This is a genomic window from Chryseobacterium sp. L12 (assembly GCF_056133985.1).
Window position 1 is genome coordinate 57,672 of record NZ_JBVYOF010000010.1, and the last position, 57,671, is coordinate 115,342.

The 57,671-nt window shown below is 35.5% G+C and carries 49 protein-coding genes, 8 tRNA genes, 1 other RNA gene and 1 pseudogene (1 of these 59 only partly in view); 19 read left to right on the forward strand and 40 right to left on the reverse strand.

Annotated features, from left to right (window positions below):
• Window positions 1-172: 172 nt before the first annotated feature.
• The 15 genes from AC0NBN_RS05820 to tuf form a co-directional block, all read right to left on the reverse strand.
• A complete protein-coding gene (locus tag AC0NBN_RS05820; protein ID WP_160813807.1) occupies window positions 173-706 on the reverse strand; it encodes a hypothetical protein in 534 nt (177 codons plus the stop codon).
• Window positions 707-733: 27 nt separating this feature from the next.
• Window positions 734-3,898, reverse strand: a complete 3,165-nt coding sequence (locus AC0NBN_RS05825) for a DUF6923 family protein (protein WP_160813806.1) — start codon at window positions 3,896-3,898, stop codon at window positions 734-736.
• A gap of 67 nt (window positions 3,899-3,965) precedes the next feature.
• Entirely contained in the window at window positions 3,966-4,550 is a 585-nt protein-coding gene (locus AC0NBN_RS05830; protein WP_160813805.1) for a hypothetical protein, read from the reverse strand.
• Between the two features lie 185 nt (window positions 4,551-4,735).
• Window positions 4,736-5,494 (reverse strand): hypothetical protein, encoded by a 759-nt coding sequence (locus AC0NBN_RS05835; RefSeq protein ID WP_160813804.1) that lies wholly within the window; start codon window positions 5,492-5,494, stop codon window positions 4,736-4,738.
• Between the two features lie 12 nt (window positions 5,495-5,506).
• Window positions 5,507-6,322, reverse strand: coding sequence for a hypothetical protein (locus tag AC0NBN_RS05840; RefSeq protein ID WP_160813803.1), 816 nt, complete (start codon window positions 6,320-6,322; stop codon window positions 5,507-5,509).
• A 4-nt stretch (window positions 6,323-6,326) separates the two neighbouring features.
• On the reverse strand, window positions 6,327-7,115 hold the full coding sequence (locus AC0NBN_RS05845) for a hypothetical protein (RefSeq protein WP_160813802.1): 789 nt from the start codon (window positions 7,113-7,115) through the stop codon (window positions 6,327-6,329).
• 84 nt (window positions 7,116-7,199) lie between these two features.
• Window positions 7,200-7,877 carry a hypothetical protein gene (locus tag AC0NBN_RS05850; RefSeq protein WP_160813801.1) on the reverse strand — a complete coding sequence of 226 codons (678 nt, stop codon included), beginning with the start codon at window positions 7,875-7,877 and terminating at the stop codon, window positions 7,200-7,202.
• 146 nt (window positions 7,878-8,023) lie between these two features.
• A complete protein-coding gene (gene rplL / locus AC0NBN_RS05855) occupies window positions 8,024-8,392 on the reverse strand; it encodes a 50S ribosomal protein L7/L12 (protein WP_143884219.1) in 369 nt (122 codons plus the stop codon).
• Window positions 8,393-8,438: 46 nt separating this feature from the next.
• Complete coding sequence (gene rplJ / locus AC0NBN_RS05860) at window positions 8,439-9,017, reverse strand: 50S ribosomal protein L10 (RefSeq protein ID WP_160813800.1); 579 nt, start codon at window positions 9,015-9,017, stop codon at window positions 8,439-8,441.
• 17 nt (window positions 9,018-9,034) lie between these two features.
• A complete protein-coding gene (gene rplA / locus AC0NBN_RS05865) occupies window positions 9,035-9,727 on the reverse strand; it encodes a 50S ribosomal protein L1 (protein ID WP_027380917.1) in 693 nt (230 codons plus the stop codon).
• Between the two features lie 11 nt (window positions 9,728-9,738).
• Entirely contained in the window at window positions 9,739-10,185 is a 447-nt protein-coding gene (gene rplK / locus AC0NBN_RS05870; RefSeq protein ID WP_072955489.1) for a 50S ribosomal protein L11, read from the reverse strand.
• 241 nt (window positions 10,186-10,426) lie between these two features.
• Complete coding sequence (gene nusG / locus AC0NBN_RS05875) at window positions 10,427-10,969, reverse strand: transcription termination/antitermination protein NusG (RefSeq protein WP_089745511.1); 543 nt, start codon at window positions 10,967-10,969, stop codon at window positions 10,427-10,429.
• Between the two features lie 18 nt (window positions 10,970-10,987).
• A complete protein-coding gene (secE, locus tag AC0NBN_RS05880; RefSeq protein WP_089745513.1) occupies window positions 10,988-11,194 on the reverse strand; it encodes a preprotein translocase subunit SecE in 207 nt (68 codons plus the stop codon).
• A gap of 12 nt (window positions 11,195-11,206) precedes the next feature.
• Window positions 11,207-11,277: transfer RNA gene (locus AC0NBN_RS05885), tRNA-Trp, on the reverse strand.
• A gap of 52 nt (window positions 11,278-11,329) precedes the next feature.
• Window positions 11,330-12,541 carry an elongation factor Tu gene (gene tuf / locus AC0NBN_RS05890; protein ID WP_089745515.1) on the reverse strand — a complete coding sequence of 404 codons (1,212 nt, stop codon included), beginning with the start codon at window positions 12,539-12,541 and terminating at the stop codon, window positions 11,330-11,332.
• Between the two features lie 246 nt (window positions 12,542-12,787).
• Here tuf and AC0NBN_RS05895 point away from each other — a divergent pair, with 246 nt between their 5' ends.
• On the forward strand, window positions 12,788-14,293 hold the full coding sequence (locus tag AC0NBN_RS05895) for a DUF4394 domain-containing protein (protein ID WP_160813799.1): 1,506 nt from the start codon (window positions 12,788-12,790) through the stop codon (window positions 14,291-14,293).
• Between the two features lie 133 nt (window positions 14,294-14,426).
• Here the strand turns inward: AC0NBN_RS05895 and AC0NBN_RS05900 are convergent, their stop codons facing one another.
• From AC0NBN_RS05900 to rpsU, 15 genes are all read right to left on the reverse strand, one after another.
• Window positions 14,427-17,525 (reverse strand): CusA/CzcA family heavy metal efflux RND transporter, encoded by a 3,099-nt coding sequence (locus AC0NBN_RS05900; protein WP_160813798.1) that lies wholly within the window; start codon window positions 17,523-17,525, stop codon window positions 14,427-14,429.
• 206 nt (window positions 17,526-17,731) lie between these two features.
• Window positions 17,732-18,814: an efflux RND transporter periplasmic adaptor subunit gene (locus tag AC0NBN_RS05905; protein WP_160813797.1), complete on the reverse strand. Its 1,083-nt coding sequence runs from the start codon at window positions 18,812-18,814 to the stop codon at window positions 17,732-17,734.
• Between the two features lie 88 nt (window positions 18,815-18,902).
• Entirely contained in the window at window positions 18,903-20,144 is a 1,242-nt protein-coding gene (locus AC0NBN_RS05910; protein WP_143884225.1) for a TolC family protein, read from the reverse strand.
• 125 nt (window positions 20,145-20,269) lie between these two features.
• Window positions 20,270-21,637, reverse strand: coding sequence for a sensor histidine kinase (locus AC0NBN_RS05915; RefSeq protein ID WP_143884226.1), 1,368 nt, complete (start codon window positions 21,635-21,637; stop codon window positions 20,270-20,272).
• Window positions 21,638-22,318, reverse strand: a complete 681-nt coding sequence (locus AC0NBN_RS05920; RefSeq protein ID WP_143884227.1) for a response regulator transcription factor — start codon at window positions 22,316-22,318, stop codon at window positions 21,638-21,640.
• A 448-nt stretch (window positions 22,319-22,766) separates the two neighbouring features.
• A tRNA-Thr gene (locus AC0NBN_RS05925) sits at window positions 22,767-22,838 on the reverse strand.
• A gap of 42 nt (window positions 22,839-22,880) precedes the next feature.
• Window positions 22,881-22,953: transfer RNA gene (locus tag AC0NBN_RS05930), tRNA-Gly, on the reverse strand.
• 86 nt (window positions 22,954-23,039) lie between these two features.
• Window positions 23,040-23,120 (reverse strand) — tRNA-Tyr (locus tag AC0NBN_RS05935).
• Window positions 23,121-23,140: 20 nt separating this feature from the next.
• Window positions 23,141-23,214: transfer RNA gene (locus AC0NBN_RS05940), tRNA-Thr, on the reverse strand.
• A gap of 90 nt (window positions 23,215-23,304) precedes the next feature.
• A tRNA-Gly gene (locus AC0NBN_RS05945) sits at window positions 23,305-23,377 on the reverse strand.
• A gap of 86 nt (window positions 23,378-23,463) precedes the next feature.
• Window positions 23,464-23,544: transfer RNA gene (locus tag AC0NBN_RS05950), tRNA-Tyr, on the reverse strand.
• 20 nt (window positions 23,545-23,564) lie between these two features.
• A tRNA-Thr gene (locus AC0NBN_RS05955) sits at window positions 23,565-23,638 on the reverse strand.
• A 104-nt stretch (window positions 23,639-23,742) separates the two neighbouring features.
• Window positions 23,743-24,036: an HPF/RaiA family ribosome-associated protein gene (locus AC0NBN_RS05960; RefSeq protein ID WP_143884244.1), complete on the reverse strand. Its 294-nt coding sequence runs from the start codon at window positions 24,034-24,036 to the stop codon at window positions 23,743-23,745.
• Window positions 24,033-24,920: a tyrosine-type recombinase/integrase gene (locus AC0NBN_RS05965; protein WP_160813796.1), complete on the reverse strand. Its 888-nt coding sequence runs from the start codon at window positions 24,918-24,920 to the stop codon at window positions 24,033-24,035. Before AC0NBN_RS05965 ends, AC0NBN_RS05960 begins: the two co-directional genes overlap by 4 nt.
• 79 nt (window positions 24,921-24,999) lie before the next feature.
• Window positions 25,000-25,197, reverse strand: a complete 198-nt coding sequence (rpsU, locus tag AC0NBN_RS05970) for a 30S ribosomal protein S21 (RefSeq protein WP_062697349.1) — start codon at window positions 25,195-25,197, stop codon at window positions 25,000-25,002.
• A gap of 134 nt (window positions 25,198-25,331) precedes the next feature.
• Here rpsU and ssrA point away from each other — a divergent pair.
• The 9 genes and pseudogenes from ssrA to AC0NBN_RS06015 all read left to right on the forward strand — a co-directional run bounded on the left by ssrA (window position 25,332) and on the right by AC0NBN_RS06015 (window position 35,787).
• Window positions 25,332-25,733: a transfer-messenger RNA gene (gene ssrA / locus AC0NBN_RS05975) on the forward strand.
• A gap of 78 nt (window positions 25,734-25,811) precedes the next feature.
• Window positions 25,812-26,195 (forward strand): hypothetical protein, encoded by a 384-nt coding sequence (locus AC0NBN_RS05980; protein ID WP_474467515.1) that lies wholly within the window; start codon window positions 25,812-25,814, stop codon window positions 26,193-26,195.
• A 418-nt stretch (window positions 26,196-26,613) separates the two neighbouring features.
• Window positions 26,614-31,041, forward strand: a pseudogene (locus AC0NBN_RS05985) (CusA/CzcA family heavy metal efflux RND transporter).
• Window positions 31,042-31,045: 4 nt separating this feature from the next.
• Complete coding sequence (locus AC0NBN_RS05990; protein ID WP_160813794.1) at window positions 31,046-32,185, forward strand: efflux RND transporter periplasmic adaptor subunit; 1,140 nt, start codon at window positions 31,046-31,048, stop codon at window positions 32,183-32,185.
• Window positions 32,186-32,378: 193 nt separating this feature from the next.
• The gene (locus AC0NBN_RS05995; protein WP_160813793.1) at window positions 32,379-32,765 is read left to right on the forward strand and encodes a hypothetical protein; all 387 of its coding nucleotides are present in this window, start codon (window positions 32,379-32,381) and stop codon (window positions 32,763-32,765) included.
• 76 nt (window positions 32,766-32,841) lie between these two features.
• On the forward strand, window positions 32,842-33,285 hold the full coding sequence (locus AC0NBN_RS06000) for a thioredoxin family protein (RefSeq protein ID WP_160813792.1): 444 nt from the start codon (window positions 32,842-32,844) through the stop codon (window positions 33,283-33,285).
• A gap of 9 nt (window positions 33,286-33,294) precedes the next feature.
• Complete coding sequence (locus tag AC0NBN_RS06005; RefSeq protein WP_160813791.1) at window positions 33,295-34,221, forward strand: FAD:protein FMN transferase; 927 nt, start codon at window positions 33,295-33,297, stop codon at window positions 34,219-34,221.
• Entirely contained in the window at window positions 34,218-34,574 is a 357-nt protein-coding gene (locus tag AC0NBN_RS06010) for a DUF4266 domain-containing protein (protein WP_474467521.1), read from the forward strand. Before AC0NBN_RS06005 ends, AC0NBN_RS06010 begins: the two co-directional genes overlap by 4 nt.
• Window positions 34,575-34,608: 34 nt before the next feature.
• Window positions 34,609-35,787 (forward strand): DUF3570 domain-containing protein, encoded by a 1,179-nt coding sequence (locus AC0NBN_RS06015; protein ID WP_160813790.1) that lies wholly within the window; start codon window positions 34,609-34,611, stop codon window positions 35,785-35,787.
• An 82-nt stretch (window positions 35,788-35,869) separates the two neighbouring features.
• Here AC0NBN_RS06015 and AC0NBN_RS06020 read toward each other — a convergent pair whose 3' ends face one another.
• On the reverse strand, window positions 35,870-36,406 hold the full coding sequence (locus AC0NBN_RS06020) for a hypothetical protein (RefSeq protein WP_160813789.1): 537 nt from the start codon (window positions 36,404-36,406) through the stop codon (window positions 35,870-35,872).
• A 284-nt stretch (window positions 36,407-36,690) separates the two neighbouring features.
• Here AC0NBN_RS06020 and AC0NBN_RS06025 point away from each other — a divergent pair, with 284 nt between their 5' ends.
• From AC0NBN_RS06025 to pyk, 5 genes are read left to right on the forward strand one after another with little or no spacing between them, the layout of a single operon-like run.
• Window positions 36,691-36,930 carry an acyl carrier protein gene (locus AC0NBN_RS06025; RefSeq protein WP_002976354.1) on the forward strand — a complete coding sequence of 80 codons (240 nt, stop codon included), beginning with the start codon at window positions 36,691-36,693 and terminating at the stop codon, window positions 36,928-36,930.
• Window positions 36,931-36,961: 31 nt separating this feature from the next.
• Complete coding sequence (gene fabF / locus AC0NBN_RS06030) at window positions 36,962-38,206, forward strand: beta-ketoacyl-ACP synthase II (protein WP_143884275.1); 1,245 nt, start codon at window positions 36,962-36,964, stop codon at window positions 38,204-38,206.
• Window positions 38,207-38,216: 10 nt separating this feature from the next.
• On the forward strand, window positions 38,217-38,981 hold the full coding sequence (gene rnc / locus AC0NBN_RS06035) for a ribonuclease III (RefSeq protein ID WP_160813788.1): 765 nt from the start codon (window positions 38,217-38,219) through the stop codon (window positions 38,979-38,981).
• A complete protein-coding gene (locus AC0NBN_RS06040; protein WP_160813787.1) occupies window positions 38,959-39,432 on the forward strand; it encodes an IPExxxVDY family protein in 474 nt (157 codons plus the stop codon). Before rnc ends, AC0NBN_RS06040 begins: the two co-directional genes overlap by 23 nt.
• On the forward strand, window positions 39,425-40,870 hold the full coding sequence (gene pyk / locus AC0NBN_RS06045) for a pyruvate kinase (protein ID WP_160813786.1): 1,446 nt from the start codon (window positions 39,425-39,427) through the stop codon (window positions 40,868-40,870). The genes AC0NBN_RS06040 and pyk overlap by 8 nt, the downstream gene beginning before the upstream one ends.
• A gap of 64 nt (window positions 40,871-40,934) precedes the next feature.
• Here pyk and AC0NBN_RS06050 read toward each other — a convergent pair whose 3' ends face one another.
• The 5 genes from AC0NBN_RS06050 to AC0NBN_RS06070 all read right to left on the reverse strand — a co-directional run bounded on the left by AC0NBN_RS06050 (window position 40,935) and on the right by AC0NBN_RS06070 (window position 49,687).
• Window positions 40,935-41,579 (reverse strand): porin family protein, encoded by a 645-nt coding sequence (locus AC0NBN_RS06050; protein ID WP_160813785.1) that lies wholly within the window; start codon window positions 41,577-41,579, stop codon window positions 40,935-40,937.
• 219 nt (window positions 41,580-41,798) lie between these two features.
• On the reverse strand, window positions 41,799-41,981 hold the full coding sequence (locus tag AC0NBN_RS06055) for a hypothetical protein (protein ID WP_474467531.1): 183 nt from the start codon (window positions 41,979-41,981) through the stop codon (window positions 41,799-41,801).
• A 208-nt stretch (window positions 41,982-42,189) separates the two neighbouring features.
• A complete protein-coding gene (locus AC0NBN_RS06060; protein ID WP_160813784.1) occupies window positions 42,190-42,714 on the reverse strand; it encodes a hypothetical protein in 525 nt (174 codons plus the stop codon).
• Window positions 42,708-49,229, reverse strand: coding sequence for a polymorphic toxin type 23 domain-containing protein (locus tag AC0NBN_RS06065; RefSeq protein WP_160813783.1), 6,522 nt, complete (start codon window positions 49,227-49,229; stop codon window positions 42,708-42,710). Before AC0NBN_RS06065 ends, AC0NBN_RS06060 begins: the two co-directional genes overlap by 7 nt.
• A gap of 20 nt (window positions 49,230-49,249) precedes the next feature.
• Window positions 49,250-49,687, reverse strand: a complete 438-nt coding sequence (locus AC0NBN_RS06070) for a hypothetical protein (RefSeq protein ID WP_160813782.1) — start codon at window positions 49,685-49,687, stop codon at window positions 49,250-49,252.
• A gap of 152 nt (window positions 49,688-49,839) precedes the next feature.
• On the opposite strand from AC0NBN_RS06070, the gene AC0NBN_RS06075 reads away from it, so the two are divergent.
• Entirely contained in the window at window positions 49,840-50,826 is a 987-nt protein-coding gene (locus AC0NBN_RS06075; protein ID WP_160813781.1) for a hypothetical protein, read from the forward strand.
• 107 nt (window positions 50,827-50,933) lie between these two features.
• On the opposite strand, the gene AC0NBN_RS06080 is transcribed toward AC0NBN_RS06075, so the two are convergent.
• The 4 genes from AC0NBN_RS06080 to AC0NBN_RS06095 form a co-directional block, all read right to left on the reverse strand.
• Window positions 50,934-52,226 carry an aldehyde dehydrogenase family protein gene (locus AC0NBN_RS06080; RefSeq protein WP_160813780.1) on the reverse strand — a complete coding sequence of 431 codons (1,293 nt, stop codon included), beginning with the start codon at window positions 52,224-52,226 and terminating at the stop codon, window positions 50,934-50,936.
• 162 nt (window positions 52,227-52,388) lie between these two features.
• On the reverse strand, window positions 52,389-53,309 hold the full coding sequence (gene hutG / locus AC0NBN_RS06085; protein ID WP_160813779.1) for a formimidoylglutamase: 921 nt from the start codon (window positions 53,307-53,309) through the stop codon (window positions 52,389-52,391).
• 30 nt (window positions 53,310-53,339) lie between these two features.
• Complete coding sequence (gene hutI, locus AC0NBN_RS06090) at window positions 53,340-54,566, reverse strand: imidazolonepropionase (RefSeq protein ID WP_160813778.1); 1,227 nt, start codon at window positions 54,564-54,566, stop codon at window positions 53,340-53,342.
• A gap of 106 nt (window positions 54,567-54,672) precedes the next feature.
• A complete protein-coding gene (locus AC0NBN_RS06095) occupies window positions 54,673-55,131 on the reverse strand; it encodes a DUF1569 domain-containing protein (RefSeq protein WP_143884282.1) in 459 nt (152 codons plus the stop codon).
• Window positions 55,132-55,425: 294 nt separating this feature from the next.
• Between AC0NBN_RS06095 and ruvB the strand changes: the two genes are divergently transcribed.
• The 3 genes in view from ruvB to coaE are tightly spaced (at most 43 nt apart) and all read left to right on the forward strand, a layout consistent with a single transcriptional unit that may run on beyond the window.
• Window positions 55,426-56,448, forward strand: coding sequence for a Holliday junction branch migration DNA helicase RuvB (ruvB, locus tag AC0NBN_RS06100; protein WP_143884283.1), 1,023 nt, complete (start codon window positions 55,426-55,428; stop codon window positions 56,446-56,448).
• Between the two features lie 43 nt (window positions 56,449-56,491).
• Complete coding sequence (locus AC0NBN_RS06105; protein WP_160813777.1) at window positions 56,492-57,358, forward strand: MBL fold metallo-hydrolase; 867 nt, start codon at window positions 56,492-56,494, stop codon at window positions 57,356-57,358.
• An 8-nt stretch (window positions 57,359-57,366) separates the two neighbouring features.
• Window positions 57,367-57,671, forward strand: the 5' portion of a protein-coding gene (coaE, locus tag AC0NBN_RS06110) for a dephospho-CoA kinase (RefSeq protein WP_160813776.1). Its footprint extends 334 nt past the window's final position; 305 of the gene's 639 nt are visible here — the first part of the coding sequence; it begins with the start codon at window positions 57,367-57,369; its stop codon lies off the right edge, out of view.

The window sequence follows — 57,671 nt, forward strand, 5'->3', positions numbered from 1 at the left end:
GTATAAAACACGAAAAGCCCTTTCAATTTACGAAAGAGTTGATTTTCAATATTTTATCGTATTATGTATAATTTAAGCGCCAAAAGAGACTGCAAATTTACATATTTTTTAGTTCTTAAACAAAAAAACCACCTCAAAATGAAGTGGTTAAAATTTACCTGCTAAATTTTATTTATGGTTTCCAGAAAGACCAGACCGTACCATTGAAAACAGCTAACTGTTTATTAAAAGTATCATACACTATCATTCCCGGAGCAGGATTGATAATATTAAGATGAGGACTCGCTACTTTCGGTAAAACCATCGCTTTATTCGTATCTTCCAAAACTAAAATTCCGGGAGTGGAAGTGAGTGTTCCTATCGCAGATTTAGCAAGAGTATTTTCTGTTGCTGAATTTTGTATAAGTACACCATCTACACTTGTTAATGGATCTACTGTAGTACCTTGTGTATTAATACTGAGATCCTTCCATGCAGCATTATATTTTACTTTCACTTTTTTATCAGTAAGATCATACACCATAGTCCCGTTTACTACACCCGTAACTGCTGCTGTAGAAGTAACCCAGGGTAAAACCATTCCACGGTTTCCTGTTTCAAAATCTAAAGATACCGATGGTGATGCAACACTTGCTTTTCCAATAGCTACCTGAGAAAAAACAGATACCGAAAACAAAGCAAACAATATTGTGATTATATTTTTCATTTTAAATTTCTTTTATTATTAATCTGTTTAATTAGTAGGACATGTCTGCGTATTGAAACAGGCCCAGCCTGCAGGAGTACCTGTGGTATTTACCTGTAAACAATCTAGTGTTGTATTGTAAACCATCATTCCTTCTACCAAATCAGCAGCAGGTATTGCTGCAATCTGAGCAGTTGTTAATCTGTTTAACACAAAACCTTTAGTTTTAGATTCTAAAGCAGTCCACGCTCCTTTTCTTACCATCGGCCAATTATTTCCAGACGCACTATTACCAGCTCTGTTTAGAGAAGTGATTCCGTGAGAAGTATCCAACACTGTTCCAGCGGTAACAGCCGGTCTGTAACAAACAGCCTGAGTATCTGTATCTGTAGCCGAGTTATTAGTTGTATTAGTTTCTGTAATATTTGAAGGCGGCGTAATAGTTACAGTATTTACGAGATTTCCGTTAAATGAAAAAGGTATACTCACTACTACGGTATAAGTAACAGTTCCACCAACAGGCAGGTTAACAACATCATTAATTGCGCCTGTTTGCGTTCCGGTAACTGAAGTAGTAGCTCCGCCTGCAACAACCGCCGTATAACTAACATTCGCCGACGGAATTCCTGAAGGCACAGGATCTGAAACGGTAGCACCCAAAACGCCAAACGGACCATTATTCCTCGCTACAATCGTATAAGTAGTGCTGGTTCCGGAAGAATAAGTGGTTACACCATTTGTTTTGGTCACCGCAAGATCAGAGCTGAAAGTAATTGGAGCTGTAACACAATGAGCACCATCATTGGCATTACTGCTCGGAGATCCAGAAATTAAAACTCTTTGTCCATTGGTGATATTAAACTGGTAAAAACCGCCTGCATTATCAGATCCATATAACTCACCTGTACTTGAGCCAAACATAGCTCCGAAAGATATCGCACCTGGCGCAGAACCTATTGGTGTTACAGCACCTGTTGTAGGATTAATAGAAACCAACTGCCCGTTAGTTGAATTTACAGTATATAATAATCCAGTTGTAACATTATAAGCCAAATCAGCAACATTAATACTTGCTGAAAGAGTGATCGTTGTTGCCGTCATAGTATTCAAATTGATACGGTAAATCTGATTATTATCTGAGTTTACTTTCACATAATAATTACCTAAATTATCAATCTCACCAGCATTGAAAGTTGCTACAGGCAGCCCTGTTACAGAACCTAAATTAATAGAAGTACCATCCGTATTAATTACAACAACATTATTTGAATTGAGAACCTGCATACCATATAAACGTCCATCTATCGGGTTCAGTCCTATAGCATTATAATTTACAGAAGCTGTTCCTATTGCTGGATAAGTAAAAGGATTTGTCGTTGTATTCACATTGTATAAAGTAGCCGTCTGAGAAAGGTACATTGCTGTAGTACAGCCAAAAGCATTAGCACACTGAACGTCTTGTATTACAGAATTCTGCGCAGTTCCAATCCCTTGTCCGACGTCGCTTCCTATATCAGCAGCACCTGATGTATTAACCAAGTTCGGAACACCATTGGCATTTATCCCACCATTAGCTGTTGTATTAATACTTCCGTTAGCGTTTATCTGTGACAATGTAACATTTTCATCACCTTCTACTGCATCAAAACAACCGTCTCCATCAGAATCAAGATCTAAATGATTTGGAATACCATCATTATCTGTATCACAGAGAGCAAGAGGTATAGAAATATTATCAAGACTCCAGTCATCCTGAGTGGCATTCATTCTGAATGCCAATGTTGCCGTAGCAGGTCCGGAATAAGGTATATTAATAGTAAAAGTTCGGGTTGTAAATCCTGTTTGTAAAGCTGTAGAAAATGGAGTAAAATCACTTACGGCTCCATTTGCCATGGTTATTGTTACATTATTGGTTCCCACAGTTCTTACCGTACTGTTATTCAAAGTGGCATAAACAACATTGTTAAGCAGAATATCAAGAGAAGCCGTACTCCCCGCTGCATTAGAACCATCCTGAGCTCCTACAGTAAGTGTTAAAGAGACCACCCCATTATAAGGCTTATCCAAATTTGATAATGATTGAGATAATGTTTGGTTTACAGCATTATCAGTAGTATTTTGAGCTGTTCCGCCTGCAGCCACCCAGCCGCCACTGTTTGTCCAACCATTTAAATTAGTAGTAAAAGTACCATTTGTTACCGTATTTGTTTCCGGGCATTCGACAGAGTCTAAAATACCGTCATTATCATCATCAAGATCTAGATCATTAGTTATTCCGTCACCATCAGTATCAGCTTTTACAATTACACTTATAAATGCATTAGAAGATGCACTTGGAGAACTTACACCATTCAGTGTATAATTATCTTGTATTGTATAAGGGATTGTAGCCATACCAACAAAACCAGCTACCGGAGTAAATGTTACTTGTCCGGTCGTCGTATTTACAGACCATGTTCCCTGAGTAGTAACAACCGAGGTCTGCCCACCAGTAAATCTTACAGTATTGGCAACAACACTTCCGTCGGGATCAGTATCATTAGTTGCCACATTTATCGTCACAGGTGTATTCTGAAGAGTAGTTGCATTATCATTTACAGCAATAGGTACAGCATTGATAGCATTTGCCGTAACCGAAACATTTATTGATTCAAAGCTGGATGTAGATGCATTAGAGCCAGGATAAAAGGTTAGAGTTCTTGTAGTTGCAGATGCTATAAAACGAAGTCTTCTTGTAACCCAAGTGTTTCTAGTTGCTACAGTTTGTGTAATATTTACTCTGGAGGCACCTTCTAATTGGTAAGCAAAGGCATCTATAAAAGTAGGACTATAAGCTGGTGCAGTTGCAGATAAAGTGTAGACCAAGACTTCATATTCTCTCCCAACTGTAAGACCAGACATTGTCACTCTTATTGCTTCCTCACCAGCAACAGTTCCTATATCTCTTAAAGTAATAAAGAAGTTATGATTGTTAGGAGGTACTGGTAAAGGGCTTGAGTTCCATGTAGCACCACCGCCTGTTGTTGTGTTAGTTGCAGCAGTAGTACGATTAGATACATCTGGTGTACCAGAAACTGTAGTCCAATTCGCATTGGGCGTACAGTTGGAACAAAGAGTTGTACCTTCTGAAGAGGCTATGGTTTGTGACAAAAGCCACGAGTTCATAAAAAACATTAAAACTAGTAATGTCCTATAAAAATATTTATTTTCCATATATGCTTAAAAGTATTAGAACACCTCATAAATATGAGGTATAAATTATAATATAAAAATTCTACATTCAAGCTAATACAGGTGGTGGTCTCACAGAAAAGACCTCTGAAAAACAACAATCTAATGATTTGTTATTGTAATAATGAAAATCTGTTTTGTGCAGAAAATCTAATGCTATTTTAATAACATAAAATTCTGCAGTACAGCTGATTTTCAGAAGATTATAAGAATAGGAAGTGGTTGCCGAATCTTTAAAGAGATGTGATAGAGAAAGATAATCTTGTGATGAAGGATATTCTTTTAGATTATGAAAATCAAAAGATCTCTTACGTCTTTCAAAATCATCAATTTTCTTTTTAACTTCCTGAAAAGCCAGCTTATCTTTTTTTTCTTTTGCCGCTTTTACATTTTTTTTAAGATCGTATTTCTCTTTTAAAGTATTTTTCTCTGAATTAAATACTATAAATTCTTTATTATTTAAACTATACTCTTTGTAAATATATTTTGAGTGAACTTTTTTGTTGAAATTCTCATCAGACGAATATATCTGCACATCACCGTGAAGTGTAATTTCCTGACTACTCCCAAAACCTTCCTGCGCATTTACAAACAGATTGAAATTGAGAAAAATAGCAAAAAGAATGAACTTCAATCCCGGAAAAGAAATTGTTAGATTTTTATATAAGTTAGTATTTAATAAATGTATTTTCAAAAAGACGTGGTATTTTGCAAAAATAGCAATTATTCTGACAAATAATATGAATTTCAAATTAATATTACAAAAAAAATTGCTTTCAACAATAGAAAGCAATTTATAATTATATTATTCTTAATATATCATTGAATCGGCTCCAATATTTTTAATGATGATGAAGTTCCTGCCATAGTGGTACTCAATACTGCCGTATTTTGTGACTGACCAATCGTTAAAGTACTGCCTATAGGAACATTTCTTTGGGCACATGCAAATTTATAACTGTGAGTCCCTACACTTAAATTGGGTATAGAAGCATTTAAAGTAAGTATTCGATACGAACCTGATGCGCCACTTACAATCCCGGTTCGTGTAAATTTCAGCTGATTATCAATATATATCCCGCAGCCAAACGATCCTGTTGCATCTGTACCGGTAACCTGCGCTACTGTCTGTACAAAAATATTAACAATATTGGACGCCTTAGTAATCTTGAAGCTAGGCTCACCTACTCCAGTAATTTCTAACCATCCTGTAGTAAGCGGCTGATTCTCATCATACGGTACTCCATTAACTCCTGTTCCTGCAAAAGAAACTCCTACAGTAGTTGATTTTAATGATGATCCAGTAAGGACGAATCCATCCAGATAACCATTGGGCAAGTCAAATTTTTTCCAAGTAGGATTAGCTGCTCCATTAGCAGAAATCAAATCCCCTACTGTCCCGGAGCTTCCAACAGCTGAGTTTGTACCTCCCAGGTTGATTTCATTATTTACATTCATCGTTCCGTTAACATCTAAAGTAGACCGTGGTACTGTTGTGCCGACTCCAACATTTCCGTTTTGTGCTAATAGAGCATTCAGATTCATTATCACGGATAAAAACAAAATATTTTTTTTCATTGTAACTACTTATTAAGGATTATACACAGGAACTGTATTGCCTGCATTTGGTTTTTCATACGTTTCTATGACTAAAGAAGATTTAGTCATAAAATCATTCAAATTATTGGCGATATGTTTTCCTATTCCCAATTGACCGGTAAAAGTATTGATATTAGCTCTCTTCTTACATGCAACTCTTGCAGTATGATTTCCTGTAGGCAAATCTTTCACTACAGCAATCAAATCATAAGTGTAAAAAGGGGTTACAGCAGCTCCTGGCTGATTAAGGGTGTACACACGAATTCCTTTAAGTAAATCATCTACAAAAATACCACACGAGAAATCTGCAGCTGTAAACTGATTTGCAGATTCTAGATGGGCAATCGTTTCAAATGTTAATATAGATATATTTTGTGTATTATCTATTTGAAAACTACGCTGAAGTTCTGTAATCTCAGTCCCGGCAAAACTTGCGAAAGTTTGATTCAAAGTATGTAATTGAAATCCTGAGCCAGCAGTATTAGCTGCGAAAATAATTCCGTTGCGTGTTTCACTAGCCTCATTATTAAAAATTGTATATAAAAAAGGATCAAAATCTGGTCTTCTTATAACTTTCCAAACAGGAGGGTTATTGGCTCCCTGAGAAACCAGAACCGAACCCACATCACCCAACAATCCGTTTACGCTGTCAGAACCGCCCAGATAAATTCTGTTTCTTATGCTTAAATTACCCTGCACATCTAATCTTGCTCTTGGTGTTTCGGTATTGATGCCTACTTGAGAAAAAGCAAGACCATTTATGAAAATCATTGCAAGAACAACTATATATTTATTAAAAATCATCATTTGTCTAATATATTATTTTAACCTGTTCACTGACATCAAACTTCAATATTGATCTCAGCATAAAATTATTTACTGTCTGTGTACCATCTGTAGTAGTTCTACCGATTGCAAAGTGATACCCAGTTGCACTTGAGGTAATTCTTCTGCAAGCCACTTTTACCGTGTGAGGTCCCGCTGAAAGATTGTTTACAGTATAGCTTAATGTAAAAATTGACTGATTTTTTGCCCCTTTGTTGTTTATCGCATTAATTTGGTCTGCTCTGATCGCTCTCAGCTGATCATCTATAAAGATTCCACAGGCAAAACGCACAAACGCACCTGTAGTTGTCCCTACATTAGACATCTCCAAACCTGTCTGAAATAAAAAATTAGTTCGGTTCAATGTATTTTTAATCGTGAAGCTTGAAGCTAAGTTTGGTATTGGGCTCCACACAGGATTAGAGGAAGTAATACTTTCTCCAAACGGACTGGTTGCTATACCGTCACCTGTACTTGTATTACCAAAGTTAATTCCGATTTCATCAGTAGTTGCATTAGATTCAGTAATTCTATATTCATCCTGTTCAAAAAAACCAAGTTTGGAAGTTTTCCATTCCGGAGTTACATTATCTCCTTGCGAAACTAGTATTTGATTATTTGTTCCCGGGTTACCGTTTGTCGTTTTTGTTCCCCCCACCCTAAGCTCATTTCTTAAGGTAATATCTCCATTCACATCAAGCGTAGACTGTGGCGCCGTAGTATTTATTCCTACTTGAGCAAATGAAATAACACCGGCAAACAATGCCGATATCATTATGCATTTAAATTCCATAATATTAAATTAATTGATAAATAAAAATTGAATTGGTTATTCAGTTTTTGTTGGTTTAAGATTGCTTTAGCAATCAAGCACTTGCATAGGTGGAGGTCTTACAGAATAAAATGTGGAATAATGATAAGTAGAATATACACTTTTATAAAGTGCGTATTTCTGACTGTAAACAAATTCTAAGCTTACGTTTATTTTCTCTGTGAACTTAAGAAAATATTTTAGAAAATTATATGTAGACGTTTCGTGTACAAACGAAGTATTAATACTTTTACCGGTGTTCAGATGCTCATCAGAAGGCACGTTATTAAACTTATAACTAATAACTTTCCTTTTTTTAAGATAAATTTTAGTTTTAGCTAAAAGCTTTTCTTCTGTTTTTGTTTCTGTCGCTATTACTTTTCTATGATCTTTATCTGAAATTTCTTTGTTAGATTGTTCGCCTTTAACAATTAGTCGGGTTTTATCAGCAGAAATTGTAAGACTGATTTCGGATTTATTTACCGTTATGGTTTTATCAGTAATCTGTTGAGTAAAATCAGGATCTCCCGAATATATAAAAGCTCCCTCTGATACATATATCTGACTTTGCTGAGGTTCATCAACATTTTGGGCTAATGCGTTGTTGAGGAAAGAAACAAACAACAATAAAAATAAAGACAAATATTTTACATTTTTGTCTTTACCATATTGATTTGACTTCTTGCCTAAAAAAGCTGCAGCGATGATATTGTATTTTTTTTGCAAAGATACAAAACAATATTTACAGTATTACAGCATAAACACTTTACAAAATTCATATTATCAATCATGATAATTTCATTTAATTCTACTGATAAAATAAAAAAAGCTGCTCCTATATGGAACAGCTTCAAATATTGTAAGAAAATGAATTACTTCAATTCTACTTCAGCACCAGCTTCTTCTAATTGCTTCTTAAGAGCTTCAGCTTCGTCTTTAGAGATACCAGTCTTGATTGGAGCAGGAGCACCATCTACGATATCTTTAGCTTCTTTAAGACCAGCACCAGTTAAATCTTTTACCAATTTAACGATCGCTAATTTAGAAGCACCTGCAGACTTAAGAATTACGTCGAATTCTGTTTTTTCTTCAGCAGCTTCACCTGCACCACCACCTGCAACAACTACTGCAGCAGCAGCTGGCTCAATTCCGTACTCATCCTTAAGGATAGCAGCTAATTCATTTACGTCTTTTACTGTTAAGTTTACTAGCGTTTCAGCTAAATTTTTTAAATCTGACATTGTTGTAATGTTTTTGTTGATTATTTATTTAATTTTTTGAGTGTAATTATTCAGCAGCTGGAGCTTCTCCTTCAGCAGCCGGAGTTTCAGTAGCAGGAGCCTCTTCTGCCGCAGGTGCAGCTTCTTCAGCTTTAGCTTCTACTGTCTCAGGTTTGTTTTGAAGAGCAGAAACAACTCTTTGGATTGGAGACTGAAGTAATCCGATGATTTCTCCGATCATTTCCTCTCTAGACTTGATGTTTGCCAACATCTCTAGGTTGTTGTCACCAACATAGAAGGTTTCCTGTACAAAAGCGGACTTCAATGCAGGCTTCTCTTCCTTTTTTCTAAAGTCTTTGATTAATTTTGCCGGAGCATTAGCTGTTTCAGCAATCATTAATGCAGAGTTACCTTTGAAAGTCTGGAACATTTCAGAATAATCAACTCCTTCAATCTGTTCCATTGCTTTTTGCAAAAGTGTATTTTTCACCACTTTTACTTTAATATTTTGCTTGAAAGCCTGTCTTCTGAAGTCAGAAGATTTAGCAGCGTTCAAACCATCTAGATCTGCTACATAAACTACTTTAGCATCCTGAAGCAAATCTTTGATCTCTTGTATTGCTACAACTTTTTGGTCTTTTGTCATTGTCTTAAGGATTATAATTAGTTAACAGATTTAGTATCAATTGCAATACCCGGACTCATAGTAGAAGAAAGGTAGATAGACTTCACATAAGTACCTTTAGCAGCAGTTGGCTTCATTTTGATCAAAGTAGAAATTAATTCCTGAGCATTCTCCTTGATTTTAGCAGCATCAAAAGACACTTTACCAATACCAGCGTGGATAATACCGTATTTATCTACTTTAAAGTCAATTTTACCCGCTTTTACTTCAGTTACTGCTTTACCAATTTCCATTGTTACAGTACCCGATTTTGGGTTAGGCATCAAACCTCTTGGTCCTAATACTCTACCCAATGGTCCTAATTTACCCATAACAGCCGGCATCGTAACAATAACGTCTACATCTGTCCAGCCATCTTTTATTTTTTGTAAATATTCGTCAAGACCTACATAGTCTGCACCAGCTTCTTTAGCCTCAGCTTCTTTATCCGGAGTTACTAAAGCCAATACTTTAACATCTTTACCAGTTCCGTGAGGAAGAGATACAACACCTCTTACCATTTGGTTTGCTTTTCTTGGATCTACACCCAATCTTACTGCGATATCAACAGAAGCATCAAACTTTGCAGTGTTCACCTCTTTTACAAGAGCAGAACCTTCTTCAAGGTTATAGATTCTTCCTTTTTCTACTTTGCTTAAAGCTTCCTTTTGCTTTTTAGTCAATTTTGCCATTTCTCTAAGTATTAAGCGTTAAAAGTTGGTTTAGTTCCTGTTACTCTTAATCCCATAGATCTAGCAGTACCTGCAACCATAGAAACTGCAGAATCCAAAGTAAAACAGTTAAGATCCGTCATCTTGTCCTCAGCGATCTTTTGAACCTGAGCCCAAGATACAGCACCTACTTTGTTTCTGTTTGGTTCTCCGGAACCACCTTTGATTTTAGCCGCATCCATCAACTGGATTGCTGCAGGAGGAGTTTTGATTACGAATTCAAAAGATTTGTCTTCATATACTGTAATTACTACAGGTAAAACTTGTCCTGGCTTATCTTGAGTTCTTCCGTTAAATTGCTTACAAAACTCCATGATGTTCACACCTGCAGAACCCAAAGCCGGACCTACTGGTGGAGAAGGGTTAGCAGCGCCACCTTTCACCTGAAGTTTTACCATTTTAAAGACTTTTTTAGCCATTTTTTATTTTTTAAATTTGAATAATTAATGAGTTTGGAAGCATTTATTATTCAGTAGGTTACCTACTCACATACAGCAATCCTACTTTCGGACTGCAAAATTATGAAAAATATTTTGAATAGCAAATACTTAATGAATTAAAATCAGGAAAATTAATAATTCAAACTGCTAAAAAAGATAAATTAAAAATAAAAGCCACTTATTTTACAATAAGTGGCTTTCAATATTCTATAAATATAATCTATACTTTCTCTACCTGCATATAGCTTAACTCCATTGGAGTTTTTCTTCCGAAGATTAGAACTGATACTTCAATTTTCTTTTTATCCTCAAGAATTTTTTCAACTGTTCCGTTGAAGCCATTGAAAGGTCCGTCGATTACTTTTACATTTTCACCAACAATAAAAGGAATTTCTGCATCAGTGGCAAATTCTGAAAGCTCATCCATTCTGCCAAGCATTCTGTTAACCTCTGATTTCCTCATAGGAACAGGATCTCCTCCCTTGGTAAGGCTCAAAAATGAAATAACTCCCGGAATATTTTTAATAACGTGAGGAATCTCACCCATTAAATCAGCCTCAATCATTAGATAACCAGGATAATATGGTCTTTCTTTAGGTACTTTTTTCCCATTTCTAAGCTGAATAACCTTTTCCATAGGAATCACTACCTGAGTAACATACTGCTCAAAACCCAAACGTTTGATTTCTGTCTCAATGTAGTTTTTCACTTTATTTTCCTGTCCGCTGATTGCTTTCAGCACATACCATTTCAATTCGCTCATTATGGAAAATATCTTTTATTAGTTGAAGCTGTTGATTAGTATTCCTATAATGTTGCTGATTGCTTTGGAAAACAATTCATCAACTCCAAAAGTAAAAAGCGATAAAATTACAGTCGCTACAGTTACTACAATGGTAGAAGACTGTAAATCTGCCCATTTTGGCCATTCTACTTTATGTCTGAATTCGTTATAAGAACCTTTTAAAAAATCGACAAATGAACTCATAATTTATATTTGCACGGGCACAAGGATTCGAACCCTGATCAACGGTGTTGGAGACCGGTATCCTACCATTGGACGATGCCCGTAGATTAAAAAGTTCCGTAAGCTTCCTTACGGAACTTTGTTATATTAAGATGATTAGTCTAAGATTTCAGTAACCTGACCAGAACCAACTGTTCTACCTCCTTCTCTGATCGCAAATCTAAGACCTACGTTAAGAGCGATTGGCTGTAACAATTCTACAGAGATTTCTAAGTTATCACCAGGCATTACCATTTCTACACCTTCTGGTAAGAAGATCTCACCTGTAACGTCAGTTGTTCTTACATAGAACTGAGGACGGTATTTGTTATGGAATGGAGTGTGACGTCCACCTTCTTCTTTAGAAAGGATATATACAGAAGCCTTGAATTTTTTGTGTGGCTTCACAGAATCTTTCTTAGCGATAACCATACCTCTCTTGATGTCAGTTTTTTCAATACCTCTCAACAATAGACCTACGTTATCACCAGCTTCACCTCTGTCTAGGATTTTTCTGAACATTTCAACCCCTGTAATTGTAGAAGTTAATTTTTCATCACCCATACCAACGATATCTACAGGATCACCTGTATTGATAATACCAGCTTCGATTCTACCAGTTGCTACAGTACCTCTACCTGTAATAGAGAATACGTCTTCAATTGGCATCAAGAATGGCTTATCAGTATCTCTTACCGGCTCTTCGATCCAAGTATCAACAGCATCCATTAAAGCTTCAACGCTCTTGAACCACTGATCTTCAGTGTTAACAGGGCTAGAAGTAGCAGCTGTAAGTGCACCTAATGCAGAACCTTGAATAACCGGAGAGTTATCACCGTCGAAATCATAAGTAGACAATAGGTCTCTCAATTCCATTTCAACTAGTTCTAATAATTCAGCATCGTCTACCATGTCAACTTTGTTCATGAAAACAACAATTCTAGGTACGTTTACCTGACGACAAAGCAAGATGTGCTCTCTAGTCTGAGGCATTGGTCCGTCAGTAGCAGCACACACAACGATTGCACCATCCATCTGAGCAGCACCAGTTACCATGTTCTTTACATAATCTGCGTGACCTGGGCAGTCAACGTGAGCATAGTGTCTTTTTTCAGTTTCGTACTCGATGTGAGCAGTATTAATAGTGATACCTCTTTCTTTTTCTTCAGGAGCAGAGTCAATAGCAGAGAAGTCTTTTTTCTCAGCAAGACCTTTGCTCGCTAGTACAGCAGAAATAGCTGCAGTAAGTGTAGTTTTACCATGGTCAACGTGACCAATAGTACCAATGTTCAAGTGTGGTTTGTTACGATTAAACGTTTCCTTTGCCATGATTTAAATTATTTATTTATTGTTTTATTCAAATTTTCGGTGTGCAAATATAATGAATTTTTATATACCAAAATCTTTTTATCAAAAAAAGTTTAAATATTCAAACCCAGTAAAGTCACAAACCTCATCATTCCGTAAACAGAAGTGCAAATTTAAACAAAAATTTGATAAAAAAAAATTGCATTTTGAAAATCCAAGTCAATTTTTCTTTCGTAAATGACCATACAACCTTAAAATTAAATTATTATGAGAAAACTTTTTTACTCTTCAATTGTGGCATTTGCCTTAGTCTCGGTAGTATCTTGTGATGATGACAACGGAATGACCGAAGAACCTATGATGAACGTGATGAAACCTGATGTAATGGTTTATGGATTGACCGGCAATAATCAGCTGGTTTCGTTCAATGCCAATAATTCTGCCGCTTTTACTTCTACAAAAACTATTTCGGGAATTCCGTCAGGAGAAAAATTATTAAGTATTGACTTCAGACCTGCTACCGGCGAGCTTTATGCGGTATCAGATGCCAGTAGGTTTTACATTATCAATACATCTACGGGTGCTTCAAGAGCTGTAAGCAATAACGCATTCAGCCCTATGATTTCGGGAGCTGTAGCTTCCATTGACTTTAATCCTACTGTTGACAGAATAAGACTGGTTACCAACACCGGGCAAAATCTCAGACTCAATCCCGAAACAGGTGCGGTAGCTGCAACAGATACAAGTATTGCCACATCTTCTTCCATAATGGGAGTTGCTTATACCAATAGTGTATCCGGAGCAGCTTCCACTATTCTTTATGATTTGGATGTAACTTCAGGAAAATTATTCAAACAAGATCCTCCTAACAATGGCGTCTTGGTAGAAGTAGGAAGTTTAGGCATCACTTTTACAGGACAGGCAGCCTTTGACATTAATCCAGATAATAAAATTGCATTAATGGCAGCCACAACCGGAACTCAGAATAATCTGTACACTTTGGATCTAAATAACGGAAAAGCAACCGCCATAGGATCACTTTCGGAGAAAATTATCGATCTGGCAATTCCGACGAACCCTGTCGCTTATGCCGTAGATAACTCCAACGCTCTTCAGATTTTTAACCCTAATAATCCACAGCCTGTATCTAAGGCAATAACAGGATTGCAGACCGGAGAAAATATTGTTGGTATTGATTTCAGACCTACCAACGGACAGCTGTATGCAATGGGAAGCACAAGCAGAATGTACACAATCAACCTGGGGACAGGGGCTGCAACGCAAGTGGGAGTACAATTTCCGACACTTTTATCGGGTACTCAGTTTGGTTTTGATTTTAATCCTACCGTTGACAGAATTAGAGTAGTAAGCAATACCGGACAAAATTTAAGACTCAATCCGAATGACGGAACTATTTCTGCGGTAGACGGAATGATTAATCCCGGAACTCCTTCTCTAGGAGCAGCGGCGTATACCAATAATTTTGCAGGAGCCACTTCTACCATGCTTTTTGTAATTGATACCAATACAGACAAAGTATATCTGCAGGATCCGCCAAATAACGGAACATTGGTAGAAAGAGGAGCCTTGGGAATCAATATTGACGGAGCTAACGGCTTTGACATCGGTAGTATGAGCCAGAAAGCATATTTGGTCGCTACTGTTGGAACTACCACAAATATTTATACTATTAACACAACCACAGGTGCAGCCACATCGCTGTCATCATATCCTAATGCTGTAAGAGGATTTGCAGTAGGATTAGGTTTTTAATTTCAGCAGACACAAATTTATCATAGCAGAGGCGCAGTTAGATTTCTACTGCGCCTCAATTGCTTTAAACATAATTACCTAGACTTTTTATCTTAAAAGAGTTTATAAATGCAATATACTATCATCGCAGATTCTATATTAACTCAGATCTTTTACTTCTGTTGAATATCCAAAAGATTATTGGAAAAATGAGTAGTGTGAGGACTGTAGCCGTAATTAATCCACCAATAATGACAATTGCCAAAGGTTTTTGAGATTCTGAGCCAATTCCTGTAGATAATGCAGCAGGCAGCAAACCGATAGAAGCCATCAAAGCAGTCATAATAACAGGTCTGGTTCGGGATTTTACTCCATTTAATATGGAATCATCCAATGAAAGACCTTTTTTGAAATTCTGGTGAAATTCCGTAATGAGAATAACACCGTTTTGGATACAGATTCCCAGTAAGGCGATCATTCCCACCCCTGCAGAAATTCCGAAATTCATATTGGTGACATGCAAAGCAATGATCCCGCCGATTAATGCAAAAGGTACATTTGCCAAAACTAAAAGAGAATCTTTCATATTTCCGAAAAGAATAAAAAGAAGAAAAAATATTCCCATAATACTGATCGGAACAACCTGCGTCAGTCTTTTCGTTGCTCTCTGCTGATTTTCAAACTGACCGGTCCATCCTATCTTATATCCTTCCGGCAAATTGATTTTTGAAACTTCTTTTTGTGCATCGGCAATCGTTCCGCCCAAATCACGATCACGGATAGAAAATTTCACCCCGATATAACGCTTGATATCATCACGATAAATGAATGCAGCGCCATTATTTTTCACAATACTTGCTACTTCTTTCAAAGGTATCATCGCGCCGTCTTGCGTAGGAATCATCAGCGAAGCAATATCATTTTCATCTTTCCGATATTCCTGAGAATAACGAAGCCGAATCGGGAATTTTCTTTCGCCATCATACATTTCAGAAGCTGTTTTCCCTCCAAAAGCCATTTCCAGAACAGTCTGCGCATCTTCTGGCATAACTCCGTAAGCTGCCATTTTGTTTCTGTCCCAAACCACGTTTACTTCCGGCTGCCCAATATTTTTGATAATTCCCGCATCACGTACTCCATCTACATCTTTTATTGATTTTAAAACTTTTTCGGCTAAATCATCTAAAGTCTGAAGATTATCACCATAAATTTTAATCCCATTTTCTGCTTTAAAACCTGCGACTGCTTCTGCTACGTTATCTGAAATCGGCTGTGAATAATTGAAAATTATTCCCTGATAATTTCTCAGTTTTTTATCTATTTCTTCAATCAGCTGATCGTAACTGATTTTACGTTTCCACTCATCTTTCGGCTTTAAATTTACTGCAAACTGCACAAATCCGAATCCGTTCGGATCAGTTCCGTCGTTACTTCGTCCGGTTTGCGCCAAAACATCGGTCACCTCAGGAACGTTCATAATATCTTTCTTCAGAATATCAGCTGTTTTCAGAGATTCTTTTAATGAAGAACTCATCGGCATTTCGGCTGTAATCCAAAGCGAACCTTCATTAAGCTGCGGTAAAAATTCTGTTCCTAAAAATTTTGCTGAAAAAAGACTTATTGCCATACAAGAAATAGCTACCAGCAAACTAATTTTTTTATTCCTGAAAGTAAACTTAAATCCATTCAGAACAATTCTGTCCCAGAAATTAACAAATGGATTGTTTTTTTCTCTTACATTTTTATTCAAAAGCAAATGAGTAAGAACAGGAACTAAAGTGAGCGTAAAAATAAGGGCTCCCATTAATGCAAAACCAAGTGTAAAAGCTAATGGAGAAAACATTTTTCCTTCTACTTTCTGAAAAGAGAAAATCGGGATCAGAGAGGTAATGATAATCAGCTTAGAAAAGAAAATTGCTTTTCCCAAGCCAGTTCCGGTCTGCTTGATCCAGCCTGCTTTGGCTAATTTATTGAATCGTTCGTGACCATATTTTTTGGCTTTATGATCCAGCATTACAAAAATACCTTCTACCATGACGACGGCTCCGTCTATGATAATCCCAAAATCTACTGCTCCAAGCGATAATAGATTGGCACTCATCCCTGCCATTTTCAGGCATAAAAACGCAAAAAGCAGAGACAGCGGAATGATGATGGAAACAATCAGTGTAGTACGCCAGTCTGCCATAAAAATCAAGACAATGACTGTTACAAGAATAATTCCTTCCAGAAGATTGTGCATTACGGTTTCTGTAGTAAAATCCATCAGATTGTCACGATCATAGAAAGTAACCATTTTGACATCTTTGGGAAAAATTTTTTCGTTGAGCTCCTGAATTTTAGCTTTTACACCCACCAAAACTTCACGCGGGTTTTCACCTTTTCTCATCACCACAATCCCTTCTACAGTATCATCATGTTTATTGAGACCTGCCTGTCCTACTCTTGGCAATGAACTTTCGTGGACTTCTGCCACATTTTTAACCAAAATAGGATTTCCGTTGTCATTATGAATAGTTATATTGGCAATATCATCAACAGACTGCACCAAACCAATACCTCTCACCACATAAGCCTGACCGTTTTTTTCAATAATATCTCCTCCTACATTCAGGTTGCTTTTGGTAACCGCTTCGTATACTTCAAGGGGTGTCAAACCATATTTATCCAACGCTCTCGGATCTGTACTCAATTCAAAAACTTTTTCCTGACCACCAAAAACATTGATATCGGCAACTCCCGGAACTCCACGAAGTGCTCTGTCTATCACCCAGTTTTGTAAGGTTAAAAGCTCACGGGAATCTTTAGTTTTGCTTTCTAAAGTATATCTGAAAATCTCACCGGTAGGTCCGTAAGGAGGCTGCACTTCAGGGTCAATTCCTTCGGGAAGACTCACATTTCTGAGTTGATTATTAACCATATTCCGGGCAAACATATCATCAACCCCATCATCAAAAAGTATTTTAACAATCGAAAGCCCAAACATCGTATTGCTTCTTACGCTTGTTTTTTTCTGAACCGGACTCATTGCAAGTTCTATAGGTGTTGTTACAAAACGTTCTACTTCTTCCGCACTTCTCCCCTCCCATTGTGTAATAATCACAATCTGCGTATTGGTAACATCAGGAAAAGCCTCAATCGGCATATTTTTGAAGCTTATAAATCCCGCAATCGCCAAAATCCCTACCCAAACGAAAGTAAAAGCTTTATTTTTGAGTGAGAACGCGATGATATTTTTGATAAATTTATTCATTTGAACAGATGTTTAGATATTAGGTTTAGCTTTATTTCTAATCCCTAATGTTTAATTGTATCTAAAGAATTTAAAAAGAATTTAAAAACCATTAAGAACAATGAAGTTTAAAACTGAATTAAGAAACATCGAATTGATGCTTGTGGTTTATAAAATAGGTTAATTCTCAATTGTTTACTGCTTTCTGTATCTTAATGGCTAAAGAATTAATTTTTTAATGAACGATAAATCAGCAACTGATTATTGGTAATTACGTTTTCACCTTCTTGAAGACCTTCAGAAATGTATGTGAAGTCTCCCTCTTGCTTCAGCACCTGAATCTCCTTGATCTTCACATCAGTTCTTGATTTGAAAACAACAACATAACTTCTGTCATCATCAAAAATGACTGCCTTTGAGGGAACAGAAAGAGCTGTTTTATTTTCAGACTTTAAAACTTTAATGGTTGCTTTGCTATCGGGAATCAACAATCCGTTGGCATTATCCAAAACCACTCTTGCCTGCATTGCGTTGGTTTCAGGATTAATGATTTTAAATATTTTGTCAATTTTACCGGTGAAAATTTTGTCAGGATAAGAAAGAGTGGAAACCTGAGCCAGCATTCCCAGACTTATTTTATCAATGTCAGATTCATTCACATTCATAATTGCCCAGACATTGGTGGTATTGGCTACGTCAAAAATATTTTCGCTGCGGTCACTTCTCAGCTGCATATCTTTATTAATATCTTTATGTACAATATAACCACTGATAGGCGACAAAACACTGTAAATGTTTCCATTTCTTACATTGTAAACCGTGCTTACAGCACTTGCTCGCTGTAATTGATCTTCTGCTTTCTGCAGCTGACTTCTAGCCTCAAGAACCTCCCTCTCTGTGGTGAGTTTTCCCTCATACATTTCTTTTGCGACTCTGAGATTGTTTTTAGCTACAATTAAATCAGTTTTAGCATCGCTTATCTCTTTCTGAATTTCAGCCAATTCTGTACTTCTTATCGTTGCGAGAACCTGCCCTTTTTTCACATAATCTCCAAGCTCAACATTCACGCTCATCACATTTCCGCCCACCAAAGGAAAAACATCAATATAAGAATTGGCATCTGCAGCAATTTTACCATAGAAGCTGTAATAATCTTCAATCACTCGGGTTTCTGCTTTTACAGTCGAAATAGATTCCAGCATGGTGTTGCTCAGTTCAAAACCTTTTGGTTCTGGAGTTTTTGCAATTTCTGGCTTAGAGCATGACCATAAAAGCAATGCTGAAAATATAGTTGTAATTATCTTTTTCATTATAGAATTTTTTAAACTAAAGAAGCGCAATGATTTTTAAATAACTTGTTTTAATATTGCAGATGTTTTTGTCCTGACTAAAATTATTTTAATAGAAGATTTTAGTCTGTACCAATTGTTTGAGTCTTTCAGCAGACCGGATCAGCTCATTCTTCATATCATAAATCTGAAGCGCAGTTTGTCGGTAACTTTCCATAAAATCTGTAAATTCAATCAGACTGATATTTCCATTTCTGAAATTTTTAAGCATTCCGTTATACACCAGATCAAGATTGTCTAGATCAGTTGATTTTATTTCAGCTAGCTGCTCATATTGGTTTTTCCACGCCAGAAATGCAGATTGCACCTTAGTTTCAAGATCCAGTTTCTGAAATTCTGCATTTTTCTGATTCTGTTTTATCGCAAAATTGGCTCTTTCAACATTTCCTCTGTTGCTTTTCCAAAGAGGTAAAGGAATTCCTACTTTCAGATTGATTTCATTATTAAAAGTTCCGGAAGCCTGATCGTATTCTGCTCCCACAGTGAGATCGGGAACATTCATTGATTTCTGCCACAAAGCATAAAGTTTGGCATTTTCAATAAGCTTCAGACCAAATAAATAGTCCGCATTATTTTCCAATGCCTTTCTTTTGAGCTCATCTTCGTCTCCGAATGGTTGCGAAGCAAGTATTTCTTTTACTTCATTATCTGAAATTTGCGGATCTATTCCTTCTGTAATTCCGGTAAGGACTTTTAGGTTCTGATCAAATTCAAGAATATTTTTATTGATTTCAACTTTATCATTATTAAGCTGAATCACAATACTCTGCAGACGAACCTCATCTTTCAGCGAAACATTTCCTTTTGCTGACTGGATTTTATAAGCTTTCAGAAGATCATTCATATAACCCAGCTGCTTATTGATGCTTTCAAGCTTAAGTTTTTCGTAATAAAGGTTATAATAATTGGTATGAAGCTGGGTTCTAAGCTCTATTAAAAGTTGTGCAAACTGAAGTTGCGCAAGTTCTTTGTTGGATTTTGCGAAAGCAACTTCATTTTTCTTTTTTCCACCCATATAAATCAGCTGGGTAACTTCTAAACCTTTAGCTCTTCCTGCATCCAGAAATCTTCGTCCTTCGGGATTGTAACCATTAATGTAGCCATTTACCTGAGGTAGTTCCCAGATTTTCGCCTGCAGAATATCTGCATCAGCCATATTGATGCTGTATTGCTCGGCAAGAAGCTGTAGATTGTTTTGCTGAAAAGCATTTTCGCAATCTAAAAGTGACATTTGCTGCTGCGCCGAAATAATTGAAGAAATTATCACAAACAGCCCTGCAATTTTGTTCATTCTCTCTATTTTGAAGCAAAAATGAGGCTGTCTGATTAAAACGAACTTAAAGGCTGCTTAAAAAAAAATTAAATTATATTATAAAGCACAGAATGATGAAAAATGGTATTTGATTATCTTAAAATCTATGTAGTAGTGAAAATTACTTTAAAAACATTAAGATCTTCTGAGTGGGCTGCGTAAACAATATCGGCACTATGATATTCCAGAACTCGTTTTACGATTCTGAGTCCCAATCCGGAACCTGCAATATTCTGAGAATTATTACCACGCATAAAAGCATCAAAAAGTTTTGGCTGCTCTTCTTCTGATATTGTTTTCCCATGAGAACTTACCTGTACGATAAGCTGGTTATCTGTTTCGGTAATCAGTATTTTTGCTTCTGCATCATCAGAATAGACTGCGGCATTCTTAAGTAAATTAATAAATACAATCATAAGCAGCGAGGCTACTCCTTTAATGGTTAAAAAAGCATTTTCCTGCGTGTCTTCAGAAATAAGGAAATCCATTCTGAGATTTGGGTAATTTTTTTTTACAGTATCAAAAGACTCAAAAATAATTTCATCAATTCTTACTTCTTCATAAATGCTCTGAATATTTTCTTTATCAAATTTTGTAAGCAGCATCAGGGAATTGGTAAGATCAGAAAGCTGGTAAACGTCTTTCAGCATTTGTTGTAATGAAGAAACGGTTTCGGGCGAATGGCTGCCAAACTTAATAAGATTTTCTAGCTGAAAAGCCATTCTTGTAATTGGAGTACGTATCTCATGCGAAGCACTTGCGGTAAAGTCTTTTTGCGATTGAAATACATCATTCAACCGTGCAATCATGGTATTGAATGATCTTGCCAGAATACTGACTTCATCATTGGACTCCTCTGCCGAAATCTGTGTGGTAAGTTTATGTGCGGTGACTTCAGAAATTTCCTTATTCAGATCTTCCAGCGGTTTGAGAAATTTGCCCATGAAATAATAGCTGAAAAAACCTATTAAAAGTGTGCAGGTAATAAATGCTGTTATAAGCAGATATTCAAGATAAGCAAGTTTAGATTTCCCGTTGGTATCATAAGCATAAGTAAGAATGTAATAATTTTCTCCATTGATATTTTTCAAAGCGGCATAAATCTCAGGAGATGTATTTTCCTGGTAAATATCAGTTTTGCTGTCGAGTTTTGTCAGCAACTTATGATCCCAGGTTACTTTTTCATCTTTTATCGTACTGTAGATGAGTTCCTTTTTCGCGTTAAATATTAAAATCGTTTCATTAAGAAGGAAATTATCCGAGTTTTCATTAAAAAATATAGGCGCTTCTTCTTCAAAATTTTTAGATTTTGAAATGAAGTTGGTAGTAAAACCCAGTCTTCTGATAAATCTCTCTTTAAATTCTTCTCTTCTAAAATCGTTGAATGATATATATATGATAATTAAAACCACCCCGAAAAGCAGCGAAAAAGAAATACTTAAAGTAAGCGCAATCTTCCTTTTTAATGACATCTACAAAGGATTTAGATAATACCCGAATCCGGATCTTGTGTGAATGAGCTTTACTTTATATTCTTTATCAATTTTTTTTCGTAAAAAGTTGATATACACTTCTACTGTATTGGTATTGGTATTAAAATTATGTTCCCAGACATTCTCTGTGATCTGCTGCTTAGATACTGTTCTACCCTGAGCTTCTGCAAGATAAACCAAAAGCTGGAATTCTTTCAGTGTTAATGCAATCTCATTTCCGGCTCGAAACACTTTCTGTTCTGTTTTATTGATAATTAAATCATCTACTCTGATAATATCCAGATCTATATTTTCGGAAGGAACTTTTCTACGCAATAAAGAATTGATTCTAAGGAGTAATTCCTCAAACTGGAAAGGTTTTACCAAATAATCATCTGCCAATCTGGTGAAGGCATCTTTTTTATCTGAGATGTCGCCATAAGCTGAAATGATAATTATAGGTGTGTTTTTATCAAACGATCGAATGGTCTGACAGACATCCAGCCCATTTATTTTTGGAACATTAATATCCAAAAGAAATAAATCGTAAATGTTGTTTTTAATCTGACGAAGAAAAGTATCGCCGTCATAAATACGGTCGCAATTAAAATTATTAGACTCCAGAAATTTTCCAAGTTCAGCAGAAAGAATCAAGTCGTCTTCCAGTAAAAGAATATTCATCAGGGAATTATTTATTACGAATTTAATGAAATTTTCAAAATTCTCTATCGGAATTATTTTAAGGAAACTTTTACGTTTAATCCTCAAAATTTCTAAAGACTTATTACTAAAGTCTTTTAATGCTGATATTATGATTCATTAAAATAAAATTAAACTTTGAAAGGCTGAGGTTTAGAGTAATATTTAACCTAATAATTAGAATAATATTTTTGAACAATCTTAGCAAATACATGATATTCTATAATTTGAACATATTTACATGGTTTTTTAAGGAATTACCTATCTAAGAATGTAACACTTCAGATGAAAATATCAGAACTTTGTCAGAACAAATATATGATTTTATGGCAATTTTGTGCGATTTTAAACAAAATTTCGGCTCATTTAAGTGATGAGGATTGTGATTAAAAATAAAAAAAACACGCTGAAAATCAACGTGTTAATTACGAGCCAACTACGGGACTTGAACCCGTGACCTCTTCCTTACCAAGGAAGCACTCTACCGCTGAGCTAAGTCGGCGTTAAACAAAAAATCACACCATAAAGAGCGTGATTTCTGTTGAGCGGAAGACGGGGGTCGAACCCGCGACATTCAGCTTGGAAGGCTGACGCTCTACCAACTGAGCTACTTCCGCAATTTTGTTTCCAAAATTATTGGTAAACGCTGTGCAAACTTAGGAAATTTCCTGTATTTATGCAACTTTTATTATAATATAAAATGTGGGGAGAGCAGGATTCGAACCTACGAAGCCGAAGCAACTGAGTTACAGTCAGTCCCATTTAGCCACTCTGGAATCTCCCCAGATATTTTATATTAAATTGAGCTTCCAGAGGGATTCGAACCCACGACCCCGAGATTACAAATCACGTGCTCTGGCCAACTGAGCTATGGAAGCAATTTAACTGTTGAACTGAGGCTGTAAGAGAACTCTACTCTACGCTACATCAGTAGTTAAAAATAATACTTTTAAAAAAGCATTTATTTGAGCGGAAGACGGGGGTCGAACCCGCGACATTCAGCTTGGAAGGCTGACGCTCTACCAACTGAGCTACTTCCGCAATTTTGTTTCCAAAATCATTGGTAAACGCTGTGCAAACTTAGGAAATTTCCTGTATTTATGCAACTTTTATTATAATATAAAATGTGGGGAGAGCAGGATTCGAACCTACGAAGCCGAAGCAACTGAGTTACAGTCAGTCCCATTTAGCCACTCTGGAATCTCCCCAGATATTTTATATTAAATTGAGCTTCCAGAGGGATTCGAACCCACGACCCCGAGATTACAAATCACGTGCTCTGGCCAACTGAGCTATGGAAGCAAATAAAAAAAGAATTCAAAAGATCGCTGTTCCTTTTTTGCGTGTGCAAATATAGAACGGATTTTTTGAATTCTCAAACTTTTTATGAAGTTTTTTCACATTTTTTATGAGGCTAATTCTTTTTTCTTGATTAACAGTTTCTTAGCAGTATCTACACATAAATCCAAGCTTTCTTCAAAACTTGCACTTGTCTTTTTAACAACAATATCATCTCCCGGAACCGCCAAAATAAGCTCAGTCGTCTTATTTGATTTATCTGAATTATTTTCCACTTTTAAAAAAACCTTGCATTCTATAATTTTATCATAAAATGTGTCGAGCTTACTTACTTTTTTATTAACGTGCGCTTCGAGCGGTTCGTGTGGAGTTAAGCCGATTGCTTGTACTGAAATCTTCATAATTCTTCTTTTTTAATTGCTCTTGGATGAGCCTGATTAAACACTTTTTTCAACTGTTCAATATTGGCATTGGTGTACACCTGTGTGCTTGCAAGACTTGAATGACCCAATATTTCTTTTACTTTCGATATCTCTGCCCCATTGTCTAAAACATGCGTCGCGAAGCTGTGTCTTAAAATATGAGGACTTCTTTTCTGTTTAGAAGTAACAATACTAAGGTACTTATTAACTACTATATAAACAAATTTTTCGGTGAGTTTTTTTCCCAATCTGTTTACAAAAAATAAATTTTCAAATTCTTTTTTAGGCTTTCTCGTTTCCAGATAAGACTTTAACAGACTTCCTAATTTTTCGGAAATAGGAACATATCTCTCTTTATTTCCTTTTCCTAAAATTTTCAATTCATTTTTATACAAATCTACATCCTCAAATTTCAAGCCACAAAGCTCAGCTTTTCTCATTCCGGTCTGGTATAACGTTTCAACAATGCATTCGTCAAGCAGATTTTCAATTTCCGGGAAGACTTTACTATTTAAAATCCCCATTTCTTCCTGTGACACCGGAATTTGTTTTTTAGCATAAAACTTTAGAGAATTGATTGTTTCCAAAGGAGAAACATCAATTTCACCCAGCCTTAAAAGAAATAGATAAAAACTACGCAAAGTAGACAGTTTGCGGTTAACTGTTCTTTTAGAAACTCCTTTTTCATTAAGATCAACTATAAAATTCCTGATAATTTTCTTATCCGCCTGAATAATATTGTCCGAAGCCTCTGTTTTGAGATGAAACAAGATAAAATCATCAAGATCCCGCCCATAACTTATGATAGTATGAGGGGAATATCTTTTTTCATATTGTAAGTAATCTAAGAATTTATCCCGCATAATGTAAATATAAAAACAAAAAATCACTTACTAAATAAAATTATTTAATAAGTGATTATTGTATGTATTAAGAAAAATCTTAAGCCTGTTCCTCTTTGCTAAGATTTCTTTGCTTATGAGCAGCTTTCAATCTAGCTTGTCTTAAAGTTACAGAAGGCTTGATAAACTGTTGTCTAGCTCTTAGCTGACGAACTGTACCAGTTTTGTCAAATTTTCTTTTATATTTTTTTAATGCTCTGTCGATAGACTCTCCGTCTTTTACTGGAATTATTAACATATATTACATCTCATTTTGGATTGCAAAAGTATGTATTTTTAATTAAACGACAAAATTATCGGTTATTATTTTTTCATCTTCAAACAAAATCTTACTTTTTAAACAAAAAACCTTATCTTTGCAGAACAATTCATGGGGTTGACTGGTTTCGACAGCAAGACCAATGGATAAGTAAGCATGCAGAGAACCGCAGCGCAATCTCTTAAATCTTTTGCTGCAAAATTTTAACTGGCAACGAAGAGTTCGCTCTTGCAGCTTAATATCGAAGTATAGTAGATCAAGCGTTTTCCCGAAGATGTTAGTAGGGAAGCAAGATATTCCACAAATGCTCTATTCTGCGGCGTTTGATTCTGGGATATAGGAATGCGGAAATAAGGCTTTAGATGCTTCGGCTAAAGCTCGAAAACCTCAGAAGATAAGCTGGAAGTTGGGCGTCTGCTCTCTGCTTCCCGTCGAAAACCAATAGCAGAATAAGCATGTAGAAAGCTTATGTATTGCTTGTTTGGACGAGGGTTCGAATCCCTCCAACTCCACAATGTACAAACCATCCAATCAGGATGGTTTTTTGTTTATTTAAAACCATTCTTAACGAAACATTTTATAATTTTGCAGAAGTGAAAAAACTGATATCAATACTATTGCTTAGTTTATACTTGGTTTCTACAACCGAGCTGTATCAGTTTTTGAAAGTTCCGGTGCTTATTGAGCATTATCTTGAACATAAAGAGCAGAATCCTAAACTTACAATCGGTTCATTTTTCAAAATCCATTATGATAATCCTGTAAAAGATTCAGATTATACCAAAGACCAGCAACTTCCTTTTGTTTCGTACGAGGCACATCTTGTAGTTGTTTTTACTCCCATAACTCCGCTTACACTCTTTTTTTCTGAAAAAGAAAATACCCAGATTATTAAATCTAATCCAACTTTTTATAAAAGCATCTTTTACAATAAAGATATTCTCAATTCCATCTGGCAGCCGCCGAAATCTTGTTGATTTTTTTCTGAATTCCTCTCAAATATCACTTTGGGAGATTTCTGATACTTATTGGTGAATTTTATACAGGTTTTTATTTGGGCAGCTAATCCGCCCGAAGTTTATCCTGAGCTTGTCGAAGGATTCCCGCTTTTTGTAATTTTGCCAAAGCTTTTCCAACCGAAAATTACAAAAGAGCTCCACTCAAATCGAGGAACGAGATTCGCCGATTCAAAAATTGAAGGTAAAAGAATGAGGCACTTCGGGCTGCAAGCCAGTATAAATTCCAGCGATTAAAATAGGCATTAATTGGTATCAGACCATTATTATTTATTCATAAGCATTTGCTAGAATCGTAATTCAAATAGAGATACTTATCTGTAAACTAGTTATCTATCATCTATTATCTATCATCTGCTAATAAGCTCAACAAAACATTATGCTTACAAAAATCATTGAGTTTTCTGTAAAGAACAAACTCATCATTGCGCTGTTGATTTTGGGATTGATAGGCGTGGGTTCCTATCAGGTTACCAAACTTCCGATAGATGCAGTTCCCGACATTACCAACAATCAGGTCCAGGTCATTACCATTGCCCCTTCATTTGGAGCAACAGACATCGAAAGATTGGTGACATTTCCTATAGAACAGGCGAACAATAATATTTCAGGATTAAAGGAAATCCGCAGTTTTTCCCGTTTCGGGTTATCACTCGTTACCATTGTTTTCGAGGATGATGTCGATATTTACTGGGCAAGACAACAGGTGGCAGAAAGGCTGCAGCAGGTTCAGACCCAGATTCCGCAGGGAATCGGAACCCCGGAATTAGGTCCTATTTCCACAGGGTTAGGCGAAATTTTCCAGTATGTAATCCGTCCCGAAAAAGGCTACGAGAAAAAATACGACATTACAGAACTCCGCACCATTCAGGACTGGATCGTGAGAAGGCAGCTTCTCGGTGTAAAAGGCGTTGCCGAAGTCAGCAGTTTCGGAGGAAAACTAAAACAGTACGAAATTGCCGTAAATCCCGACAGATTAAACGCTTACAGAATCACCATCAACGACGTTTTCAATGCATTAAACACCAATAACCAAAATACAGGAGGAGCTTATATCGAAAAAGGACCGACCGTTTTATACATCCGGAGCGAAGGTTTGATTGGCAATATCGAAGACATTAAAAATATTGCAATTGCTTCCAAAACCAATGAAATTCCGTTGTTCATTAGAGATGTTGCAGAAGTGAAAACCAGCTTTGCCACAAGATACGGTGCAATGACATTCAACGATCAGGGAGAAGTTTCTGGAGCAGTGGTGATGATGCTGAAAGGCGAAAACAGCAATCAGGTCATTAAAAACGTAAAAGAAAAAATCGCACAGATTCAGAAAACCCTTCCGAAAGGAGTCGTAATAGAACCGTTCCTGGATCGTACCAAAATGGTAAACAACGCTATCGGAACCGTTGAGAAAAACCTTACAGAAGGTGCATTAATTGTTGTATTTGTACTGGTTCTGTTCCTTGGAAATGTACGCGCAGGATTGCTCGTTGCTTCGGTAATTCCTCTCGCAATGCTTTTTGCCATCTGTATGATGAATCTTTTTGGAGTCAGCGGAAACCTGATGAGTTTAGGTGCATTAGATTTTGGTCTGATAATCGACGGTGCGGTCATTATTGTAGAATCCGTCCTGCATCAGTTCAGCCATAATTCAAAATTCAAAAAAATATTCTCCGTTGGAAAAGAAGAAATGGATACCATTGTTACCGATTCGGCCGGAAAAATGATGAACAGTGCCGTTTTTGGACAGATTATCATTCTCATTGTCTATCTTCCGATTCTTACCTTACAGGGAATTGAAGGGAAAATGTTCAAACCAATGGCTCAGACTGTGGCTTTCGCTTTATTAGGTGCATTTTTATTGTCGTTGACGTACATTCCGATGATGAGTTCTTTGCTCTTAAGAAAAAGAAGCTCAAAGCCGAGTTTATCTGACCGGATGATGAAAAAAGTAGAGAAAATCTATCTGAAAACACTGCTTAAAATCTTAAGAGTTCCGAAAATGGTATTCTCCATCGTGGCTGTACTTTTTGTCTTGGCAATTTTCATTCTCAGCAGAATGGGAGGAGAATTTATTCCTTCCCTTGAAGAAGGAGATTTTGCCGTGGAAACCAGAGTTTTGCCGGGAAGCAATCTTACTACAACCATTGAAAGTACACAGAAGGCAGCTCATATCCTGAAATCAAGATTTCCCGAAGTACAAAAAGTCGTGACAAAAATCGGAAGCGGGGAAGTTCCTACAGACCCGATGCCGATGGATGCCGCCGATTTGATGGTGATCCTGAAAGACAAAAAAGAATGGACTTCTGCCTCCACATTCCCTGAACTGGCTGATAAAATGACCAAAGAACTGCAGGATGTTCCCGGTGTAACGGTAAGTTTCCAGTTTCCGGTGCAGATGCGTTTCAATGAATTGATGACAGGAGCAAGACAGGATGTAGTGGTGAAAATTTTTGGAGATGATCTGGACGTTCTTTCCCAAAATGCCCAGAAACTCGGTAAAATTATTGAAACTGTAGACGGAGTGCAAAATCTTTACATTGAGCCGATTGCAGGAATGCCGCAGGTAACCATAGAATATAACCGTCTTGTTATTGCACAATATCATTTATCGATTTCCGACATCAACCGGATTGTGAATGCTGCATTCGCAGGGCAGAGTACAGGTCTCGTTTTTGAAGGCGAAAAACGTTTCGATATGGTCGTTCGTCTCGATTCCAAAGTTCGTAAGAATGTGGATGATATTAAAAATCTGCTGGTTCCGACTCCGTTTGGTAACCAGATTCCGCTTTCCCAGCTCGCGAAAGTTGAGGTGAAAAACGGTCCCAATCAGATTCAGAGAGAAAATGCACAACGCAGAATTGTCGTTGGATTCAACATCAAAGGAAGAGACGTTCAGAGCATTGTGGAAGAACTTCAGGGCAAAGTCAACAAAGAGATAAAACTTCCGACAGGTTATTATATGACTTACGGAGGTTCTTTTGAAAACCTGAACAATGCAAAACAACGTCTGATGATTGCCGTTCCGGTTGCTTTGGCGCTCATTTTTGTGATGTTGTTTTTAGCATTCGGTTCGGTGAAAGAAAGTCTGCTAATTTACACCGCGATTCCACTTTCAATTATTGGCGGGGTATTTCTTCTGGCTTTGAGAGGAATGCCTTTCAGCATCAGTGCAGGAGTAGGGTTCATCGCCCTTTTCGGAGTGGCAGTTCTCAACGGAATCGTTCTCATCTCAGAATTCAACAGATTATACAAAAGCGGAATCCGGAATATCGTAAGAATTGTAATTGATGGCGGAGAATCCAGACTTCGTCCGGTTTTGATGACGGCTTTCGTGGCATCTTTAGGATTTATTCCGATGGCGCTCAGCAACGGAGCAGGAGCGGAAGTTCAGCGTCCGTTGGCAACCGTGGTGATCGGAGGTCTGCTCGTGGCAACCTTCCTTACTCTTTTTGTACTGCCGCTTCTTTATGTAACCATTGAAAAAGGATTTAAAATGAAATCGCCATCATTTGGAAAACGCAAACGCCTATGAAGAAAACGCAATTACATATGACCTTTAAAAAACAATAAATATCTACATATGAAAAATAATCACAAAAATATAACGGCTGTATTCATATTGCTATTCAACTTTGCAGGATTTGGATTGAAGGCACAAACGCCGATCAATCTTCAGACTGCGATCAATACCGCACTGGAAAACAACAGAAATCTTAAAAACGAAAAATTGAAATCTGAATATTCCAAAGCTTTGATAAAATCGGCAAATGATATTCCGCAGACTGGTGTAACGTTCGACTACGGACAGATCAACAGTGCGTACAACGATACGAAATTTGGCGTTTCGCAGAACATTGCTTTTCCGACAGTGTATAAAAAACAGAAAAATGTATACACCGAGGAATGGAAAAAATCTCTGCTGAATGTTTCCCTGAAAGAATATGAACTTAAAAAGGCAGTCAGTCTTACCTTTTACAACATTCTGTACTGGAAAGAAAAAGAAAAACTGCTGAATGAAATCCTGAAACTGTACACCGACTTTTCAGACAAAGCGAACCTTAGACTGAAAGCAGGCGAGAGCAATATTCTGGAAAAAACAACCGCTTCAAGCCAGAAATCGGCGATAGAAATTCAGTTAAAACAATTGCAGCAGGAATTAGCCGTTTTAAAGATCCAGTTTCAATGGCTTCTGAATACGGAAACATATTTCATTCCCGAAGATTCAAAATCGTTTGCCAATTCTTTAAACGAAAAACTGATGGATCATCCATTACTGAAAATCTGGGAACAGCAGAAAAATATTTCCACAGAACAGATCGCGCTGGAAAAAGCAAAAATGCTTCCCGGATTACAATTCGCATATAATCTGAACAGTTTTAAAGGATTGGGTCCGGATGATAAATTGTATAATGCAACACCTCAGTTCCATTCCGTTCAGGTGGGTGTTTCGCTTCCGATATTTTCAGGTGGTCAGAAAGCGAGAATTGAAGCTGCAAAAGTAGCACAGTCTGTTGCTGAAAGTGAGCTGAAAAACGCGGAATTCAACCTTCAGAATCAGCTTAAAAAAGCCAGAGAAATCTATCAGTCCAATCTGGAAATTGTTTCAAAATATGAAAGCTCCGACCTGAAAAATGCAGACGTCATTACCGAAACGGCGAAAAGACAGTTTATCGGCGGTGAAATCAATTACCTCGAATTTGTGATCCTCGTAAATCAGGCGGTACAGCTTAAAAACAATTACTCCGATGCAGTCTGGAAACTTAACCAAAGTGCCATTGAACTGGAATACCTTACTTTAAATCCGTAAAAAAATGAAATCAATTTCAATATATACCTTATTAATCAGCTTTTTTGTATTCATTCAGTGTAAAAAAGAAGAAGCTCCGAAGCTGGAAAAAAGCCTCCCGAAAGACGAAAATGTAGTGACTTTAACCGATGCTCAGTTAAGAAATGCACCAATAGAAACAACCACGCTTTCGTTACAGAATATTGCCTCCACCCTGAAATTAAACGGAATGATCGATGTTCCGCCTCAAAATCTTGTTTCTGTAAGCATTCCGCTTGGCGGCTATCTGAAATCCAGCAATCTGCTTCCGGGAATGCCGGTTTCCAGAGGTCAGGTGATTGCCGTGATCGAAAATCCGCAGTTCATTCAGCTTCAGCAGGATTATTTAATGGCAAGATCCAAAGCACATTTTGCAGAACTGGATTACAACCGTCAGAAAACTCTGAACCAAAGTCAGGCAAGCAGCGACAAAGCGATGCAGCTCGCCCAGTCTGAAATGAACAGCCAGAGAATTCTGATGAATTCACTGGCGCAGCAGCTCAGACTCATCAATATCAATCCGGAATCTTTAAAATCGGGAAGCATTACGAAAAGCGTTCCTGTGTACAGTTCAATCAATGGTTTTGTAAGTAAAGTGAATGTGAACATCGGGAAATATGTAAATCCTTCGGATGTACTTTTTGAACTCATCAATCCCGACGATATTCATCTGAATCTTAAAGTGTATGAAAAAGACCTGGAAAACCTGAAAAAAGGGCAGCGTTTCGCAGCATATACCAATGCAGATCCGAGCAAAAAATATTATGGAGAAATCCTTCTCATCAGCAAAGATATAAGTCAGGGTGGTTTGGCGGAAGTTCACTGCCATTTCGATCATTACGATCACAGTCTTGTTCCGGGAATGTATATGAATGCCGAAATTGAAACCAGCACCTCCTTTTCCAATGCAGTTCCGGAAGAAAGCATCGTGAATTTTGAAGGCAAAGACTTTGTGTTTGTTGAGGTTAAAAAGCAGACGTACCGATTGACTCCGGTTACTTTGGGGGAAACGGAAAACGGATTTATCCAGATCCTCAATTTTGATGATTTTAAGAATAAAAAGATCGTGACCAAAAATGCTTATACGCTTTTGATGAAGCTTAAAAATACGGAGGAAGAAGAATAAATATTAAGTTTAAAGTAATTTGATATCATTATTCGTCAGTTAAAAATGTAAAGTCTGTCTGAACTATTTCAGAATTAATTCAGCTTTAGTTTAAACAATAAACTAAAGCTGAACAATTTATTGAATATTTTAGCGTTATAATCCGGATTAATTTAAAATCATTCTTAACGGGAAATTTAATAAATTTGATTGTGTGAAAAAGTTGGTTTCCATATTGTTACTATCCTTATTCTTGGTTTCTACAACCGAGCTGTATCAGCTTTTGAAGATTCCGGCTTTGGTGGAACATTATTGGGAACATAAACATCTTAATCCGGAAATGCCGCTGATTGCTTTTTTCAAAGCACATTACGATCATCCTGCAAAAGACGGAGATTACGGTAAAGACAGAAAACTGCCTTTTATTATCCACGCAAAACCATTAAACCTTGTTTTTACACTTCAGCAAGGTTTTCGGTTGGAACTTCAGAATAACTCTTTCAAAATTTCTGTGTCTCACAAAATCCCTTCAAAAGACGAAGATTTCTGCTACAAAGGATTTACCGGGTCTGTCTGGGAAACGCCGAAATCCATTACTTAAAACCATTTGAAATTTTGATTTTACTTTAATCAAAACACATCATTTATTTTTCAAAATCATTATAAAATTTAAAATAATGAAAACATTATTATCAGCCATTCTTATGGTTGTATTATCCGTTGGTTTCCACGCACAAAGCAGAGTGGAAAACGCAAAAAAAATCGCAGCAGAAAACAAAGAACTCATTCTGCTTAATTTTTCTGGTTCAGACTGGTGTATTCCGTGTATCAAGCTTCATAAAAATATCATCGAAACAGAAGATTTCAAAAAACTGGAATCTGATAAAGTAATTGTGTACATCAACGCAGATTTCCCGAGAAATAAGAAAAATCAGCTATCTGCCGATCTGAAAAAAGAAAATGCCTCTCTTGCCGATGCATATAATAAAAAAGGCTTGTTTCCGTATACACTTCTACTAAATTCAGAAGGAAAAATTCTGAAAAGCTGGGAAGGACTGCCTTCAGAAAATGCACTGGCTTTCAGTAAGGAAATCAGGGAAATCAGGGAAAATCAAAAATAAATAATAGAGATGCTTAGAGAATTCAAAAGACCTCAGAAACTGATGGGGAACGCTTTTGAAATTACCGTTGTAAGCGATAATGAAAAACTTGCTTATGATCATATTAATGCAGCCATTACCGAGATCCGGAGAATCGAAAAACTGTTGACTACTTTCAGCGATGACAGTCAGACTAATCTCATTAATCAAAATGCGGGATTAAAACCCGTGAAAGTAGATTGGGAGATTTTTGACCTTATTGAAAGAAGCTTACGGATCAGCAGAATTACAGACGGTTACTTCGATATTTCTTACGGCGGAATCGATAAAAGTTTCTGGAATTTCGACCGTAAAATGAAAGAGCTTCCTAATCCTGAAAAAATAAAAGATCATCTGAAACTGGTTAATTATCAGAATATTATTCTTGATCGCGACAATCAGACCGTTTTCCTTAAAGAAAAAGGAATGCGCGTCGGTTTTGGAGGAATCGGGAAAGGATATGCCGCAGAAAGGGCAAAAAGAATTCTTCAGGATAGAAATGTGAATGCCGGAATTGTAAATGCTTCCGGCGATTTGACAACTTGGGGAAATCAGGCGGACGGAAAACCCTGGACTGTAGGAATTGCCGATCCCGACAATGCAAAACAGCCTTTTTCTTATATGAATATTACGGATATGGCGGTTGCAACGTCTGGAAATTACGAGAAATTCGTGGTCATCAATGGTAAAAAATATTCTCATACCATCAATCCCAAAACAGGAATGCCTGTTTCGGGCGTAAAAAGTGTTACAGTATTTTGTCCCAACGCAGAAATTGCCGATGCAATGGCGACTCCCGTCAGTATTATGGGAATCGATGCCGCACTCGGTATGATCAACCAGATCAATCATCTGGAGTGTATCATTATCGATGATCAGGACAGAATTTATTCATCTCAAAACATTAACTTAAAATGAAAAATATAAATAAAAATACCAGAAATATTGTTCAAAATTTATTTGGGCAGCTTAATCCGTCTTCCACTCCCGCTTTTTTGCTCGTTCCTCACAAAAAGAGCTCCGTTCAAGCCGGGCTGCGAAGATTCAACGTTTTAAATTACAAAGCCATTGCAGTTCTTTCGATAATAACAATTCCTTTGCTGAATTCCTGTACCACCGTAAAAGAATACGAAAAAAATAAGCTCAACGATGCCGAAATGGTTCTCGGAAACAGAACCATTGAGAAGACCGAACTGAGCTTTCAGTCTTACAGAGAAGGTTCTTCAGGAGCCAATGCCGGAAAAGTGGGCGGCGGTTGCGGATGCAATTAAGAAAAGAGAATGGTAAAATTTAATGTGATCTACAATGAAAAAAATAATCATAAGTGTTGTTGCTCTTTTCGGAATATTTAATGCAAAAGCACAGGAAAACACAAATAACGAACAGCCCAAAAAGCTGACTTTTGAAGAAGCTAATTTAGTTTCTAGTTACTACAAACAGGACGGACACAATTCTGCCGTTACGGGAGGAATCGGCTCAGAAAAACTGACCGATGTTTCCAACACGATCGATGTAACGATGGTGAAATACGATAAAAAAGACCGTAAAAATAAATTCAATGTAAGTGTCGGGATCGATCATTATACTTCCGCCTCTTCAGATATGATTGACCTGAAAGCGAATTCATCGGCTTCCCACGCAGACAACAGAATTTATCCTGCATTAAGCTGGAGCCGCGAGAACGAAGAAAAAGGAAATACCCTGTTTGCTGGAATTTCTTCTTCCAGCGAATATGATTATCAATCATACAGTGCCAATATTGGTTTTGCAAAAAAAACACCTAACAGGATGGGCGAATTTACCGCTAAATTTCAGGCTTTTCTGGATCAGGTAAAAATGATCGTCCCAATTGAACTCCGAAATGATCCTTCGGTGCAAAGTTCGGGAACACAGGGAAGAAATACTTTTGCCTTGTCTCTGGCGTACTCACAGATCATTAATCAAAATTTCCAAATTGAAATTTTGGGGGATGCTGTTCAGCAGACAGGATATTTAGGTCTGCCATTCCATAGGGTATATTTTAATGACAATTCTGTTCATCAGGAAGCTTTGCCGGATAAAAGATTTAAAATACCTTTGGGAGTAAGAGCTAATTATTTCTTAGGTGACAAAGTCATTCTGAGAGCATATTACCGTTATTATAACGACGATTGGGGCTTGAAATCCAATACTTTCAGCTTAGAGACACCGGTGAAAGTTTCACCTTTTGTTTCGGTGAGTCCTTTCTATCGTTATTATTCTCAGACTGCGGCTAAATATTTTGCACCTTATCAGCAGCATACGGCATTTGACGATTTTTACACCAGCAATTATGATTTGTCAAAATTCAACAGCCATTTTTATGGAGCAGGAATCAGAATCAGTCCGAAGAACGGATTATTTGGCGTAGAACGACTGAATATGCTGGAAATACGGTACGGACATTACACGAAATCCATCGGGATGAAATCTGATATTATTTCGTTAAATTTAAGATTTAAGTAAAAATCAACATGACCTGCTAATAATTTCGCGGGTCATGTACTTTAATTAATGCTGGTTTTACAAATTCCTGAATTTCATATAATTAAAGAGTGGCTTTTAATCCAATTAAATTTAAAGCAGGCTTGCTGAGATAAATTTCTCCAAGTGAAACAAGTGATTCAACATCTGCAAAACCCTGAAAAATTTGTTCGTTTTTATTAAAAGACAATTCTATTGAAGAATTATAAGAGGCCGTTAATCTTGCGACAGAAAACCCGTTATAGGCAAACTCAAAACCCTCAAACAATATCTTTGCTTCAGCTCTTTGAAAAAACCTTTTCTCATCTGAAATTTTATTTCCTGAATTTTCATCAGTACTTATCTCCTGATTGTGTGGTAAAGATTTCCAAATTTGATAATTTTTAGGTTCTTTAAGAACATTTCCTTTCTCGTCTACAGGAACAAACATATCCAGACGAAGAGGCATTCTGAGAAATTTCGCATAATTATTCATCAGATTGAGTGTATGAAGATCTGCATATCCTTCATTAGAATAATATTCAATCACAAAATCCGTCATTGGAATTAATCTCTGATCAAAAACCGGCATATCTAATTCTCTTATGAAATCAGTTAGCAAATATATAGTTTTAAAAGCCTGCCGGAAACCATATAATCTAGTTTAAAATAAATCAAAATAAGTACGAGTTACTTCATTTAAAATAACTCACGGGTAAAAAAATTATTTTTATTTAAAAAAATAAGATTCAAAACCACATCAGTCATAAATAATTGATAACTAAAAGACTACCTTTATTCAGATTAAATAATGCGTGTTCTTTCTACAAAAAAGAGGAAAAAAATGTTTTATCGTAAAGAATTTTATATATTTGCACCATCTAACAATTAAAAAAATAATTTACTATGTCAGACATTGCATCAAGAGTAAAAGCTATCATCGCTGATAAGCTTGACGTTGAAGAAACAGAAGTAACTCCTGAGGCTAGCTTCACTAATGATTTGGGAGCAGACTCACTAGATACAGTTGAATTAATCATGGAATTCGAAAAAGAATTTAACATTCAGATTCCTGATGATCAAGCTGAAAAAATTACTACTGTAGGGCACGCTATCGCGTATATAGAGGAAGTAGTAAATAAATAATATCTTCAACAAAGGAAAATTTTAAAAGTTTATGGAATTAAAAAGAGTAGTTGTAACTGGTTTTGGCGCAATAACACCAATAGGTAATAATGCGAGTGAATACTGGGAAAGTCTTGTAAAAGGCAAGAGCGGAGCCGCTCCTATTACTCTTTTTGATGCCAAAAACTTCAAGACTAAGTTCGCATGTGAGGTTAAAAATTTCAATCCATTGGATCATTTCGACAAGAAAGAAGCTAAAAAGATGGACAGGAATACTCAACTAGGACTTGTCGCTGCAAGAGAAGCAGTAAGTCATTCTAAAATTATTGAAGACAATGTTGATAAAAACAGAGTCGGCGTAATTTGGGGATCAGGAATAGGAGGTCTTGAAACTTTTGAAACAGAAGTTTTGGGTTGGGCAAATACGGAAATTCCGAGATTTAATCCTTTCTTTATTCCTAAGATGATTGCGGACATTACACCGGGGCATATTTCTATTGAATATGGCTTCCATGGTCCCAATTACACTACAGTTTCGGCTTGTGCCTCGTCAGCAAATGCATTAATTGATTCTAAGATGCTTATCCAGCTCGGTAAAGCAGATGTTATCGTCTGCGGAGGATCTGAAGCTGCTGTTACAGCAAGCGGAGTCGGAGGTTTTAATGCAATGATGGCACTTTCTACAAGAAATGACGACCCTACAACAGCATCACGCCCATTTGATAAAGACAGAGACGGTTTTGTATTAGGTGAAGGCGCTGGCTGCATCATTCTTGAGGAGTACGAACACGCTGTGAAGCGTGGAGCAACAATTTATGCAGAATTATTAGGCGGCGGTATGAGTGCTGATGCACATCACATGACCGCACCCCATCCTGAAGGTTTAGGAGCTTATCTGGTAATGAAAAATTGCCTGGAAGACGCAGGACTAACTGCTGATGAAGTAGATCATATCAATATGCATGGTACATCTACTCCATTAGGAGACATTGCGGAGTCTAACGCAATTTCAAGATTATTGGGTGAGCACGCTTATGACATTCAGATCAATTCTACAAAATCAATGACAGGTCACTTATTGGGTGCTGCCGGCGTTATTGAGGCAATTGCTGCTTTGGGAACAATTATTCATGGTATCGTTCCTCCCACAATCAACCATTTTACTGATGATGAGAACATCGACAGCAGACTGAATTTCACATTCAACGAAGCTGCAAAAAAAGATGTAAAAGTTGCCATGAGTAACACATTTGGATTTGGTGGACACAATGCCTGTGTTCTGTTTAAAAAAATCTAATTATTACTGAATGGAGTTACAGAAATATTTTTCTAAATTCCTCCTCAAACAAAGAAAAAGAAAACTTACTGAAAGAGATTACTTTCTGAGTACAGAGCTAAGCAAAATCTTAGGCATTCAAATTCAGAATATCAGCTTTTACAGAGAAGCTTTTTCAGCTAAAAACTCTTCTAAAAATCAGGAAAGCAATTACGAAAGACTGGAGTTTTTAGGAGATTCTGTTTTGGGTACAATTATTTCCTGCCACTTGTTTCATATTTATCCTAAAGCTAATGAAGGGTATATGACTCAGATGAAATCTAAAATTGTAAACAGAAAAAATCTCAATAAGCTAGGGGAAGATTTAAAGCTTACCGATCTTTTACAGAAAAACAACAATGCTGTTGCTTTAGGCGAAAACATTTCAGGGAATCTCTTTGAAGCGTTAATTGGTGCAGTTTATCTGGATTTCCAATACGAAATCTGCAAAAAAATCGTTTTAGAAAAACTGCTCACCCCAACGGAAATCAATAAACTTGAGAATAAAATTGTAAGCTACAAAGGTCTTTTGCTTGAATGGAGCCAGAAGAAGAAAATTAATATAAAATATGAAACCTGCGAAGAAATTCAGGTAAACAAATCTGTTGTTTTCCGCTGCCATGTGTGGCTTGGTGAAGAAAAGATTGCAAATGCCACAGAAACTTCAAAGAAAAAAGCTGAAGAAAAAGCAGCACAAAGAGCATTTTATATTTTAAATAAAAAAGAAAATATACTTGGAAGTCCAAAAACTTTATGATTTTGATGAAACTGAATTTGAAGATATTACCATAGGCTTGGTAAGATTAGCTAAACATATTCCCGATCATGAGTTTTTTTTCAGGATTAATCATATCAATGATTTAACATTTTCAAGAATAAACGATCTTGTTTATAATGGTTTGTACTACGATTTTTCGTTTCCTCGATACGAAGCATATCATAAATACACCAAAACATACTTCACATTTATCTCCAACAAATCTTCGGAAAGCAAACAAAAAAAGCTACAGACCGAACTCTTCTCAGAAGAAGATAACATTAAATTTTTATTAAATGATCACCCAGAAGTAGAATATATTCTGCATAGTTCGGAACAATTTCCTGATTTTTCCGTAATTTTGCTGGCTGAAAATCTTGTATTTCCAATTCAAGATTATAAATTGAGTTCGGAAGAAGAACTCTATCAAATAATACAATATTATGAATAAGTATTTAAAGAAGACAAAAATTATTGCAACACTTGGTCCTGCTTCGTCATCGAAGGAGGTTATGCTAGGACTTATGAGAGCTGGTGTTGATATTTTCAGAATAAATTTTTCACACGCAGATTACGACCTAGTTAGTTCAAATATTCAAATTATCAGAGAACTCAACAAAGAGTATGGCTATTCGGTAGGTATCTTAGGAGATTTACAGGGTCCGAAATTACGAGTAGGCGTTGTAAAAGAAGGATCTTATCTTAATCCCGGAGATATTCTTACTTTTACCAACGAAAAGATAGAAGGTGATTCTACCAAAGTTTACATGACCTATCAACAGTTTCCGCAAGATGTAAATGTTGGCGAAAGAATATTAATTGACGACGGAAAACTTGTACTTGAAGTTCTGGAAACTAACAAGATAGATACCGTAAAAGCAAAAACAATTCAGGGTGGACCATTGAGTTCAAAAAAAGGAGTAAATCTTCCTAACACCAACGTTTCTCTTCCCGCTCTTACTGAAAAAGATATTCAGGATGCCAATTATATGCTTGATCAGGAAGTTGACTGGATTGCGCTTTCTTTCGTACGTCACGCACAGGATATTATTGACCTTAAAGAATTAATTTCTAAACATCCAAAAGGTCATTTTAAAACTCCTATTATTGCTAAAATAGAAAAGCCGGAAGGTGTAAAAAATATTGAAGAAATTTTGCTTGAATGTGATGGATTAATGGTTGCACGTGGTGATCTGGGTGTTGAAGTTCCAATGGAAGAAGTTCCTGCTATTCAGAAAAACCTTGTAGAAAGAGCGAGATTTTATTCTAAGCCTGTCATCATTGCCACTCAGATGATGGAAACAATGATCAATAGCTTAACTCCAACAAGAGCAGAAGTGAATGACGTTGCCAATTCTGTATTAGACGGAGCAGATGCAGTGATGCTTTCCGGGGAAACTTCTGTTGGAAGATATCCGGTTCAGGTGGTTGAAAACATGGCAAAAATTGTAAAAAATATTGAGACGACACATTTTTATCAGCATAAAAATGAGCCTATCGAAAAGGATTTTAACTGTATTGACGACAGATTTATCACCAATAGAGTCTGTCTTGCTGCGGTAAGAATTGCTAAAAGCACCAATGTTACTGCGATTGTTACCCTTACAAGTTCAGGATATACCGCTTTCCAGCTTTCTGCACACCGTCCGAATTCCCATATTATTGTTTACAGCGGAAACAAAAGAGTAATTACGATGCTGAATTTACTTTGGGGAGTTCGAGCATATTATTATGATATGAACAAGCCAACTGATGAAACCATCATCCAGGTAAATATGCTGACACATAATTACGGATACATTGAAAGCGGAGATTTTGTCATCAATATCAATGCTACTCCATCTTATGAAGGTGGTAAAACAAATACATTGAGATTAACAACGATTTGATCTTCAGAATATAAAAAGAAAAAAAGGCTGTCCAAAAAGTTTGGAACAGCCTTTTTTTTGAAAATTAAAAAATATAACCGACAGAAACTCCAAAATTAGAATTATAAACCTTAGGAGCTTCTTGTATTAGAATTGAATTTTGTTGATATACTACTGTATTTTTATATACTTTTGTCATTCCAAAATAATAGCCAACGGAAGCAAGATAATGTTTTGCAAAGACATATTGAATTTTTGCTTTTAAACCCGCATCAAATTGCTGTATATTTTTAGGATTATTTGTTGTGGATCCGTTAATTACTCTATCATATTCTACTCTATTTTTTAATAAAACTCCAATTTCAGGACCCAATGCAATAGAAAAATCTTCTGTAGGGTGATAATCAAAAAGGATAGGAAGCCGAATGTAATCATTCTTTACTTTTCCAGTAAGAGTAAAGGTCGTATTATCTATAGTTGGAACAGAAGTTTCAAACTTAGCCCCCATCTGAGAATAAAACAGTTCTGCATCTATAGAGATTTTCTCGGACAGATAGTTCCATAAAAAACCTCCGACATGAAGTCCTGATTTAGATGAAAATCCATCTGGTTTATCTGAACCAGAAAAGCTACTGATGTTCAGCCCGGCAGAAAGTCCATATTTGGGCTTGATTTGAGCAGATATTGAGGCTGCTAATGCTAAAAAGCTTATTAAAATTGTTTTTTTCATAAGATTTATTTTTAAGTTATTCGTTTACATAGTGCTACATTACCAATCTGCTTTATATTGCTTCCAATTCTCAGGTATTTTTTCTGATTTTTGGTATACATAACATGAATACTCAGAAGGAGGAATGAGTGAAAAGTTATTCTCAAGAAGATATAATTTATCCCCTTAAATTTTCACCTTAAGAGTTATTCTAAAAATATCTCCATCCTGGGAAGCTCCTTAAGAGTCAATTTTTAAGTCCCCATTTTTAAGATAAATAATTCCCCTTCTTCCTGCATTTTCTGGATTGGGGTCTTCTTCGCCTAAACTAAAAAATGTAACTCTCCCATTTTCATAAAATTGAATTTTCCTATCAACGTCACTACCTATGTCCCTTACTTTATTAAAGTTTTTATCCGCCATGTAATAGTCAATTTTTTTATAAAAATGATTAGTGTCTATCTCTTTTAATATTGATTTGTTAAACTTATCAATATTTTAAATTGCTTAGTGAGTACTTTTGTTCCATTTTCTAATCTTCTTGTTTGCGCACATGAATGAATAAAAAGAATACTACCTAATAATATTAAAATATTTCTTACCATGATGTAAATGGGTTGATTGTTTGATATTACCAATCTGGTTTGTATGCTAACCAATCTTTGGGTATTTTTTGTTTAATATAAATTTTATAGTACCTTCTTTCCTTTAATTTTCTATCTACAATATAAATTGTATCATTTTTAAATTTTGTATCGTATGTATATAATTCATTCCCATTTACTTTAAAAACAACAAATTGTTTTATCACTAATCTGTTTTTTTTATCAAGTCCATAATAAGCATTTTGCGCTTTACACGGATCTAGGTCACTCTTTTCTATATCATTTTGAAAACTAAAGAAACCAACTTTTCCATTATCATAAAATTTAATAAATCTTTTGTAATTACTTTTCTTATAATATAAGTGGTCTTGTTCATCCCTTGAGAACTCTCCGTCATATTTATAGATTATTGTAGTATCAATAGTATTATCAATTTTTAAATTAAATTTTAATAGTTTTCTTGTCATTCCGCATTTATTCTGAGGATAAATACAGTAGTTTGAAGTCGCTAAAATCATTATGAAGCTGAGAATGCTTATTATTCTTACCATGATGTAAAAGGATTTATGGTTTGATACTGAAAATAAGGTTTTATTCCTGGCGATAATACTTCAAAGCCCGGTTGAGCCGAAATCCAATCATGGGCCATAATATTTTGGATAGGATGCCTTACATATCTGTCAGAATCTATACCTACTCTGTAATTCCCCCAACCAATATAGGCAGCTCCCATTCTATATCTTGGACCTTTCTCTTCCACATAACTATTAGGCAAACATGCCCCATTACTATAACAAGGTCCTTCTTTCATTCGAAGATCATCCCATCTTGGATTATTAGGATCCTTACTTTCATAGCTGTCAGATGTTCTTTCACCAGTAAATAAATTGAATCCAGCATGGAAATCTCCAACATTAATAGTCATAGCTGCCGTTCTCCATCTATCATGATTATCTCCTAAATGAGTACCCTTTGGTCCTTTTGCAAAAGGACTTCCATCATTTTCATAAGTTAAAGAAAAATCCCCACTGCCTAATCTTATTATCCCAGTTTGTTGTGCATGAACACCTCTCCAAACATTTGTCCCTAACATAATTCCAAGATTTCCTTCTGTTCCTAAGGTGCCTGCCATTGCAGAGTATCTAAACCCCCAGCCTGACACACCACTACCTGAATGCTTAGTATAATAGGTACTTGTAATACTTGCAGATACTACAAAATCCCCTTTTCTGTAACTCACGCTAAGGCTAGCTCCAACACTAAAGCTGTTTCCAAAAGCAATGGCTGGTGAAATTCCTATACTAAATCCTTTACCTAAATCAATATTAAAACTCATAAAAGAACCCACAAATCCTGTGGCTGCATATCCTGCAATGGCTCCCCATGATAATGCGGCTGCGGCACCTCCGGTTGCTGCGGTTATTGTTCCCATAATGGCTCCGGAAACGGCACCTCCTAAAACAGACATTCCAAATTTTCCCCAGCTCCAGTCTCCTGTTTGTATTGCCTGACCTATGTAACTTGTACCTCCCATAATGGCACCTACTATAGCTGCTACATATACCACAGCCAAAACAAATGCCTCACCACTAGGATCTGTATACATTAAAGGATTATTTAATACATATCCAAACCTATTATAGCTTTGAGTATTAAAAGGATCTTGAATATAATTATCAACCGATAAGAAAGTATGAAGTTTAGGATCGTACATTCTTCCATTCATATGAATTAATCCTAACTGAAAAAAATGCTCATGCCCTGTGTAGCCTCTTTCAATCAATAAATCAGGTTTTTCCTTTTTAAGATCAACCTTTATTCCGTATTTTTCTAAATATACCAAATTACCCCATGCATCAAACTGCCTTCTTTCCTCCACATTTCCAGCATGATCAGAAATTGCATAAATACTACCTTGGTAATCTCTATGAAGATAATGCATTCCTTCACTTATCACTGCTCCAGAAGCATTAAAATCTTTAATATATACTGCCGGAGCCGAATAAGGATTACCTGCTACATAGGTAACAATTCTCGTTCTTAGAGCAGTTCCGCTTACTCTTCCAGCATAGTTATGTCTTATTATTTCAATTGTATTGTCATCGGAATAAATTTTATTTTTTGCATAGAATAAAAGATTTGTACTATAATCATACTGTGAAGACGATCTTGTCTGGTGGATATTATAATTGAACTTTGCCATTTCATATCCATCCTGCATAATGCTAACAGGGTTCTTATACGCATTGTATGAAATTTGCTGCAATTGGTTAACACTATAATAAGCATTTCCTGCAACATTTAGATTTATCCCTTTCTTTCTATACCTGCTGCTATTTATATATTTATAATCACCTACATCGCTGTTATTATCAATTCTTCCATAATTATCATAAGTTTGAGATTGTGTATTGACAGGATCTGCCCATGATATTAATCTTTGTAAATTATCGTACTGAAAATTTTCACTCCATCCTCCCTGAATAACCGTATTACTCCTGCTTATAAGAAGCCCGGTAATTCCCTCAAAATTATAAGTATTATTTAAAATATTGCCACTAAGGCTATTGTTATGCTTTGCAAGTTTTAAAAGATAATTTGCATCATATTCATTATTAATATCTGTTCCATTACCGAAATAAGCTGATAACACTTGTCCCTTTTCATTAATAGTGTTCAGTTTCCAAATCAATTTACCGCTACTGTCATTGATACTTTCCAGCATTCCGCAGGAAGCATAATTATTTTCAGCTTCAACAATACTGGAAGCAGAACCATAAACGGTTTCTTTAATTTCTTTCTTTACCCTTCCAAAACTATCATATGAATATCGTTTTTTGAAAATTGCAATGCCATTGTTTTCTTCTCGTTCTGATAGGCGGTAGAAATTGTCGTATTTATAAGTATAAGAGTTGTTGATTCCATTAGATGTTCCTGTTTCTGAATCTATTAATCCTTGAGCATTATAACTGTAACTAATTTTTATATCTGTATTATCACCTATAACACTTCTCTTGCTCACTCTTCCATGCTGATCATACGTATATTCTGTTTTGCCTTTCGGATTTTCTTCTTTTAGGATCTGTCCTAAATTGTCATACACATAAGTATAATCTCCTCCTACAGATGGATCTGATAGTTTTATTTTTCTACCCCATCCATCCTGCTCAATACTTACAATATGCCCTGCATAATTTGAAGATTTCATCGCTCCATTGGCAAAATATGTATAGTGAATATCACCTCCATTATCAGACATCTTAATCTTATTCCCCCAAGCGTCTTTTGTAATAGTCTGTGTTTTTTGCCCGTCAATAACAGTAGCAGATAAACCATTATATGAGGTAGTAATTATTTTTCCTGATGGATAAATGGTTTTTATAATTCTTCCATAATCATCGTATTCTGTAAGGATCCATCTATGTGGAGAAGAAGTAGAAAAATATGGCTCACTGACTTTAAATGGTTTGTCCAGAATATTATAATCTGTTCTTTTTTCTATCCATTTATTATTAATTGATAATCCTCTTTCTATACGTATTCTGCCCCAATTATCTGATATTGTCTCTTTACTAGCTCCTGTTGCTTCAGTAACTTTTAATTTTATTCCATTAGTAAAATCTCCAGAAGTGATCCATTCATAAGAATATTGTGTAATATTATTATAAATATCTTTATCCTGCACTTTTCTCTGCCAATTATCATAAATATATGATAATGTTTGATTTAAATGATTGGTTGTTGAAATTAGTAGACCAAAAGCGCTATCATAATTATATAAAGTAGAAATTCCCTGAATATTAGTTGTTTTGATAGCAAATCTGCCCGATGAATCATATTGATTCTTCTCGGTTCTTGGGAAAGCACCATTTGCTGATAATGTTTTTTCTATGTTATTACCAAAAGAATCATATACAAAATCTTCAGTTATATAATCTGTATTATTTCCTTTTTTCTTGCGTTGTATTAATAATCCATTATTATAAGAAAGAAGCTCTTCTGTAGAAAAAGTATCGTTGCCTAAAATTTGAGTTTCTGTTTTCTTGACAGGCCTTCCAATATAATATTGATTACTAATTCCCGAAGGATTATCTTCATAATCAATTAATGTTGTTTTCTCACCTCCGCTAGCGACAAGTCTTGTTTTCTTAGGATTATTATAAATATCGTAAATATCATAATACTGATTAGTTGTAACACCAGATAAATTGTCTATCTGCTGTATCTGTATTGGTAGATTAGTAAAAACTTTATTTGGTGATAAGGAAGTAGTATAACTATTAATTGTCTTTGATACAAATGAAGTTGGTGAATTAAAATCAATAATAGATTTTAATACATAGCTTTCAGAGACTGCTCCTCTTTTTTGAGGATCTTGTAAAGATATTGTCCAAAATGGCTGAACGTTTCCTCCATATACAGATGATCTGGCAAGTCCCTTGAAGCCTATAAATCCTAAGCCCTCCATATTGACTACAGCGCCCTTGTATCTGTATTCCTGGATTTTTGTTTCCCCGTTAAAGCTTTTTTCTATCTTCTTTACGAGCTTTATGGATGGGGCTAGATTAAGGCTCACATTTGGATACTGTTCGGAATTATCTGAAGTATAAGCTCCGGAGGAAACTCCATTATCCATAACAGTATCATATGTAATATTTGTCACAAGATCATTTTCTTTTATTCTTTTTAAAGAAGTATCTATTCTATTGTCTTTCTTGAAGGATATGTATTTTATTTTATCCCCTCCAAAAAAAGCATAATCTAAGTTTTGGTTTACAATATTTTGGTTGGATAAAAACATAGGAGTACCATTAGCTGTACAGCCATTGTAAGTGTACATATTATTCCACATCATATTTTCTCCTGAAAAATTAGCTGTACCATCCAGATTATTGCTCATATTGTATTTTACACTTCCAAATTCCTTAATGGCATAATTAGCACCATAAGTATTGTAAGGATAATTCCACTGAGAACCTGGAACATCATAAGGTGCGAAAATAGAATGATAGAATAAATCTGCTTTTCCATCTCCATTAACATCAGCAAAATTGTAATAGATTATCTGTTGGACATATCCACAATCTAAATTTCCATTAGCGGCAGTATAACAGGTGTTTTTAACTTCAGATTTTCTAAAAATCATGGAAATATCTTTAGTTACCTGAGTAAAAGATTGCCCGTTGGATATTAAATGAAACCAATTACTGCTACCTTCAGCAGTAGGAATAACAATGTCTGTTTTACCATCTCCATTCAAATCTGTTAAATAAAATGGATAATCAAAGTTGATAGCTGAATTATTGATTATTGTTTTTTGAACCAAAGTATTATTTTCCAGACCATACACAGTAATCTGACCTCCGTTCAAAACAAACAAATCAGCTTTCCCATCACCTTCAAGATCAGCCACATAAATTCTGGAAGAAGATTTCACCACGTGATTTCCTCCAATATCTACAGGAATTTGAGAAGAATTAGGATTTAAGTCTAATAAATAAGCTTGCGAATAATCAATTGTTGAAGTTTGGGTACAGCAATTTGGTGAAGGACGCGCTTCTTGATCAGGTGACAGATTCGCTTTTCCATTATTGTTACAGGTATAAGTAGAAGTCTGGCTGTAGGGCATAGTAAGCGCTATAATATCTGACAAACCATCCCCATTGAAATCCCCTGTAAAGAATTTCTTTGGAATTTTTTGATACCTCGTATCATTTCCTCCTATAATTACACAACTTTGATTTTGAGCAACAGGAAAAGAATAAGTTTTAGTATAGATTAAATCTAAAGAACTATAACTCAAATTGGAAACATAATTATTAACTTTTATGATTTCCTGATCACTAACAAGACTTCCTGTTCCAATTGTAGTAACAGCATCAAGATTGTTAAATTTATTAGTGGTTAACAGTAGTTTTGTTGAAAATATATCAGAAAACTTTTCTATATTGATCAGGTTTCCTGCAACATTAGAATTAGTCGTTAATAATTGACTTGAGTTAAAGCGATACAGCTTATCTTTTGAATTAGGATAGGTAAAAAAATCTATAGAGGCATCATTATCAAAGTATCCCGCAAGATATTTCCAGCTATTTGAGTCATATGCAGGTGACACATTACTGATACTAGCATTTGGATTATTAATGATTCCATTATCAGTAGTATCGTATTCAAAAATTATAGGTTTTATAGATTCACCATCCCCATTAAATTCTTGTACTTGAGTAAGTCTTTCGTATCCTAAAGAAGTTGTATCATATGTAAGCTGATATTTTCTGTAAAGTTGATTATTTCCTAAAACTTCAATTCTATCAAGTACTTTAGTTATAGCATAAATAGTATTTCCATAAACATACATTTGCTCATTTCTTGTTCTGTTTTTATAGACAAGATTAATGATATTCACAGGATTATAGGAACCTACAGACGGGTTTCCCCCATATTTTACGGAAGACAGATATATATTTTCATTGTCTTTAAAGTATGAAAACTCTATTCTGTTATACTTTACGTCATCAATATGGGTAACTTTCCACTCGAGCTGGCTTTGGGAATTAGAAGTGTTACCATAAATAGCTGTATTACCATTAGGATAATACACCATAAAGTAAGAGGGACCATAATTTGCGCCATAAGGAGAAACTCCATAAGAAATTACTTTTATATTAGAATAATTTTCTGTCTGATATATAGCTCCGTCTCCTCCATATGTTCCAGACTTCAATATTAATCTCTGACCATCTAATGCAAACCTGTCTTTATCATTATAATTAACAGCATCAATTATATCATCATGAAATTTTGTAGCCGGAATTCTTGTAATAGAAGATGCACCTGAAATATTCCAACCCCAACCTGCAATTCCGTTTTTACTTTGACTGGAATAGTTTAAAGAAATATTAGGTACAGCATTTTTTACACTTGGAAGGTTAGCAATAGGGATAGTATAATTGGCTCCTCCTGTAGAAGATACAGAAAAATCACCTGTTGTCTGACCCACAGCTTGTGCATCCACTAGCTTCATTAAAAAGAAAAGAGCTAATAAAAAAGATATTTTTATTTTCATTATTATATAGAATTTGTGTTTTATTGTTTTAAAACTTTATAAGTTAATTTTTCCCCTGTATTCAAATGGAAAATAATTACATACATACCTATGGGTTGATCAGATAAATCTAATATGATCTTATTTTTTCGTTTATCAAAAGGAATTTGTCTGTACTGAGTAAAATTATAGGCTACATATTCAACTTTCTGAATCATATCTCCCAGCTCAGGAGAACATACAAGATTAACCTTGTCGTTTGTAGGATTAGGATAGATTTTAACCTCAATACCCTGTGGGAACTCCGGTTCACTTAGCAAGTCTGTTTTATTTATAGTTTTACTTTGGGCAGAGCAGGTACTACAGTACTGCCTTATGATCTGATTGCCTCCATTTTCATAATCAAATATGAGAGTTTGTGATTTCAATTCTCCTATAGATAGGAATAAGATGAAAGTACAATATATTGTTTTTTCCATAAATATTGATTTACAAGTACAAAAATCTTAAAAATAAACAGCATACAAAAGGATAATGCATCTTAGCAATTTCATTAAACAGACAAATTGTCTAAAAAATAATATATCATTTCATTTTTATAGATATATTTGCTATTAACACGCAATTGACTATGAAGAATTATCAAAAAAGTCTTTTTGACTTACTATTAAAAAAATCTGGAGGAAAAAAAGGTTTGGTTGACATTATGATTGATAAGTTGGCATTATCAAATGATACTGCTTATAGAAGAATCAGTGGGAAAAATCATATTACATTCAACGAAGGAGTTACTCTGACTTCGCATTTTGGTATTCCCTTAGATAGAATCCATGATTCCAATGTCAATAATGTTGTGCTTAACAAGATTCACGATATCTATAATATAGATGATCTTGAAAAATATTTTGAATCATCCATTGAGAATCTTCAAACAGTGAAAACTATTCCTGATGTTGAATTTATCTATGCTGCAAAAGATATTCCCCTTTTTTATTTCATGAAATTTGATAATTTACAGAAATTTAAAATTTACACCTGGCTTAAATTGATGGATTCTGATTTTTTTTCAAACAGAGTGAGTTTTGAAGAATTTAAAGTTCCTGAAGAGATTAAACAAAAAGGACTTCTACTCTCTCAGGTATATCATGATGTAAGCTCTACAGAAATATGGGGCAATGTTACTATTTATGCTATGCTTGAACAGCTTATCTATTTTCATCAGCTGGAAATGATTAGCACAGATAGTGTCTTAATAATTTGTGACGAAGTAATAAAAGTTCTAAAACAGATAGAATATGAAGCCATACATGAGAAAAAAAACGGCAAAAATGTTTATTTCAAATTTTACCAAAATGATTTATTGATTATGAATAATACTGTTTTCATAAAGTTTTTGGATCAGAAAATGCTTTTTTTACCTTATAATATTTTAAGCTATTATTATACATCGGATGAGAGGGTCTGTAATAATTACGAAAAAAGTCTCGAATTAATTCTTAAAAATTCTGAGCTACTTTCTGCAAATAATAAAGCTAGACATTTATTCTTCAATAAAATGTATAAAAAAGTAGATGATTTAAAAAAAATGATAAAATTGCAAAATTACAATTCAAAATAGCAGTAAAAACTTCACATCTAAGTAATTTTTAATTGAATTTTGAAAAAATTATACTCATTATTGTATATGTTTAGCAATCATACGATTTCATATTTAAAAAAGAATAATCACACTCCTAAAATAGTTTTTGCAGTGACAAACTCTTTCAAAGCCAATAAAGAAAGCTCTGTTCCATAGCCGGAAGATTTTGTGCCTCCAAAAGGAAAACGAGGATCAGAACTCGTCATCCTGTTGATATTTACCGTTCCCGATTCTAATCCTTCAATATAAAACTGCTGTCTTTCTTTATTTGTAGTCCAAACCGAGTTAGCCAGCCCGAAAGGAACATTATTTGCAATTTCCAGTGCTTTATCATCGTTTTCAGCAATCATAATCATTCCTAAAGGACCAAAAAGCTCTTCCTGTAAAATCGGATTTCCTTCTTGAACTCTTATTAATCCCGGATTAAATTCATTATCTGAAATTCTTTCCAGCGGAAGTATCACTACCGCACCGTGGGTCAATGCTTTCTGATACTGCTTTTCAAGATCATCTGCCAAATCAGATTTTGCCATTCCGCCCAATTTCGTTTCCTTCAGTTTAGGATCGGCAGGAACATACTTTTTATATTCTTCAATGAATTTCGGAAGAAAATCAGATTCAATATCTTTCTGAATGATAAATCTTTTTGCGGCAACACAGGTCTGCCCGCAGTTTTGCAGTCTGGCTAAAGCTCCGACTTTGGCTGCTTCATCCAAATCAGCATCATCCAAGACAATAAAAGCATCGCTTCCTCCTAGTTCTAAAAGTGATTTCTTAATATTTTTTCCGGCAATTGATGCTACTTCCGCTCCTGCTTTTTCACTTCCGGTAAGACTTACGCCTTTTATTACTTTATGTTCCAGAATTTCCTTCACATCACGATGTCCTACTTCCAGATTCTGAAAAACACCTTCCGGAAAGCCAGCTTCAATAAAAACTTTCTCAATAGCATTTCCACTTCCAAAACAAATGGATGCATGCTTTAGCACTACTGTATTTCCTGCCAGAATTGCAGGTGTTGCAAACCTTAAAACCTGCCAGAAAGGAAAATTCCATGGCATAACACCAAGAATTACCCCTTTGGGAACATAATGTATTTCCGAAATACTATACTCAGATTCTATTTTTTCAGGAAGTAGAATATTTTCAGCTTTGGCATAATAATTCATCATTAACGCACATTTCTCGACTTCTGCGATAGCCTGAGAAATAGGCTTATTCATTTCATTTGTTATAATTTCACCGAAAAATTCAGATTTGTTTTTAAATATTTCCGCAGCTTTTGCAATAAGTTTCTGTTTCTTTTCAAACGGAATTGTCTTCCATTCCTGAAAAGTTTTTTCAGCTTTTAATAGCTTATTTTCTATTAAATTTTCCATGTTAATTTTGTATTAAAGACAATGAGTCTTTTGCTTTACATAAAGCATTATTATGATTACAAATGCTGTTCCTTGTAACTTGTCTAGCTAATGATTAATTCTATGAAATAAATATTTCTTATCAGTCAAAAAAATAATGGTAAAATGATAATTGCTAAAGATCTAAATCATAAACCACTCATTGGCTAAGCTTGCAGCGAGTCTTGATGTGCGATCCTGAATATCAAAATCAGGATTGACTTCTGCAATATCCAGCGCTGCCAGTTTTTCATTTCTAAGTATATGCCTGTATAAATGCATAAAAGCTGCATCTGCAAAAATCCCGTTATAAGCGGATGCTGAAACTCCCGGTGCAATTGAAGCATTAAAAACATCCATGCAAATAGTCATATAAAGAATATCAACAGATTCTGCCAATTCATTCACTCTTTCGTATACAGAAGGAAGATTTTCAAAAAATAATTCATCTGCCAAAATGTATTTCATTCCAAGCTGATGAGCCGTATCAAAGAGTTTTAATGTATTGGAATTTCTCTGAATTCCGATATGCAAGGAGTTAATTTCACTTTCCTGAGCAATTTGCCAAAAACCCGTTCCTGAACTTGCTCCTACTCCACTTTCCGGCTGTCTGTTATCGAAATGAGCATCAAAATTAATAATCCCGATTTTATGCTCAGGAAAAGCTGTTCTGATTCCACGATAATGACCGAAAGTAACTTCATGTCCTCCGCCTAAAACTAATGATTTACCACCTTTTAGTAAAACCTTTGACACATTTTTAGCCAATAAGTTTTGAGCACTTTCAAGATTTGTATCTTCACAAGTGATATTTCCAAAATCAAGAAGAGAAAAATCCGGAAATATTACCGGAAAATTAGCCATATTTTTCCTTATTACATCAGGTGCTTTTTTTGCTCCCTGCCTGCCTTTATTTCTACGAACTCCTTCATCCACAGCAAAACCGTGCAAAACAAAATTATTTTTTGAAATCAGATCGTAATTGCTTTCCTGTATTACTCTTTGAAATATTCTGTGGTAAAGGAGCTCTTCTCCGTCTAATCTTCCCTGCCAAATAGTATTCATTGTTTCGGTTATTTAACTTGTAGTGTAACTTTATTCGACTTTGAATCCATCAATATATACATTCTCAGCGTTTAAACTACCCTGATTGTAAAGAACATTCTGAAAATTGTCAGTTTTAAAACATATAAAATCAGCTTTATATCCTTCTACCAGTTTTCCCCTATCTTCCAGACCAAGAGCGAAAGCCGATCGGAAAGTTATTCCGGCCAAGACTTCCGCAGTTGTAAGTTTCTCAAATGTTGCTAAAATTGAAGCCTGCGTAATCAAATTTCCCATCGGCGCAGAACCTGGGTTCCAGTCACTTGCTATTGCGACAATGGCTCCTGCATCCAAAAGTTTTCTTGCCGGAGTAAATTTTTCGCCCAATCCTAAACTGGCTCCGGGTAAAGCTGTCGCTACAGTATCTGAATTTGCTAAAAAATCAATATCATCATCAATTGTTGCCTCAAGATGATCAGCAGATTTTGCGCCAACTTCTACTGCAATTCTCGAACTTCCGGGTGTAAACTGATCTGCATGTACGGTAATTTCAAATCCTAAATTTTTAGCTTTAAGTAAAAAACCTTTACTTTCTTCAGGCTGAAATGCTGATTTCTCAATAAAAATATCAACACGTTTTGCTAAATTCTCTTCTTTAACTTTCGGAAGAATTTCATCTACAATATATGCCAAATATTCTTCGTTACTTCCATCAAAATCTCTTGGTTTCAAGTGAGCAGAAAGACACGTTGGAATTAGGGTTGCTTTTGTCAGAATTTGTGCTTTTTTAATGATTCGAAGCATTTTCAATTCGTTTTCAACATCCAATCCATAACCGCTTTTTACTTCGATGGTTGTAATTCCAAGAGAAATTAAAAAATCAATCCTCTGCAATAAAGTTTCCAGTAATTCTTTTTCCGAAGCAGCTCTTGTATGCTGCACAGAACTCCAGATTCCGCCTCCGCTTTCAGCAATTTCGAGATAAGTTTTTCCTGCATTCCGCATTGCAAAATCGTTCGCACGATTTCCGCCAAAACAAATGTGGGTATGAGAATCTACAAAAGCCGGAAGAGCAATTTGTTCTCCTTCAATGATTTCTAATTCTGCATTTTGGTATTTGGATTTTAATACTTCAAAATTTCCTACCTGCTGAATTTTATCATTATTGAGTAAAATTCCACCATCAGTAATTATTTGAAGCTGTTCGTCAGAAAGTTTTCCTCTTAGCGGAAGATTGGCAAGCGTTACAACTTGCTTGAAGGGACCTATTAATTTCATTTATTTTCTCTGTAGATTGATACTAAATACTTTGGTGGATAGAATTCTAATTCCCAAATGTAGTATAAAAACCAATTTTGGAAGTTCATTTTTTTTATTTTCTCAATTATTTTATAATATCTTCAATTATTTCTAAATGATGTTTTGTGTGTATTTCAAGAAAAATTTTAGTCTGCCTTAGCCTAAGTTTTCCGAAAAATGGATGTTCAAAATATTTGTCTGCAGATAAATTTTCTAATTCTTTAATTTTATACCGCGTTTTCGATATATGCATCAATAAATCGTTATTATCAATATTTTCTTTTGGTTGAACAACTTTTGGTGATTTAGCTTTTCCTCTCGGTATTTTTTTCATTGTCAAAACTACAATTCTAATAAAGTTAAATTTCCATTTATAGTCATTTGGATTTGATTGAATTAGAAAATTTATAATCTCATCTAATGTCAACAACGAATGTTCTATATGCCATCCAACATTTGCTGGAGAAACTTCCTGATTTAATTCTCTACAAAATGGAATTTTATCTTCTAATTGATCTAACAGTTTCTCTAATTTGTTCTTCATTTTTTTTTAATCATCTTATTTGTTGAATTATCATGACAATTACTTTCTCATTTAAAAGTTAATGTACAATCTTTTTTTTTGGATAATTTTTTAATATGACACCCACTATATGGAATATTCGGTGCTCTCTATAAAAACAAATATTTCGTAAAATCCCTTGTTAAGAAGTTTATCCTAAAGTTTTATCAAAAATACTTAAAATATCTGTTGTTCTCAAATCTTAATTTTTCCTCCATTTCTCATTCTAAACCTTAGACTAAAATTCCTATCTTTACAGTAAATGAAATTGAATAAATGCCAGATTTTTTACATCCAGATAAAGACAATTATTCCAGCGAAGAGCTGATGCAGGAGCAGCAAATACGTCCTCAGAGTTTTAAAGATTTTGCCGGCCAAAGAAAAACACTGGAAAATTTAGAAGTGTTTGTAACTGCAGCCAAAAAGCGTGGCGGTGCGCTGGATCATGTTCTTTTACACGGTCCGCCCGGATTGGGCAAAACTACCTTAGCTAATATTATTGCGAATGAATTGGGTGTAAACTGTAAAATTACATCAGGTCCGGTTTTGGACAAGCCCGGAAGTTTAGCCGGTTTACTGACCAACCTTGAAGAAAATGATGTGCTTTTCATTGACGAAATTCACAGGCTTTCTCCTATTGTAGAAGAATATCTTTACTCTGCAATGGAAGATTATAAAATAGATATTATGCTGGAAACCGGTCCGAATGCAAGAAGTGTTCAAATCGGGCTGAATCCTTTTACTTTAGTGGGAGCAACTACCCGAAGCGGAATGCTTACCAAACCTATGCTCGCAAGATTTGGAATTCAAAGCAGGCTGGAATATTATACTATTGAATTATTATCAATGATCATTATCCGAAGTGCCGGTGTTTTAGGAATAAAAATTTATGAAGATGCCGCCATTGAAATTGCTAGACGCAGCCGCGGAACGCCCAGAATTGCCAATGCTCTTTTAAGAAGAGTAAGGGATTTTGCTGAAATTAAAGGAAATGGAGAAATTGAAATTGAAATTACAAAATACGCTTTAAATTCATTGAATGTAGACGAATTTGGCTTAGATGAAATGGATAACAAAATTATGCGTGTCATGATTGAAAACTTTAAAGGAAAACCTGTAGGAATATCAGCTTTGGCAACTTCTATCGCAGAAAATCCTGAAACTTTGGAAGAAGTGTATGAACCTTTTCTTATACAGGAAGGATTTATCATCAGAACTCCGAGAGGACGAGAGGTAACAGAAAAAGCATATAAACATTTGAATATTGCTAAACCGAAAAATCCGGGAGAACTTTTTTAAATCACTAGTGAATTAAATCAATGAAAACCAAAAAAATATATCAATGAAACTATATCCTATACAATGCGGAAAATTTAAGCTGGACGGAGGTGCCATGTTCGGAGTCGTCCCAAAGAGTTTGTGGGAAAAAACAAATCCTGCAGACGAAAGAAATTTAATTGAACTGGGAACGCGTTCCCTCCTGATAGAAGATGGAAAAAAATTAATTTTAATTGACTGCGGTCTCGGGAACAAACAGGATGATAAATTCTTTGGACATTATTCGCTCTGGGGAGATGATACTTTAGATAAAAATCTTCAGAAATATGGGTTTGTTAAAGAAGATATCACCGATGTATTTTTGACTCATCTGCACTTCGACCATTGTGGTGGTGCTATAGGATGGAATGACGACAGGACAGGATACAGACCTGCATTCAAAAATGCACAGTTCTGGACTAATGAAAACCACTGGAAATGGGCAACAGAACCGAATGCGAGAGAAAAAGCAAGCTTCCTGAAGGAAAATATCCTTCCAATACAGGAAAGTGGTCAATTGAATTTTTTACCGCTTCCTACAACCGGAAATTACGGCTTTGCACCAGATTTAAAAATGGATGTAATTTTTGTGGACGGACATACAGAGAAACAAATGCTTCCTGTAATCCAATATCAGGAAAAAACCATTGTCTTTGCTGCTGACTTAATTCCAACAACAGGACATATTCCACAGGTGTATGTAATGGGATATGACACAAGACCTTTATTAACGATAGAAGAAAAAGCTAAGTTTCTGAAACAATGTGTAGAAAATGATTATCTTCTGTTCTTAGAACATGATGCTCATCACGAACTTGCAAGTCTGAAAATGACTGAAAAAGGAGTTCGTCTTGATGAAACTTTTAGTTTTAATGATGTTTTTGGATATTAATTTTAGTTATGGAAGATTTATTGAATTCGGAATCAAAAAAAACAGAACCCTATCCCTCATCAAGCTCAAAAATAATTGGTCTTACAGGAGGTATTGGCTCGGGTAAAACTACTGTAGCAAAATTTATAGAAAACTGTGGATTTCCGGTTTATTACTCGGATGACAGAGCCAAAGAAATCGTTAACGATAATACCGAATTAAAGATAAAAATAAAAGAACTGTTGGGTGATGAGTCTTATAATGAAAATGAGCTCTACAACAGGAAATTTGTTGCTAAAAAAGTTTTTGAGAATGAAAATCTATTAGACCAGTT

Coding starts and splice junctions, on each gene's coding strand:
- rplA (WP_027380917.1), bottom strand. CDS start 9,727: ATGGCAAAATTGACTAAAAAGCAAAAGGAAGCTTTAAGCAAAGTAGAA.
- AC0NBN_RS05820 (WP_160813807.1), bottom strand. CDS start 706: ATGAAAAATATAATCACAATATTGTTTGCTTTGTTTTCGGTATCTGTT.
- rplL (WP_143884219.1), bottom strand. CDS start 8,392: ATGTCAGATTTAAAAAATTTAGCTGAAACGCTAGTAAACTTAACAGTA.
- AC0NBN_RS06065 (WP_160813783.1), bottom strand. CDS start 49,229: ATGAAAATAAAAATATCTTTTTTATTAGCTCTTTTCTTTTTAATGAAG.
- AC0NBN_RS06055 (WP_474467531.1), bottom strand. CDS start 41,981: ATGGCGGATAAAAACTTTAATAAAGTAAGGGACATAGGTAGTGACGTT.
- AC0NBN_RS05825 (WP_160813806.1), bottom strand. CDS start 3,898: ATGGAAAATAAATATTTTTATAGGACATTACTAGTTTTAATGTTTTTT.
- nusG (WP_089745511.1), bottom strand. CDS start 10,969: ATGAGCGAATTGAAATGGTATGTGCTGAAAGCAATCAGCGGACAGGAA.
- AC0NBN_RS06105 (WP_160813777.1), top strand. CDS start 56,492: ATGAAACTATATCCTATACAATGCGGAAAATTTAAGCTGGACGGAGGT.
- AC0NBN_RS05920 (WP_143884227.1), bottom strand. CDS start 22,318: ATGAATATTCTTTTACTGGAAGACGACTTGATTCTTTCTGCTGAACTT.
- AC0NBN_RS05845 (WP_160813802.1), bottom strand. CDS start 7,115: ATGATATCGGCATTGTTTGCCGGTGTTATTTCATTTGCTCAAGTAGGA.
- AC0NBN_RS05840 (WP_160813803.1), bottom strand. CDS start 6,322: ATGATGATTTTTAATAAATATATAGTTGTTCTTGCAATGATTTTCATA.
- AC0NBN_RS06000 (WP_160813792.1), top strand. CDS start 32,842: ATGAAAACATTATTATCAGCCATTCTTATGGTTGTATTATCCGTTGGT.
- rplK (WP_072955489.1), bottom strand. CDS start 10,185: ATGGCTAAAAAAGTCTTTAAAATGGTAAAACTTCAGGTGAAAGGTGGC.
- AC0NBN_RS06080 (WP_160813780.1), bottom strand. CDS start 52,226: ATGGAAAATTTAATAGAAAATAAGCTATTAAAAGCTGAAAAAACTTTT.
- AC0NBN_RS05915 (WP_143884226.1), bottom strand. CDS start 21,637: ATGTCATTAAAAAGGAAGATTGCGCTTACTTTAAGTATTTCTTTTTCG.
- AC0NBN_RS05965 (WP_160813796.1), bottom strand. CDS start 24,920: ATGCGGGATAAATTCTTAGATTACTTACAATATGAAAAAAGATATTCC.
- pyk (WP_160813786.1), top strand. CDS start 39,425: ATGAATAAGTATTTAAAGAAGACAAAAATTATTGCAACACTTGGTCCT.
- rplJ (WP_160813800.1), bottom strand. CDS start 9,017: ATGACAAAAGACCAAAAAGTTGTAGCAATACAAGAGATCAAAGATTTG.
- AC0NBN_RS05900 (WP_160813798.1), bottom strand. CDS start 17,525: ATGAATAAATTTATCAAAAATATCATCGCGTTCTCACTCAAAAATAAA.
- tuf (WP_089745515.1), bottom strand. CDS start 12,541: ATGGCAAAGGAAACGTTTAATCGTAACAAACCACACTTGAACATTGGT.
- AC0NBN_RS05960 (WP_143884244.1), bottom strand. CDS start 24,036: ATGAAGATTTCAGTACAAGCAATCGGCTTAACTCCACACGAACCGCTC.
- secE (WP_089745513.1), bottom strand. CDS start 11,194: ATGAGTTCATTTGTCGATTTTTTAAAAGGTTCTTATAACGAATTCAGA.
- AC0NBN_RS05910 (WP_143884225.1), bottom strand. CDS start 20,144: ATGAACAAAATTGCAGGGCTGTTTGTGATAATTTCTTCAATTATTTCG.
- AC0NBN_RS06070 (WP_160813782.1), bottom strand. CDS start 49,687: ATGGAAAAAACAATATATTGTACTTTCATCTTATTCCTATCTATAGGA.
- AC0NBN_RS06025 (WP_002976354.1), top strand. CDS start 36,691: ATGTCAGACATTGCATCAAGAGTAAAAGCTATCATCGCTGATAAGCTT.
- rpsU (WP_062697349.1), bottom strand. CDS start 25,197: ATGTTAATAATTCCAGTAAAAGACGGAGAGTCTATCGACAGAGCATTA.
- AC0NBN_RS06095 (WP_143884282.1), bottom strand. CDS start 55,131: ATGAAGAACAAATTAGAGAAACTGTTAGATCAATTAGAAGATAAAATT.
- AC0NBN_RS06015 (WP_160813790.1), top strand. CDS start 34,609: ATGAAAAAAATAATCATAAGTGTTGTTGCTCTTTTCGGAATATTTAAT.
- AC0NBN_RS06060 (WP_160813784.1), bottom strand. CDS start 42,714: ATGGTAAGAATAATAAGCATTCTCAGCTTCATAATGATTTTAGCGACT.
- AC0NBN_RS06005 (WP_160813791.1), top strand. CDS start 33,295: ATGCTTAGAGAATTCAAAAGACCTCAGAAACTGATGGGGAACGCTTTT.
- fabF (WP_143884275.1), top strand. CDS start 36,962: ATGGAATTAAAAAGAGTAGTTGTAACTGGTTTTGGCGCAATAACACCA.
- hutG (WP_160813779.1), bottom strand. CDS start 53,309: ATGAATACTATTTGGCAGGGAAGATTAGACGGAGAAGAGCTCCTTTAC.
- AC0NBN_RS05905 (WP_160813797.1), bottom strand. CDS start 18,814: ATGAAAAAGATAATTACAACTATATTTTCAGCATTGCTTTTATGGTCA.
- AC0NBN_RS06010 (WP_474467521.1), top strand. CDS start 34,218: ATGAAAAATATAAATAAAAATACCAGAAATATTGTTCAAAATTTATTT.
- ruvB (WP_143884283.1), top strand. CDS start 55,426: ATGCCAGATTTTTTACATCCAGATAAAGACAATTATTCCAGCGAAGAG.
- AC0NBN_RS05990 (WP_160813794.1), top strand. CDS start 31,046: ATGAAATCAATTTCAATATATACCTTATTAATCAGCTTTTTTGTATTC.
- AC0NBN_RS05835 (WP_160813804.1), bottom strand. CDS start 5,494: ATGAAAAAAAATATTTTGTTTTTATCCGTGATAATGAATCTGAATGCT.
- AC0NBN_RS06075 (WP_160813781.1), top strand. CDS start 49,840: ATGAAGAATTATCAAAAAAGTCTTTTTGACTTACTATTAAAAAAATCT.
- AC0NBN_RS06050 (WP_160813785.1), bottom strand. CDS start 41,579: ATGAAAAAAACAATTTTAATAAGCTTTTTAGCATTAGCAGCCTCAATA.
- AC0NBN_RS05895 (WP_160813799.1), top strand. CDS start 12,788: ATGAGAAAACTTTTTTACTCTTCAATTGTGGCATTTGCCTTAGTCTCG.
- hutI (WP_160813778.1), bottom strand. CDS start 54,566: ATGAAATTAATAGGTCCCTTCAAGCAAGTTGTAACGCTTGCCAATCTT.
- rnc (WP_160813788.1), top strand. CDS start 38,217: ATGGAGTTACAGAAATATTTTTCTAAATTCCTCCTCAAACAAAGAAAA.